General features: G+C 47.8%; 46 protein-coding genes and 1 rRNA gene (1 of these 47 running past the window's edge). 39 read left to right on the top strand and 8 right to left on the bottom strand.

From position 1 onward, the window contains the following. Positions 1-35 precede the first annotated feature (35 nt). The 3 genes from rrf (at position 36) to BN3279_RS10015 (ending at position 2185) form a co-directional block, all read left to right on the top strand. Positions 36-152: ribosomal RNA gene (gene rrf / locus BN3279_RS10005) — 5S ribosomal RNA — on the top strand. A gap of 136 nt (positions 153-288) precedes the next feature. Then, the gene (locus BN3279_RS10010; protein WP_059050521.1) at positions 289-708 is read left to right on the top strand and encodes a MarR family winged helix-turn-helix transcriptional regulator; all 420 of its coding nucleotides are present in this window, start codon (positions 289-291) and stop codon (positions 706-708) included. Positions 709-814: 106 nt separating this feature from the next. After that, entirely contained in the window at positions 815-2185 is a 1371-nt protein-coding gene (locus BN3279_RS10015) for an MATE family efflux transporter (RefSeq protein WP_059050522.1), read from the top strand. A gap of 104 nt (positions 2186-2289) precedes the next feature. Here BN3279_RS10015 and BN3279_RS10020 read toward each other — a convergent pair whose 3' ends face one another. Next, positions 2290-3690, bottom strand: a complete 1401-nt coding sequence (locus BN3279_RS10020) for a glycosyl hydrolase family 18 protein (RefSeq protein WP_059051776.1) — start codon at positions 3688-3690, stop codon at positions 2290-2292. Positions 3691-4037: 347 nt separating this feature from the next. On the opposite strand from BN3279_RS10020, the gene BN3279_RS10025 reads away from it, so the two are divergent. The 9 genes from BN3279_RS10025 to BN3279_RS10065 all read left to right on the top strand — a co-directional run bounded on the left by BN3279_RS10025 (position 4038) and on the right by BN3279_RS10065 (position 16261). After that, a complete protein-coding gene (locus tag BN3279_RS10025; protein WP_059050523.1) occupies positions 4038-5669 on the top strand; it encodes a formate--tetrahydrofolate ligase in 1632 nt (543 codons plus the stop codon). A gap of 76 nt (positions 5670-5745) precedes the next feature. Next, a complete protein-coding gene (locus tag BN3279_RS10030) occupies positions 5746-6948 on the top strand; it encodes a GNAT family N-acetyltransferase (RefSeq protein WP_059050524.1) in 1203 nt (400 codons plus the stop codon). A 209-nt stretch (positions 6949-7157) separates the two neighbouring features. Then, a complete protein-coding gene (locus BN3279_RS10035; RefSeq protein ID WP_059050525.1) occupies positions 7158-8507 on the top strand; it encodes an extracellular solute-binding protein in 1350 nt (449 codons plus the stop codon). 135 nt (positions 8508-8642) lie between these two features. Beyond that, positions 8643-9602 (top strand): carbohydrate ABC transporter permease, encoded by a 960-nt coding sequence (locus tag BN3279_RS10040; RefSeq protein ID WP_059050526.1) that lies wholly within the window; start codon positions 8643-8645, stop codon positions 9600-9602. After that, positions 9599-10462: a carbohydrate ABC transporter permease gene (locus BN3279_RS10045; protein ID WP_059050527.1), complete on the top strand. Its 864-nt coding sequence runs from the start codon at positions 9599-9601 to the stop codon at positions 10460-10462. The genes BN3279_RS10040 and BN3279_RS10045 overlap by 4 nt, the downstream gene beginning before the upstream one ends. Positions 10463-10534: 72 nt before the next feature. Next, complete coding sequence (locus BN3279_RS10050; protein ID WP_059050528.1) at positions 10535-12274, top strand: cache domain-containing sensor histidine kinase; 1740 nt, start codon at positions 10535-10537, stop codon at positions 12272-12274. 14 nt (positions 12275-12288) lie between these two features. Then, positions 12289-13638 carry an ABC transporter substrate-binding protein gene (locus tag BN3279_RS10055; protein ID WP_059050529.1) on the top strand — a complete coding sequence of 450 codons (1350 nt, stop codon included), beginning with the start codon at positions 12289-12291 and terminating at the stop codon, positions 13636-13638. A gap of 18 nt (positions 13639-13656) precedes the next feature. Continuing rightward, positions 13657-15252, top strand: a complete 1596-nt coding sequence (locus BN3279_RS10060; RefSeq protein ID WP_059050530.1) for a response regulator — start codon at positions 13657-13659, stop codon at positions 15250-15252. A gap of 82 nt (positions 15253-15334) precedes the next feature. Beyond that, positions 15335-16261, top strand: coding sequence for a serine/threonine-protein kinase (locus BN3279_RS10065; RefSeq protein ID WP_059050531.1), 927 nt, complete (start codon positions 15335-15337; stop codon positions 16259-16261). On the opposite strand, the gene BN3279_RS10070 is transcribed toward BN3279_RS10065, so the two are convergent. Then, complete coding sequence (locus BN3279_RS10070) at positions 16227-18320, bottom strand: vWA domain-containing protein (protein ID WP_316245753.1); 2094 nt, start codon at positions 18318-18320, stop codon at positions 16227-16229. The two genes, BN3279_RS10065 and BN3279_RS10070, sit on opposite strands and share 35 nt — an antisense overlap. 381 nt (positions 18321-18701) lie before the next feature. Here BN3279_RS10070 and BN3279_RS10075 point away from each other — a divergent pair, with 381 nt between their 5' ends. The 20 genes from BN3279_RS10075 to BN3279_RS10170 all read left to right on the top strand — a co-directional run bounded on the left by BN3279_RS10075 (position 18702) and on the right by BN3279_RS10170 (position 39959). Continuing rightward, positions 18702-20870, top strand: coding sequence for a hypothetical protein (locus BN3279_RS10075; RefSeq protein WP_059050532.1), 2169 nt, complete (start codon positions 18702-18704; stop codon positions 20868-20870). Between the two features lie 124 nt (positions 20871-20994). Continuing rightward, positions 20995-21429: a hypothetical protein gene (locus BN3279_RS10080; protein ID WP_059050533.1), complete on the top strand. Its 435-nt coding sequence runs from the start codon at positions 20995-20997 to the stop codon at positions 21427-21429. 110 nt (positions 21430-21539) lie between these two features. Next, positions 21540-21986 carry a J domain-containing protein gene (locus BN3279_RS10085; RefSeq protein WP_059050534.1) on the top strand — a complete coding sequence of 149 codons (447 nt, stop codon included), beginning with the start codon at positions 21540-21542 and terminating at the stop codon, positions 21984-21986. A gap of 31 nt (positions 21987-22017) precedes the next feature. After that, the gene (locus tag BN3279_RS10090; RefSeq protein ID WP_082673018.1) at positions 22018-22566 is read left to right on the top strand and encodes an FHA domain-containing protein; all 549 of its coding nucleotides are present in this window, start codon (positions 22018-22020) and stop codon (positions 22564-22566) included. A 46-nt stretch (positions 22567-22612) separates the two neighbouring features. Then, a complete protein-coding gene (locus BN3279_RS10095) occupies positions 22613-23137 on the top strand; it encodes an FHA domain-containing protein (protein ID WP_059050535.1) in 525 nt (174 codons plus the stop codon). A 9-nt stretch (positions 23138-23146) separates the two neighbouring features. Further along, complete coding sequence (locus BN3279_RS10100) at positions 23147-24049, top strand: PP2C family protein-serine/threonine phosphatase (protein ID WP_059050536.1); 903 nt, start codon at positions 23147-23149, stop codon at positions 24047-24049. 44 nt (positions 24050-24093) lie between these two features. Then, positions 24094-25785 (top strand): PP2C family protein-serine/threonine phosphatase, encoded by a 1692-nt coding sequence (locus BN3279_RS10105; protein ID WP_082673019.1) that lies wholly within the window; start codon positions 24094-24096, stop codon positions 25783-25785. 64 nt (positions 25786-25849) lie between these two features. Next, entirely contained in the window at positions 25850-27136 is a 1287-nt protein-coding gene (locus BN3279_RS10110) for a hypothetical protein (RefSeq protein ID WP_059050537.1), read from the top strand. Then, on the top strand, positions 27127-27828 hold the full coding sequence (locus BN3279_RS10115; protein WP_059050538.1) for a hypothetical protein: 702 nt from the start codon (positions 27127-27129) through the stop codon (positions 27826-27828). The genes BN3279_RS10110 and BN3279_RS10115 overlap by 10 nt, the downstream gene beginning before the upstream one ends. Positions 27829-27858: 30 nt before the next feature. After that, on the top strand, positions 27859-30543 hold the full coding sequence (locus BN3279_RS10120; protein WP_059050539.1) for an acetate and sugar kinases/Hsc70/actin family protein: 2685 nt from the start codon (positions 27859-27861) through the stop codon (positions 30541-30543). Between the two features lie 32 nt (positions 30544-30575). Further along, positions 30576-31346 (top strand): DNA and RNA helicase, encoded by a 771-nt coding sequence (locus BN3279_RS10125; protein WP_089153459.1) that lies wholly within the window; start codon positions 30576-30578, stop codon positions 31344-31346. A 48-nt stretch (positions 31347-31394) separates the two neighbouring features. Continuing rightward, positions 31395-32891: a phage baseplate assembly protein V gene (locus BN3279_RS10130; RefSeq protein ID WP_059050540.1), complete on the top strand. Its 1497-nt coding sequence runs from the start codon at positions 31395-31397 to the stop codon at positions 32889-32891. A gap of 22 nt (positions 32892-32913) precedes the next feature. Continuing rightward, positions 32914-34017, top strand: coding sequence for a pentapeptide repeat-containing protein (locus BN3279_RS10135; RefSeq protein WP_059050541.1), 1104 nt, complete (start codon positions 32914-32916; stop codon positions 34015-34017). 12 nt (positions 34018-34029) lie between these two features. Further along, complete coding sequence (locus BN3279_RS10140) at positions 34030-34542, top strand: hypothetical protein (protein WP_059050542.1); 513 nt, start codon at positions 34030-34032, stop codon at positions 34540-34542. A 12-nt stretch (positions 34543-34554) separates the two neighbouring features. After that, positions 34555-35175 carry a hypothetical protein gene (locus BN3279_RS10145; RefSeq protein WP_059050543.1) on the top strand — a complete coding sequence of 207 codons (621 nt, stop codon included), beginning with the start codon at positions 34555-34557 and terminating at the stop codon, positions 35173-35175. A 27-nt stretch (positions 35176-35202) separates the two neighbouring features. Next, positions 35203-35676, top strand: coding sequence for a DUF4280 domain-containing protein (locus BN3279_RS10150; protein WP_082673020.1), 474 nt, complete (start codon positions 35203-35205; stop codon positions 35674-35676). A 54-nt stretch (positions 35677-35730) separates the two neighbouring features. Next, a complete protein-coding gene (locus BN3279_RS10155; RefSeq protein WP_059050544.1) occupies positions 35731-38637 on the top strand; it encodes a contractile injection system protein, VgrG/Pvc8 family in 2907 nt (968 codons plus the stop codon). Between the two features lies 1 nt (position 38638). After that, entirely contained in the window at positions 38639-39160 is a 522-nt protein-coding gene (locus BN3279_RS10160; protein ID WP_187377772.1) for a hypothetical protein, read from the top strand. Between the two features lie 84 nt (positions 39161-39244). Next, positions 39245-39427, top strand: a complete 183-nt coding sequence (locus tag BN3279_RS10165) for a hypothetical protein (protein ID WP_148466827.1) — start codon at positions 39245-39247, stop codon at positions 39425-39427. A 94-nt stretch (positions 39428-39521) separates the two neighbouring features. Further along, complete coding sequence (locus BN3279_RS10170; RefSeq protein ID WP_059050547.1) at positions 39522-39959, top strand: immunity protein YezG family protein; 438 nt, start codon at positions 39522-39524, stop codon at positions 39957-39959. A 497-nt stretch (positions 39960-40456) separates the two neighbouring features. Here BN3279_RS10170 and BN3279_RS10175 read toward each other — a convergent pair whose 3' ends face one another. Then, entirely contained in the window at positions 40457-40675 is a 219-nt protein-coding gene (locus tag BN3279_RS10175; protein WP_059050548.1) for a helix-turn-helix domain-containing protein, read from the bottom strand. 177 nt (positions 40676-40852) lie between these two features. On the opposite strand from BN3279_RS10175, the gene BN3279_RS10180 reads away from it, so the two are divergent. From BN3279_RS10180 to BN3279_RS10215, 6 genes are all read left to right on the top strand, one after another. After that, positions 40853-41137, top strand: a complete 285-nt coding sequence (locus BN3279_RS10180; RefSeq protein ID WP_232436819.1) for a DUF6809 family protein — start codon at positions 40853-40855, stop codon at positions 41135-41137. 300 nt (positions 41138-41437) lie between these two features. Continuing rightward, a complete protein-coding gene (locus BN3279_RS10185) occupies positions 41438-44680 on the top strand; it encodes a contractile injection system protein, VgrG/Pvc8 family (RefSeq protein WP_059050549.1) in 3243 nt (1080 codons plus the stop codon). A 2-nt stretch (positions 44681-44682) separates the two neighbouring features. Further along, positions 44683-44934: a hypothetical protein gene (locus tag BN3279_RS10190; RefSeq protein WP_059050550.1), complete on the top strand. Its 252-nt coding sequence runs from the start codon at positions 44683-44685 to the stop codon at positions 44932-44934. 2486 nt (positions 44935-47420) lie between these two features. Continuing rightward, on the top strand, positions 47421-49079 hold the full coding sequence (locus BN3279_RS10205) for a hypothetical protein (protein ID WP_148466829.1): 1659 nt from the start codon (positions 47421-47423) through the stop codon (positions 49077-49079). Positions 49080-49095: 16 nt separating this feature from the next. Further along, positions 49096-49356, top strand: coding sequence for a hypothetical protein (locus tag BN3279_RS10210; protein WP_059050554.1), 261 nt, complete (start codon positions 49096-49098; stop codon positions 49354-49356). A 498-nt stretch (positions 49357-49854) separates the two neighbouring features. Continuing rightward, positions 49855-50565 carry a maleate cis-trans isomerase family protein gene (locus BN3279_RS10215; RefSeq protein ID WP_059050555.1) on the top strand — a complete coding sequence of 237 codons (711 nt, stop codon included), beginning with the start codon at positions 49855-49857 and terminating at the stop codon, positions 50563-50565. A gap of 58 nt (positions 50566-50623) precedes the next feature. Here the strand turns inward: BN3279_RS10215 and BN3279_RS23395 are convergent, their stop codons facing one another. The 5 genes from BN3279_RS23395 to BN3279_RS10240 all read right to left on the bottom strand — a co-directional run bounded on the left by BN3279_RS23395 (position 50624) and on the right by BN3279_RS10240 (position 56589). After that, a complete protein-coding gene (locus BN3279_RS23395; protein WP_082673021.1) occupies positions 50624-52591 on the bottom strand; it encodes a CotH kinase family protein in 1968 nt (655 codons plus the stop codon). Between the two features lie 21 nt (positions 52592-52612). After that, on the bottom strand, positions 52613-53317 hold the full coding sequence (locus BN3279_RS10225) for a DUF4956 domain-containing protein (RefSeq protein WP_059050556.1): 705 nt from the start codon (positions 53315-53317) through the stop codon (positions 52613-52615). Between the two features lie 4 nt (positions 53318-53321). Next, positions 53322-54035 (bottom strand): polyphosphate polymerase domain-containing protein, encoded by a 714-nt coding sequence (locus BN3279_RS10230; RefSeq protein WP_059050557.1) that lies wholly within the window; start codon positions 54033-54035, stop codon positions 53322-53324. A gap of 345 nt (positions 54036-54380) precedes the next feature. Beyond that, entirely contained in the window at positions 54381-56156 is a 1776-nt protein-coding gene (locus tag BN3279_RS10235) for a SulP family inorganic anion transporter (protein WP_059050558.1), read from the bottom strand. Between the two features lie 103 nt (positions 56157-56259). Next, positions 56260-56589 carry an ArsR/SmtB family transcription factor gene (locus BN3279_RS10240; RefSeq protein WP_018753832.1) on the bottom strand — a complete coding sequence of 110 codons (330 nt, stop codon included), beginning with the start codon at positions 56587-56589 and terminating at the stop codon, positions 56260-56262. Positions 56590-56835: 246 nt separating this feature from the next. Here BN3279_RS10240 and BN3279_RS10245 point away from each other — a divergent pair, with 246 nt between their 5' ends. After that, positions 56836-57671, top strand: the 5' portion of a protein-coding gene (locus tag BN3279_RS10245) for an ABC transporter ATP-binding protein (protein ID WP_059051782.1). The gene runs 229 nt beyond the window's last position; 836 of the gene's 1065 nt are visible here — the first part of the coding sequence; the start codon lies at positions 56836-56838; the stop codon falls past the right edge of the window.

The following is a 57671-nucleotide window of genomic DNA, read 5'->3' on the forward strand; positions in this document are numbered from 1 at the left end:
GTATCCAGTTTTCAAGCGATTAAACGCTTGAACCGTTTGGTGGCGATGGCGGAGGGGTTCCACACGTACCCATCCCGAACACGACCGTTAAGCCCTCCAGCGCCGATGGTACTTGGACCGAAGGGTCCTGGGAGAGTAGGACGCCGCCAAGCAACGATAAGAAGCACTACCGATTACAAGTCGGTGGTGCTTTTTTGTATCTATGAGCTTAACGTTGACACGGTACTTCAAACGATATATAGTTATTCTAACAGTTAGAAATCTAACTATAAGAGAGGGTGACTTCCTTTGATTGAGACACCAATCTCCAATCTAATCCGATCAATCACTCATAAAATGATGATGGATTCGGAGGAGCGAATGAAGAACCTGGAGGTTAATAACCAACAGGGTCGAATGATATGCTACATCCATGACCATCAGGATCAAGGCCTGATTCAGAAGGACCTCGCTGAGGCTTTTCGCAGGAGGGGAGCCAGCATCACCAGCATGCTGCAAGGACTCGAACGAAAAGGGTATATCGAGCGAAAAATCCCTGCTGATAACGAGCGCCAGAAGAATATTTATGTTCTTCCTAAGGGAGAGAGAATTGTGGCTGAGATTGGAGAGCATTTCCAGGCGACGGAAGCTAATTTGACTCAAGCTCTTACGGAGCAAGAGCGCAAGGAGTTCATGCGCTTATTAAGCAAGATTGATCAGACGATGTAAGTGGTTCGAATTCTCGATCCTAATACCTTCTACGACCTTAGGGTCGTACACTCATTTAGTTAGAAATCTAACTGTTAAAAAACTAACTAAGCAAGGTGGACTATCCATGGAAGAACTCGAAGTATCTGCGTCCAATGTTTATTATTTAAAGAAAGCCCCATTACTTAAGGCGATCGCCCATCTATCCATTCCGATGATGATTGGTATATCCGTCAGTTCAATTTACAATTTAATAAATGCCTTCTTCATCGGCTTAATTCATGATACCGCCATGCTGAGTGCGATTACCTTGGGGCTTCCTATTTTCACGGTACTGATGGCGGTAGGAAATGTACTTGGTGTAGGTGGGGGAACCTTCATTACCCGACTACTAGGGCAAAATGCGCCCGAGAAGGGTAAACAGGCGGCAGGTTATTCCTTTTATATGAGCATTGTAATTGGGATTGTTCTCGCAGGGTTGGTGTTGATGTTTATTGATCCGATCGTCAAGCTGTTGGGAGCAGATATGAATACCCTGGAGTATACCCGGCAATACACGCTAATGATGTTTGGGGGCGGATTTGCGGTCATTCTGAACTTTACCCTAGAGCAATTGGTTCGTTCAGAGGGAGCATCTAAAGAGTCGATGTATGGCATGTTTATTAGTGTAGTGTTCAGCATTTTATTTGATATTCTGTTTATCCTGGTCTTGAATTGGCATGTGGTTGGTGCGGGGTTGTCCATTATCCTGGCTAACGTTGCAGCGTGCGTCTATTACGTCTGGTACTTGGAGACCCGAAGTGAGTACCTGAGAGGATTTCTGAAGCATTGGCATTTAGAGCTGAAGGAGCAATGGGAGGTTTATAAAATAGGAATATCCGAATTGCTTAAAGCTTCCTTCCTGATCGTGACAACGTTGCTGTTGAACAATTACGCTATGGCTTATGGTGATCATGTGGTAGCCGGGTTTGGCATAGCCCTGCGGATTATCCAATTACCTGAATTTCTGACGATGGGATTATTTCTTGGCGTCATCCCCTTGATTGCTTACAACTATTCTGCAAGGAACAAAGAGCGGTTACTGGATACGATCAAGCATTTATGCCTTTGGATTGCTGTCATCGCTATAGTCTTTGCCTTGGTTGTATACCTGTTCAAAATTCCCGTACTCCAATTGTTCACCAATGATCCGTCCGTGCTGGCCAGTGGGTTACTGATTTTGACCGCTCAGCTCATTTCTTCCGTGTTCAATGGATTTACCGGCTTGTTCACCGGGATATTTCAGGCTTCCGGACAAGGATTACCCACGGCAATTATGTCGATTACGCAAGGATTGTTATTCATTCCGGTCGTGATTGCGCTGCACTATTTCTTTGGCCTGAATGGCCTCATATGGTCGATGACGATTACGGAGGTCATTACCTTTGTGATGGGGTTGGTGCTGTTATTCCCTTATTTGAAAAAAGTACGCCGTCTGACCGAAGCCTCTTTAGGATAGCTTATCTGGATCAGCATGCGAGTGAGAAAGCTACTATTATATACACAACTTGAACAGGTGGAGAGTGCACGCACTCTCCACCTGTTCAGAATACATAAGAAAGCTTAGTTACTGTGCGCTCGTACTTTATTACCGATCGCTTGCAGCAAGCTCTTGGATGAATCCGTCGTATCTTGCGTCAATTCCCAAATCATTACGCCACCCAAATTGTCGAGGGCGTATTGCGTTTTGCGCTCAATCGTCGGAATGCCGTTATAATGAGCTTCCATTCCGTTGATCATGGATATGTCGGTGTTGTAGGCATTAGGATTGGCTTGCAGGATATCTCGATAAGGCGCCCATGATGGTCGGCCGTAGAAAGGAACCCCCAAGACAACCTTCCCTGCAGGCATATTGCGAGTTTCCTTCCAGTATTTGGCCGACAACACAGCAAAGTCATAGCTGGAGTGGCGGTCACCATCTCCGCCGTCGTAGGCCATGACGTTGAACCAATCAACGGCATTGATGACTGCATTCGTATGAGCGGCTGCATCCCAATAGATGACGCCTTCCGGTGTTACACCGCTAAGTACAGCGGAGGTAAGCAGCATGTTGTCCTTCTTGAGCTCTTGACCCAGATATACCATCAGACCTTCATATTGTTGTTTGCTAGAGCCATCGCTTCTAGGGTGTTCCCAGTCCATATCAACTCCATCGAAGCCGTATTGCTTAGCCATGGCGATGATTGCATTACCGAACTGGACAATCTTTTGTTGCGAATTCGTTGCGGCCATAAATGTGTTCTCCAATGGAGTTCCATTATATGACCAGCCTCCGACGGCAAGTAGAACCTTCACGCCGTTCGAATGAGCGGTCTGAATAATTTGAGTTGCCGCAGAAGGATTCTCCAGCGGTAACAATGCTCCGTCACTGGTAGGAATAGCGAAGGCATAGTTGATATGTGTCAGATTTTGATATTGGATTGTATTTATTTTGTCCGGCTCCCAGCTTGGGTAGTAACCAACTACCTTGAAATCACCAGAAATTGGGGGATCGTCAGGTCCTCCCGGATTCGGATTGGGATTTGGGTTTGGATTTGGATTGCCGGCAATCAGTTCCCATACTGCAGCAATTCCCGGGATCTCTCCCAAGGTCCACCATTTCGCCTTGTAGAGCTGATCATTGTAAGACACAATATCGTTGCCGACATAGGCTTTGCCGCTGCTCCATACAGGGTATTCTCCGTTTGAAGGAGGAACTAGCTCCCACACATCTGACTCACCGGGTACATCCCCCTGTGTCCACCACTTAGCTCTGTAATCGTTTCCATTATAAGAAACAATATCATTTCCAACGTACACGGCATTGCTATCCCAAGCAGGATAAGCGGCTATAGTTACATTCTCACTGACGTCCAGAGTGGTTGCTGCCTGTGTTGCTTGTGCATCGAAGGGGAGCGGGGCAAACAGGGTAATTAATAGCGCCAAAATAGCCAAGATTGAAATTTTTCCTTTACGCTTCTGCATCATGATCCCATCCTCTCAAATTATAAATAGTAGATTTGTAGAAACCGCAGGCAAAAACAAAGAACGGCCTCTGATCGTCATGCCACCTCCCTGAGACAAAATGGTACAGGCGCCTGATGCGCTTATCTTTATTTCTCTTAATTGTTAAATATAGGCATCCTATACAATTTACACTTTGCTAGAGTTGTTAGATTTTGTCAATGACATTTTGTAAACCTGTCGATTTATCTCACAGGTTAGCAGAAAAGTGAAAAAATGCGCATATCTCCTGGCTATTTCATGTAAAATAAGAGTTGTGGAATTTTCATAATTTGCACGGAAAATGATGGTGGAGGTAGCTTGCTGGAATGAAGCCAATTTTGGAAGTAGCCGGATCTTTTGGGATCGGGGAACAATATGTGGAAATGTACGGACGTTACAAAGCCAAACTGGATTTAAGCATAGGACGTGATTTGCGAGATCGGCCAAACGGGAAATTAGTGCTGGTAACCGCCATGAATCCTACGCCTGCTGGGGAAGGGAAAACGTTGACAACTATCGGATTGGCGCAAGCGCTAAATGCCTCTGGTGTACCGACGATTGCTGCGCTACGGGAACCGTCCTTAGGTCCTTGCTTTGGCATGAAGGGAGGGGCCACGGGTAGCAATAAGGCACAAATCCTGCCTTCGGAAGATATTAACTTACACTTTACCGGCGATCTTCACGCCATTACTTCAGCCCATAATCTACTCGCGGCAATGATTGATAATCATATTTTCCAAGGTAACTCTCTGCAATTGGACACGAGTCGAATTATGTGGAAACGGGCCATGGATATGAATGATCGCAGTCTCCGCCAGATTGTGGTGGGTATTGGTGAAGGCAACGGAAGCGTACATGAATCCGGCTTCCTGATTACGACGGCGTCGGAAGTGATGGCAGTGCTTTGCCTTAGTGAGGATATCCACGATTTGAAGGAACGGCTCGGCCGTATGGTTGTGGCGTTTACGGTAGCCGGGGAGATGGTCACGGCAGCGCAGATCGGTGCGGTGGATGCCATGACGGTATTGCTCAAGGAGGCGTTGAAGCCTAATCTGGTCCAGACGGCTGAGGGGACTCCTGCCATCGTCCATGGGGGCCCGTTCGCTAATATTGCACATGGTTGCAGTAGCGTGATCGGGACAAAGACGGCCTTGAAGCTGGCTGATATGGTTGTAACCGAGGCCGGGTTTGGAGCGGATCTTGGAGCAGAGAAATTCTTTGATATCAAATGCCGTCAAGCCGGTCTGAAGCCGGATGCGGCTGTATTAGTCGTAACGGTGAAGGCGCTGAAATATAATGGAGGTGTCCCTAAGTCAGAGCTGGATAAGCCGGACACTGAAGCTGTACGGATTGGGCTCACGAACATGAGCCGGCATTTGGACAACATACGCAAGTTTGGCGTTCCCGTCATGGTAGCGCTGAATCATTTCAATGGAGATACTGAGGAAGAATTAGCGATTATAGCGGAGGCATGCGATCGTCTTCATGTTAGAATGGAGCTGTCCGACGTGTGGGCCGAGGGCAGCCAAGGTGGACTTCAACTGGCCAAAACGCTGTGCAGTTTAATAGAAGAGAATGCTTCGCAATATGCTCCTCTCTATCCATTGGAATTAGGGATTAAGGCCAAAGCTGAAACGATCGTGCAAGAGATTTATCGTGGGGCAGGTATTAAATGGACAGCTAAAATAGAAGCGAAAATCAGAGAACTGGAAGAACGTGGTTTTGGTCATTTGCCTGTATGTATGGCGAAGACGCCCTATTCCTTCTCGGATCAAGCTAGCCTCTTGGGAGCGCCTGAGGGCTTCACGGTTCAGGTACGCGATGTAACGTTGTCTGCGGGTGCCGGATTTATTGTGGTGCACACCGGTAATGTGGTTACAATGCCAGGCTTGCCCAAGGCCCCTGCCGCGGAGCGTATTTATCTGGATGAAAATGGCGAAGTAGCCGGCTTACTGTAAATAGAGGTACTTCGAAAAGTCATGCTTTAATCACGAAGTGGTATAGTTTCATATTATGGGGAGATGGGGTGCACGGATGGAGATCAGGACGTTAACGATGGATGAATTTGAGGCAGGCTTGGATTTATCTGAATATGCGTTTCAGTATAAGCTGAGTGAGGAACACCGTGAAGCACATCGCGGCCGGTTTGTTCCTGAGCGTAACTGGGGAGTGTTTGAGGAGAATGAGCTGCTTGCCAAGCTGACATTGCTTCCGCTTCAACTATATATGCAAGGACAACCCGTTCTTATGGGCGGCATTGCGGGTGTAGCGTCCTGGCCGGAGAAACGTCGCAGCGGGCTGGTCAGTCGCTTGTTATCCAATGTGCTTGCCCGGATGAATGAGCAAGGGTATAGCTTCTCCTGTCTGCATCCGTTCTCCATACCGTTCTATCGGAAGTTTGGCTGGGAGGTATATACGGACTATAAGAAGTATACGATTCCGGTGAATCAATTTCCGTCCAAGCGCTCGCTGTCGGGTTCTATTAAACGCGATGTTAAGGATATCGCTTTGTTAAACCGTCTATATGAAGCCTTTGCCAGTCGTTATAATGGCACACTGCTCAGAAATGAGAGATGGTGGACGTATAATGTCTTAACGCCGGAACGTCATACCGCTGTCTATTATTCCGAGACTGGGGAGCCGGAAGGCTACATACTCTATCGGATTGAGAATCGTGAATTAACGGTGCATGAGTTTGTCTTCCTGCATGAGACGGCAAGGCAAGGCTTGTGGACATACTTAAGCAATCATGATTCGATGGTGACACAGGCTGTAATTGACCGGGTTCCTTCTAATGATTTGCTACCGTTCCTGCTGAATGACCCCCGGTGCAAGCAGGAGGTTATGCCTTACTTTATGGCCCGCATTGTGAATGCTGCTACCTTGATTGAGCAATACAGATTTAATAGCCTGGGTATTTCTGAAGTGCCGATTCAAATGAAATTACGCTTGCGTGATGATTTTGCGGCTTGGAATGATGGGCTTTGGTTGCTTGAAATATCCCTGGAGGGACTAGGAAAGCTACAACGCGTAGCTGAGGAAAACAATATCACTAAAGGAGATCCGGCAGAGGATGTGCTTGACTGCGATATTCAGACTTTAACGGCACTGATGCTTGGATACAAGCGGCCGCTTGAGTTGTATGCCTGTGGTAAGCTGACCGGACCACTTTATGATGTGGAGCTGCTGGAACGGCTCCTTCCGATTCAGCAAACCGCGCTAATGGACTTTTTCTAACTATTATCTATAGAAATTCAAGTTGCTGTAAGGAACGTGACGGTTTTCGTCGCGTTCTTTTTTTATAGTATTATTCCCATAATTCTCTTTGTTGGTAAAATCAGAAAAATTCAAACCATAAATCGCAAGTTTACCTCCTCAAAAAATGATGGCGTTTTCGTTAGACTGAGAATGAAAATACGGATTAGAAGAAAGGGGTACATGTTGCAATGAAGATAAGAAAACCGTGGGCTCTCTTACTGGTAGCTGCCATGATGATTTCCTTGCTGGCGGCTTGCGGAGGGGGTAACAATGCGGCAAACGGCGGCGGCTCAGGCACTCCGGCTACGACAAACGAAGGTGAAGGTGGTTCCAATTCCGGAAGCGCTTCCGAAGAAAAGGTGGAACTCAGCTTCTGGTCACTCGGAACAACGAATTATGAAGAGCTCGCCAAAGAATACACAGCAGAGCACCCGAACATTACGTTCAAGTTTCAAAATACATCTGACCAAACGGCGCATCACAACAACCTGACAACTGCCTTATCTGCAAATTCGGGCGCGCCTGACATTTTCATGTTGGAAATTGCTTTTATGGAGCGTTATATCAATGCTCAGGATAAATTTTATAACCTGTATGATCTTGGTGCAAAGGATATCGAGGCCAACTATCTGGATTGGAAGTGGAAACAAGCAACTTCGGTTGATGGCTCCTTCCAATTGGGCTTGCCAACAGATATCGGTCCAACGGTTGTTTACTACCGTACAGACCTGGCTGAGCAAGCTGGCTTGCCAACGGATCCGGATGGCTTCAGTGGCGCTATCGATTCTTGGGATAAATTCGCTACGGTAGCTAAAGAATTCAAGGACAAAACAGGCAAACCATTTACAGATTTGACGGACTTGGTCTACAACGGCTTGCGTGACCAATCGCCAGATCAAATCTACTTCAACAAAGAGGATGGCTCCTTTATTGGTGATACCAATCCACAAGTGAAGAAAGCTTATGACTTTACGGTAAAAGGTATTCAAGAAGGCTGGATCGGCAACTGGACGATTTGGTCTCCTGAATGGCAAAATGCGATCAACCAAGGTGACTTTGGCGTAATGCTCGGCCCAGCATGGATTGCAGGTACGATTCGTAATGCCAAGGATACTTCCGGCAAATGGCAAATTGCTCAGCTTCCTGAAGGCGCTGGCAACTGGGGTGGATCGTTCCTGACGTTGCCTAAAGAAGGCAAGCACTCCAAGGAAGCCTACGAGTTCATCTCCTGGCTGGTAACCAAGGATAACCAATTGAAATCCTTCAAAGCCAGTGGTTTGTTCCCGTCGATTCCTGCAGTCTATGAAGAAGCGGCGTTCAAGGAAGACAAGGATGAATTCTTTGGCGGCCAAGTCATTGCCGAAGCCTATGCCAAGTCGGCAGAACGCGTAAAACCGGTATATTATGGACCGCTGCATGACCAAGTAGACACGATTATCAAAAACGCGCTGCAAAACGTGCTTGAGAAAAAATCCGACCCGCAAAAAGAGTGGGATGACGCTATCAAACAAGCGAAAACACTGATTGAGCGTAGTTAAGACGACTGTATGATCAACGGATGCGCTTTGCTAGAAGTAGCCTGAAGCGTATCCACACACCTTATCCGATTCGCAAGGGGGCTTGTGCCCTCTTGCGAATTTGGATTTACCCATTACAACTTCGGAGGTGCATCCATGGCTGATACAGCTACAGCCACTCCGGTTCAGCCCGTTCCGCAGAAGAAGCGGTACTGGAACGAGACCAGAAGGAGTCGGCTTACGGCCTATACATTTATTTCGCCATTCTTTGTTCTATTTTCTATTTTCGGGTTGTACCCGATCTTGTTTACTATCTATTTGTCTTTCTTCAAATGGGACGCGCTAGGTCCGATGAAATATGTCGGCTTCAAAAATTATCAACTGATTACGACGGACCCCACGTTCTGGATTTCGTTCAGCAATACGCTCATTATGGGACTGATGGGCACCGTGCCGCAGTTGATTGCCGCATTGTTCGTTGCCGTCATGCTGAATTCAGCATTGAACAAATTCAAGAATACATTCCGTATTTTGTACTTTATGCCTAATATCACCTCCATTGTTGCCGTAACACTGGTCTTCAGTACGATGTTTGGCAACAACGGGATGGTCAACTGGACACTTGGCATCTTTGGTCTGGAGAGTGTGCCGTTCAACTCCGGCTGGTGGGGTGTAAAGATTGCCATCTCCACCATGGTGATGTGGCGCTGGATGGGGTATAACGCGATTATCTTCCTGTCCGGTCTGCAAAGTATTCCAACGGATATTTATGAAGCGGCCAAAATCGATGGCGCAAGCCGTGGGCAACAATTACTGTACATTACCTTGCCAATGCTTCGTCCGTTTATCTTGTTCGTAACGCTTGTATCTACGATCGGTGCCCTGCAATTGTTCACAGAACCATACGTGTTCCTGGGTCAAGGCGGTACGGGTTCGACACGTCAGGAAGGCGTAACGATGGTGACTTATTTGTATAGCGAAGCCTTTAGAAACGGATTCTTCGGTACAGCCGCAGCTACGGCCGTATTGCTGTTCATCGCTACCATTATTTTTTCCGTCCTTAATATGCTGCTGTCAAGCCGAATGGGTGGAGATACAGGAGGGAAAAAGGCATGAGTTTAGCCGCAGTCAGAAAAAGAAAACCCGACGATCCGGGTCCAATTGCCAAAACGTTATTCTACACGGCCATGATTATCGGGGCGCTGCTGTCCGTGTTCCCGTTCTATTGGATGTTCGTGGTAGCAACCAACGAGAAGGATGCTGCCTTTCACATTCCTCCGCTGCTTACGCCGGGCGTGGAATTCTTCAATAACTTCCAGCGCGTGCTGGAGCGTACGGAATTCTTCCGGGCCATGTTCAACTCGGTTGTCGTATCGAGCGCAGTAACGGTATCGGTCGTGTTCCTGAGTACGCTGGCCGGTTATGCATTCGCGAAATATGAATTCCCATTGAAAAAGACGTTGTTCGTCTTTGTTATCGCGACTATGCTTGTTCCTGCTCAGCTCAGCGTATTGCCGCAATATGTCATTATGGCTAAGCTGCAATGGATCGACAGCTACAAGGCCCTAATTGTGCCAGCCATGGTTAATGCCTTCGGGATCTTCTGGATGCGCCAGTACATTAGCTCTGCCGTCCACTCCGAATTAATTGAGGCGGGGCGGATCGATGGCGGCGGTCACTTCCGCATTTTCTGGAGCATTGCCATTCCGGTCGTAACGCCTGCGATGGCTACTCTTGGTATTTTGAATTTCATGAACGTATGGAATGACTTCTTCTGGCCACTGGTGGTATTGAAGAACAAGGAGAACTATACGCTTCAACTGGCGTTGCAGCAGTTATTTACGAATAAGGATGGCCTCGATTTCGGGATGATTATGTCCGCCACCTTCACGGCTACCTTGCCGCTGCTTATCGTATTCCTGCTGTTCAGCCGCTGGGTGATTGCCGGTCTTACGTCCGGTGCAATCAAAAGTTAATCGCGATATCAAAGGAATAACTAATATCATGAAGAATAATAGAATGAGGAGATATTTAGGAGGAAGCCGATTATGAAGCTCCGTCGAAAAATCTTGCTGGCTATTATTCTTCTTGTGTTTATTCCTGTCATACTGATGGGTTCCATATCGTACTACAGCTTTTCAAATGCGATGGAGAATAAATCAAGCAATTTTTATTGGATCTCCTTGTTGGAGACCGACCGTAAATTAAATTTTGCACTGAACGAAGTTGCAACCGTATCCAATTCGGCGATTACGCAGCCGATTATTCAGAAGCTGCTGAAGCAGCCGAATTTTGTTGTGACGTATGAGCAAAGGCAAGACATCAATAACTTAATTAATCATCCGATGATTACGTCATTTGGTTTGTATTCCAAGGATAAGCTACAGTATCAATTCAATGAAATGTCCTTCGAGGACCTGACGAAGCAAAGCTGGTATGGAGCGATGAAAGCAGCCGAGGGACGCCCTGTTTGGGTAGGTCCCGGCGAGAACGGATCCGCATCCACGGGGAAGCCGGTTTTGATTCAGGCCCGTTTGATCAAGGATTATTATTCGTTAGAGGATATTGGCGCTTTGGTCATTGACGTCAAGCCGGATATTCTGGATCAAGTGTTTTGGGATGCGGCCACGTTGAAGCAGGGGGATATTCTGCTTGTGAACAAGCAAGGGAATATTGTCTTCGACAAGTCTGGCACGCATATTGGGGAACGTACGAACTTCCCCTTCCTGCAGGATGAAGGCTCCGGGGGGAAGGGGTACTATACGGACAAATATCAGGGCGAGAAGTCGCTGATTACTTATTTGCCTTCGCATAACAAGGATTGGTATCTGGTAGCCATCACGCCCAGCAAGCTAATCGCTTCGGAATCGCTTTCTATTCGCAATATTGCGATTGTACTGGTGCTGGTCTCGTTGATATCCGCTTTTCTGTTTGACCGGTTCTTCGTGCGACGGTTGGTGCGCAGTATTATCAGTGCCGTGAACGGGATGAAGCGGGTACAGCAGGGAATCTTCGTGCCTATTACGTCTGCGGTACGCAGTGAGGATGAGACGGACCTGTTGACCGATGGCTTCAATCGAATGAGCACGCAGATTACCGAGTTAATTCAGCAAGTACAGACGGAACAGGCGCGCAAGAAGGAAGTTGAGCTGCAAGCGCTGGTGGCTCAGATCAATCCACATTTTATCTATAACTCACTGGAGTCTATTAACTCTATGGCGGTGCTGCAAGGCAACCGGGATATCAGCAAAATGGTCATCTCTCTGGGTAAGCTGCTGCGCATCAGCATTAGCGAAAATCAGCAGTTAATTCCACTGTCTATGGAGATGGAGCATGTCCGTCATTATCTGGACATTCAGAAATTTCGCTTTGAGGACAAATTTTCTTATCACATCGAAGTCCCTGAATCGCTGAGGTATTATTTGACGCAGAAGCTGATCGTGCAACCGATTGTGGAGAATGCGCTCTATCATGCCATTGAGCAGATGGAAGCTAACGGGACCATCTCAATTATAGCTACCGAGGATGAGCGAGATATCCTCATTGATGTGAAGGATAGCGGCCCCGGCTTTGACCCGGATACGCTGTTACATTTATGGAGCAAAGACTGGGGAACGTTGAAGAAATACCGGGAGAATGGTGTAGGGCTCAAAAATGTGCATGAACGGCTACGTATCCGGTTTGGCGGTCATTACGGCATCATGATCTGCTCCTCCCCCGGGTTCGGATCGATTATTCGTATACGTATTCCGAAGATTTTGCAGGATACGTCCACGGCTAAACGATAGGGGGCATGAGAGAGATGAAGAAATGGTTTCTGAATTGGGGTTGGATCGCCGTTTACGCCGTGGTGCTGGCAATTTCGGTACTTGTGATTGCAGCGGACGGCCATGAGCCGATTGAAGAAAGTCAAACCGAGAAAATTACGCTCACCTTCCGCCACTTCTGGATCAAGGAGCATGACAGCCAGATGCTGGATATCGTCGAGGATGTCGTGGAGGAGTTTCAGAAGACGCATCCGAACGTGAAGGTTAATTTTGAAGGTATGGATCAGACCGTTCATCGGGAGCAGAAGCTGAAGAGTGAGATGGTTACGGGCACGCCGCCCGATATGTTCGTCTTGTTTGGGGGAGCGGAGATAGAGCCGTATGTTCGTTCCAATCGACTGATGGATTTGACAGAGTTTGCGGAAAAGAATGGCTTGAAGGAAGAGTTCCAGGACCTTCACCTATGGACTTTTGATGATCACATTTACGGCTTGCCGATTGAGGGCAATGCGGAGCCTCTCTATTACAACAAGGAGATGTTCCGGCAATTCGGACTTAAGCCGCCCAAGACGCTGGATGATTTGAATCGTGTTGTTCGCGTGCTTGGAGCCAGTCGCATCACTCCTTTTGCCTTAGGGAATGAGGAGCGCTGGCCTGCGGCTATCTTTGCCCACTACTTAATGGATCGTTACGCTGGGCCGGAACTGATTAATGAACTGGTACAGGGTGAAGGGAAGTATAGCTTTCATAACCCGGGTTATCTGCAAGCCTTTCAGCATTTGAATTCATGGATTAATGATAGCGCGTTTAGTGTACCGGCTAATGATCTGTCCACAGAAGAAGCGATTGAGTTGTTCACGAGCGGCAAGGCGGGCATGTATCTGAACGGGAACTGGGATATCAATCTATTCCATAGCGGTAAAGCGCCGGAGGGATTTCAGAATCAAGTTGGCGTCATTCCCTTCCCATCGCGTACGAAGGATGGCAGCAAGTCCATTGCCGGGGGTTATACGATAGGCATCGGCTTATCTTCTAATCTGGAAGAGGCTAAATGGGAGGCGGCGCAGGAACTGCTCAAGGCATTTTATACAGAGGATGTTCAGCGGCGTATCGTATATGAAGCGCTGCGGATTCCTTCCATGAAGATTACTTATGATTCCAATAAGACGGGGCCAGTATTTGCCCAGGTCATCGAGTTGATGGAGCAAAGCTCGCAAAGCTTTGTACCGTATGATAACGTGTTGTCGCCAGAGGTGAACAAGACCTTCTTGAAGGTCTTGGAGGAAATGCTGGGGAGCCGGATTTCCCCGGGAGGAGCACTGGATCAGATTCAGTTAACATCGGAGCAATATTGGCAACTGAGGAGAAGCTCTCTGCCTAATTAACCGTGAGGAGGTAACGACATGGTCGTTCAGGATAAGAAATACCGGGTTATTCTGGTAGATGACGAACCGGTCATTTTGCGTAGCCTGAAGGTAGCGGTTCCCTGGGAGCAGATGAATTTGGAGATTGTGGGCGAAGCGAGGAACGGGGAGAAGGCGCTACAGCTTGTTCGCGAGCTGTCGCCGCATATGATTATTAGCGATATCCGCATGCCGGGCATCGATGGCATAGCGTTGATGAAGGAAGTGCTGGCGGAGAACGCCAAGAGATTGTTCATCTTTATTAGCGGATACGGGGAATTTGAATATGCACGGGAGGCGCTGCGGGAAGGCGCCTTCGACTATTTGCTGAAGCCAATTGATCATGATGAGTTGATAGAGATGCTGGAGCGGGCCAAGAAGAACCTGGAGAAGCAGACGGAGAACGACCGGTTATTGCATTCGGTGCAAGCCTTGTCGGTGCTGGCGCGTGAGCGGATGTTTGCCGAGTTCATCGAAGGCAATCCCAGTCAAAGTCCCCTTGAGCATATGCGCTGGCTGGAGAACAGTGAGCTGTCGCAGGGGTATTTCATGGCCGTGATTCAACTGGATCATTATTTGAAGCTGACGGGGCAATGGACCTCTGACGAGCGGCGCTTATGGCTGTTTGCGATTCGCAATATTCTAGCGGAATGGTCGCTTGAGCAGGGTGGACTTACGGTCTTTCCTTTTCATGGGGGTGAATGGATTCTGCTGTTCCCCAGCTCGCTTAGCGATCAGAAGGAAGAATTGGGCACGGATGTCATCCGTCAAATCAAACAGAATACCAAGTTGTCTTGCTCTATTGGATTCAGTCAAACCACGTCAGGACTGGAGAGCTTGAGCGAGGCTTATCAGAGTGCGGCCAAAGCGTTGTATCGTCGATTCTACAGTGAGCATCCAGGGGTGTTCGTGGATGATGCTAAGCTTGCGGGGAGTGTTGTTTCGGAACCGAAATATCCTAAGCATTTGGAGGCTGTGTTACTGGATAGTATCCGAACGTTGCACCGGGAACGGCTACTTACGGCTTTTGATGAGACGAAGCAGTATATTGAGGAACAGGCGATTACTAAGGAAGTAGCTGAGCGAATCATTGTGGAAATGACCGTCGTACTGTACCGTCAATATGAGCACATGAATTTGTTGTTAGAGTGGTCGCTGGAAGGGCTGCTCCAGGAGTTGCATTCCTTGGGGACTCTGCCCGAAATGATAGGATTCTTGAAGGCCAGCTTCGGCAAATGGATTACAGAAAGCCGGGAAAACTCTACAAAGGAAGATATTCAGACGGTTATTGCCAAAACGCAGGAATATATTCTCGGCAATTATCACAAGGATCTTAGCATTGAGGAGGTATCCGAGCTGGCGGATCTCAGCATCAGTCACTTCTGTCTGCTGTTCAAGCAGGTGACGGGATATACCTTCCTGGAATACCTGACCCAGTGCCGGATTGAGAAGGCGAAGTATATCTTGAAGAACAGCCATGTGAAGGTCTATCAGGTGGCTCCGATGGTGGGCTATCAAGACCCACGTTATTTCACCCAGGTCTTTAAGAAGTTAACGGGGATGACGCCAACCGAATTCCGGGAGATAGGGGCTTAGATCAGATGTGTTAAAATGGAGCCAGAAGCTTAATCTCCATAAATGAGTTGGCTAATCAGCATAGAAGGGTGAATTGTATTCCATGTCAGGGTTAGAATTAAAGCGTAATGCGCGTCTTGGGGACCGCAGCCCTATTTCCGAATATTCATACCGTATCCGTAAAGTTCTATCCGCGAGTGAACTGGCTATCGTGTATGTTGCTCGCAATGAACAGGACGGTACAAAATGTGTCATCAAGGAGTTTTGTCCCAATGGGTTTGTTTACAGGGGCAAAGATGGAGTAACGTTGTACCCTAAGGCGGGTGGTTCGGCTGATAAGTATGCCTTGCTTCGGGAGGCCTTTCAGCAGGAGGGGGAAGTGCTCGCCGGACTTAATCATTCTGGAGTCGTCCGTTGTCTTGCTCGTTTCGAGCAGAATAAGACGGCTTATATTGTGATGGAGTATTGCGAAGGCGTTACGCTAGACAAATACATAGCTGCGAATAGAGCAGCAGTTACACCTCAATTCTTCTACTCAACTATGCGGTCATTAATTGATACTCTTATGGAGTTACATGACTCGGGTATCATTCATCGCGATCTCAAGCCAGGCAATGTCATGATCTCGAGCACCGGACAATGTAAATTGCTTGATTTTGGCTCAGCAGTAGTGGTAGAGAGCAATCCGATGAAACGGCCGATCCTAACAACAACGGGGTATTCCCCGCTTGAGTTTTACTCAGAGCAAGCTGTTTTAGGCCCGGAGAGTGATATATACAGTCTTGCAGCGGTGTTCTATTTCTGTTGTAACGGAGAGCCTCCAACTGATGTGCGCAAACGCCTGTTTGAACAGCGGCAGGAAGTGATGAGCAAAGACATAAAGCGTGCGTGGCCGTTCCTCTCCCGGGCAGTTAGTCAAGGGCTTGTTGTTCCGGCTGAGAAACGTCACGCCACACTTAGTCGCTTCAAAACGGCAATATGGCTGGAATATTGGCTTAAGCAGGTGTATCGGCGCGAGTATAAATATTAGTATTTGGCTTGATTGCTTTATATCTGAGCTCTAATTCGGTAATGCTGTCCTGGAAGGTAATATAGAGCTTATCATTGTATTCCAGTATCTCTTGTTTACCCGCTGGTATGGGCGTACGGTTACGGACAAGTGAGCAACGTGACTTGTTCTGAACAATCAGAGTGCCGTCCTTGCCAGCCGTGAAATAGATATTTACCGCTTCCGGAAGGGGTTCGTTGACGTCAAGACTTGAGAATAGTGTTCCAAGGTTAACAGTTCGTTCCGGGAAGGCCGTCAGAGGCCATGACTTAACAGGAATATCACTACCGCTCGCCGTACTTAGGAAGTAGCCTTCCAGCTTGCCGGCGAAGGTTGGTTTTGGTCGAAGCCACAAGAACAATACAATACCTATTACGACAAGTGCAAACCCTGAAGCAATTAACCACTTCATTAAGGTGTATTTGGACGTGACACTTAGCTCCAAATAAGCGGTAGCCTGCTCGCCTTCCGTATCGGTTGCAATGATGACCAGCCGGGAGTCTCCCGTTTGGTGCGGAAAGATTCTTAAGTGATTCCCCGTCAGTTCGCTTTGAATAGACTTTCCTGCCTGCTCCTGCATAGCAAAGGAGAGTGTATCTCCATTTCCATCATAAAACAGTTCGTATAAATCAAGCTCCTTCTGTCCATCCTCTTTCATGAAGTGAAGCTGCTCTGCACCTTGCACCGTGGGTGCCAAATTCGTAATTGTTTGCGTATGTATTTTCGTATTTCGAAAGAAAGCCTCCCCCTCTAGTTTGGCAAACCACTCGTATTCCCCTGTAGCTGTGAACGTATGCTGAGCACTCAAGCGTTGTCCATCATTGTCCATCGCCACAATTTCTTCCGCATTCGTTGCTTTATTTAGAATAACTAACTCTGCTTTTACCCCATCGTATAGTTCCTTCTCCTGCAGAATCTCATTTGAACCGGTGTCGACCAAATGCACCTCAATAGTTGCAGGTTGCCCCTTAATCGCTTCACCACTTGCTATCTGGGCCACCGCCTCCATACTATAGCTTCCCAGTAAGCTGATCTTAATAAGATCTCCTGGACTTCCCTTGAACTTTAGTGTTGCCTTTCCCTGCTTGGGGGCGGTAATTTTCAGCAACGTATAGCTGTTCGATTTGAACAAGCGCATGTTCTTTGAACTATAGAACAACTGTGCATCTTTTAGCGGCTTCGTGGACAACAGGATAAGGTTGGCCTCACTCATCGAGGAGTTGGGGATATCCACCTGAACCTCCTGTAACTGACCCGATGCTGTGACCCCAGCCAGGGGCATGAGCACAGAACGCATTTCTTGGGCAAATATCTGGTTGAAAATATCAGGCAAATCCTCGGCACTGCTTGTGGTATAGAAGGCCCCACCCGTGTTTTGGGCAATCCGTTTTAATTCATCTGGGTTCAATGTACCGTCATGATTCAAGCCAATGGTGTATATGGGGTAACTATGTTTCTGAGCCATCTCTATGGCGCTATCACTATCTTTAGACGAGTCGTCCTTGGTTCTTGATTGCTGGTAAGGTCCGAAGTCAGTCTCCCCATCAGACAGCAGAATGAGGAAGGGTTTGCGCTTCTCATTATCTCCTTCGCTGCCTGCAGGAGCAGTTAGCAACTTGCTCCCCGTGAGTAATCCCAGCCCAAGATCTGTATAGCCTGTTCGACGCAAGTCGCTGATTTTTTGCTTGATCTCATCTTTCTTAGAAGCGACGGAAATCGGTGTCAGCGGCATCGAGCTTACAATCTTGTGGTTGTAGGCAGCAAAGCCGATACGTGTTCGACTGGCATCGCTGATATCCATGAACATGCGGACGACCTCATTAGCCATTTTTTCGGGATCAGAATGATTCATTGAATAACTTGTGTCAAGTACAAATACGGCATCGAAGCCTTCTTGTGACTCAACCTGCCGATTGGCCGCCAGAGCAGTCAGGGAAAGGGAAGAGAGCGTTAAAGTGATGATAAGACACAAAATCAGGATTTTAGTCCTAGTAAGGTTGTGGGTTGTAAATATTTGTCTGTTTTTATTTTGCATAATCATCCAGTCTACACCTCAATTAAATAAAAATTGTAAAATAGATCTTTTAAGCTATTCAGCAATCATCCCCTCTATATCGGATGGTCCAATTTGAATTTGTATACAATTCCAAAAAATAGGTCTTTGATTGGATAAATATGACTCGTATTGAATTTTTAATAGGACTAAATCCCTTATTTCAGGATTGAATGCTATAGATTGACAATTTTAGCGGGTGCTGTTTATGATTACCCCTAAAGACCTGGCCGGTAGGTTTGTGTCCTGGGTATCTGAACATAGAGCACTAGATAGAGCGCTGTTTTTTTGCACTCAATATGCAGGAACTTGGGATTATGGGCATGGGTAATGCGTCTTTGAAGAAGCGGGAGGAGGACAAGAAGGGTTATGGATATTATTAGTCAAACCAATCGAACAATGTTGTTTGATGAAATTAATCCGGAGAAGCTGGATTTGCTGACTATTGTAGGCGATGTCAAAGGGATTGACAGTTTAAGCGACGATAAGGTCAAGGAAATCAATGAGCACTTGCTCGTACGTAGCTTCGATGAATTTTTGAGTAAATTTTCACCATGTGTCTATTCTTTCTTTAATGCAGCAAACCAGAAGGTTGTTTATACGCTCAAGAAGCCGGAAGGTATGGCGGAAGATGCGATTTCGGAAATCTGGATTAACCAGAATAACGATTTTCTGAAGATGCTATTCACGCTGATTGATGCTAAACGTAGTCAGGGTATGATGAACGTCGACTTCCGATTTGAGAATCTGCTGGATATGATCTCGCCTAAGAAGGTGATGGACGATATCAGGCAGGTGCGTAAAGAAATCCACTATCTGTACGGCCAATACGAGAAGCTGGATGAGGCAGATCCTAAGAAGTTGGACCTCGGCGACAAGCTAAATGCGATGTTTGAGGATGCTAGTGCAAATTACAACAATGTCATGGCTATGCTGCCACTCGCGATTGAGGACATCAAGACACGACTCCTGCTGGGGAATTCCAATGAGGAGAAGGATGCGGAAGCCGTGCAAATCGGGATGCTGACTATTGGAGACGGCGGGGAACTGAAAATTATTGAGGCGCCAAAGAGTGAAAGCACAGAGATGGTGTTGCTCGATGATAAGAGCTCTAACGGGTTAGCCTTGGTTTTTGAAGATGATTATAACTCCATTACGGAAACCCCTTCCGGCTACGTTCGCGACTTAGTAGTACGTACCTTCAGTCCTTTGCCAGCGGTGACTACGGAAGTCAACCTGGAGCAGGAAGTGTTGAACTATAATACTTACCTGGAATTTTACAAGACAGCCAAGGATGATTTCGTAAAAACGGTTAAACCACTGGTAGAGAAAATTTTAGGCGTCAAAATGTATTTCGACCAGTATGCCGTGAAGAACAAAGGGATGCAGCCATCGCTGCTCATTACAAATAGCCAACTGGATATGACGGTCAAGAGTGCCAATATTCCACGTTTGGAAACGTACTTGAACACCGTCAATGCCAAGAATGATTTTACGGATACGATTTGGTTCGGCATTGTACCTTCAGTGGAGCTGGAGAGCGCAGGCAAGGTCAAGGTCAGCCGCGAACGCTTCAAGGGAAATGAGAAGATCATTAAGCAGGATGGCAATAACATGGAGTCATTGGCTATGCTGATGCAGGTTGTGAGCCAGTTTAAGGTGCAAATCTTCTTTAGCTTTGAATCCGGGGAAGAGGCCACATTTAACAATATTGCGACCTCGGGTGTCGACAAGTATATCGACAAATGCGCTCCTCTGATTCGCAAGGAATATAGTGAATTTGCCATTCCTTGTTTGCCGAACTTCACGATTATCCCTAAGGAGAAGTCCGGGGTGATTATCGACAGCCGTATGGTCCAAACCGAAGGCGGTGCGAAGCTTTCCCGCGAGAAGGAAGACATCCTGAAATTGTGGATTGAGGGGGTTTATGTTGGAGCCTCCTACGTTGCTGCCGGACTTGCCGCAGCTTATCAATGTCCGGAATACCTCAAGGATTCGTTCAAGAGTACCAGCAAGGAATTCCCGGGCGTTCGCTTTGATATTGAGGCAGGCGACAACAGCTTGCGCGCAGTTACTACTATGGCGAAGGAAATTACCGGCTTTACGAACACCATTAAGGATGCTATTAACCGCAAAAATTTCGGCTTCGTCTTCTCCTCTGAGAATGCACAGCTTCAGGGGAAGGATATCCGCCGTATTACCGTGTACAAGGCAAGAAGCCTGGCCATCTCCGAAGACGGGTTCGACTCGATCTACAAGACGCTGGTCAGTACGTACATCGAGAGAATGCTGCGCTTCCAGACGGCCGACTTCAAGCATGAAAATATTATTAAATTCTTCAGCAATAACCCGACAAGTCAAAAGAGCCAATGGCTCGCCAAGCGGGGGTTCATCAACTCAATCATCTATGATGGTGACGATATGAATTACGTAATCGATGAGAAGAACAATCTCTGTCATATTGATTTAATCTACAACGGTAACGTGAAGAATCTTGAAGTAATGATCACCAAGGGAACCAGTCCCGTCAAAGCGTAAACATTGTGTATGTAGGAGGCGTGACCGCGTTATTGCGGTTAGCCTTGTTACATAAATTCCAGGCTGCTGTAGATAATCAGGCAGCATGCTGGAGCCATCATACTTTTACTTAAGGAGGATATTTATGGGATTCAGACTGAAGGTTGAGGGTGCAGAAACAATTGAACTAGGCTTGGATAACATCCAGAAGGTGGTTTATGACACGGACACGCCGGACGATTCTAATGCAAGATCTACGGACGTGGGCTCTACACTGAAAATTAGCGGCAAAATTATTACAGCGACCGATGGAGATAAAGCGGATGATACGCTGAAGTTAGCCTTGTGGTCCTTGGTACCTGCCGAGAAAGCTGATTGCTATCGCAAGCTCACTCTTGAAGTGATTGCAGCGAATCAGGTTGTACGGGAAATCGTATTTCCGAATGCATTTGTTGTGGATTATAAAGAATCGTTTGGCGATACCGAAGGTATCGGTCAATTCGATCTTTATGTGAAGCAGAAGAAAGACAAGACCGAACTCGCCAAGCTTAACGGCGGATACCCGGTCAATGATATCTAAATTGGCGTCATAAGTGGGTTGATGCTAAGCAACCTGTAAATCTCAAGAGGCCCTGAGCCTCTTGAGATTTACTCTACTATCATGAATTTTGAAGAAGGCAGGGGAGAGCTGTGACGGACTACTATGAGCGGCTTGGCGTTACTCGCCAGGCGTCGTTAACCGAGATTAAGGCGGCTTACCGTAAGCTGGCCAAACTTCATCATCCGGACGTAAATCCTGGTGATCAAGGGGCCGAGCAACGATTTAAGCAAATCGCCCAGGCCTATGACACCTTAAGCGATGAGGGGAAAAGGGACGTCTATGATGAGCAGCTTAAGCGAGGGAGTAAGGACCCATCGCGAGCTAGTCAGACGGCAAATCGGAGTCAGTCATCTGCTCGTGAAGAGGCAGGAGCCCCCTTCGACCCCATGCGGATGAAGGAGCAATTTGAACAATTTTTTGCCGCACCACGTAAAGCTTCGAAGGAACCGGAGCAGAGGAAGAGCAATCCCGCAGGGCAAAACCCCTTGGATACCTCTCATTTATTTGAGCAGTTCTTTGGCTCTCGGAAGAAATAAGCAGAATTCATTCACAAGGGCGGGGGTAGCGATGGTGAAATCGGAGAAATCCGTTCGGGTCGTATATGTTGAATTATTCATTTATATTTTGCTGGTCGGACTGGTGGTTTATGTATTGCTTCAACCTGTTTATTATGTGGCGCAAATGAGCACAGTTGCTGTAGCTGCTGCAATTATACTTGCCTTGATCTGGACAGGAGGAGAATCTGGACAGAGAAAGAGACCCTCGGCCAATGACAGGGCAATTAGCAAGATTGTATTGCTAGATGATGATGGAGAGAGAGTCAAGGAATGGCTGATTCAGGGAGAGACCTCTATTCTGATCGGAAGAACTTCAGAGCAAGGCGAAGTTGATATTGATCTAAGGGACTGTGAGTACGCGCTATTGGTCAGCCCGGAGCATGCCGTGCTTAATTATGCCGATGGACAGTGGTACATCGAAGATGCCGAATCCTACAGCGGTACGGGAATTCGCCAAGCGGGACGCAGCGACGCGAATCGGCTCATTGCTGAAGAGCCGGTACGGGTCGGTGCGGGTGACATGATCTTTATCGCGAATACCAGACTTTTAGTGAAATAGGGATACTCACCCACTTACATTGACAGACGGAGGACTGAATTCAAAAATGAGCCTGACGAGATGTATGAACGGGCATATGTTTAGTTCAAGAAAGCATGGCCATACATGCCCTTACTGCAACACTACCGTAGAGACACCAGCACGTGCATCCCAAAATTCACAGATGCCGGCTGCGGCTACGGACATGGATGATAAGACCATGCCCTATTTGGGAGAGACGACCGGAATTCAGCCGGTGACGGGCTGGCTAGTATGCGTTGAAGGTCCACAGATGGGACAAGATTACCGGATTATGGCCGAGAAGAACTTTATCGGGCGAGCCGAGGAGATGCATATTCGAATTATTGGGGACAACGCGGTATCCAGACGTAATCATGCCGTTATTGTTTATGATCCGAAGAAACGGAACTTTTACCTGCTCCCCGGAGACGCCTCGGGTTTGGCTTACCATAATAACGAGGCAGTATATTCGCCTGTGGAGTTAAATGCTTACGATCTGATTCAGCTTGGACGCAGCAAATTTGTATTCGTACCGCTCTGTGGTCCTCATTTCGAATGGGATAACGGTTAGAGGCTGATGATGGAGCATAAGTATGGTTTTACTACTGAGGTAATTACAGTCTACCTGGCGGTATTTGTGATCGTAGCTATATTGCTCATCATTCGTCAGAAATTACGGACCAAGGGGGTAGCATTACATTCGAATCACGGGAAGGCGTTAGGCATCACAGCTACAGGCAATGCGGAGGAGCAAGGATGGGGAATTGAGATTGGGAATGCCCAGACCATTGGACGGCGTACAGAACAGGATGATTATTTTGCCAGCACCGTTACCAAAGTGGGCACGTTAGCTGTGCTAGCGGATGGTATCAGTGGCGTAGCCCATGGGCGCATGGCCAGCACACTTTCGGTGACCATGTTCTCTAGAGAATTTCTCAAGCTGGATGATGCGGCGGATATCCGTGGATTTTTTCATAAGGCGGCCCTAATGAGTAATCGGTCTGTAATCGAGCAGTTAGGTGGTGCTATTGGGGGGACCACTCTAATCAGCGCGGTTGTCTCAAATGGCCAGCTTTATTGGGGAGCGGTCGGGGATAGCTTGATTTTGCTATTTCGGGATGGGGAGTTTCGGTATATCAATGCCAAGGATACCTTTGAAAGTGTGCTTGAATCCAGATATTTGGCTGGTGAGATCGGGCGGGAGGATGTTAGCAGCAATCCGATGAAGAATCAACTGACAAATTATTTGGGATATGCAGGTTTTAAGAGTATGGAAATGGGTGAACCGATCCCACTGGAGTCTGGGGACATTGTTGTTCTGTGCAGTGATGGGGTGTACGACGCGCTGACGGAAGTGGAGATGGAGCAGATCCTGATGAAGGGCATGCCGGCGCAGGATACGGCGGAGGAATTAATCGCTGGCGTAGAGCGGAAGAGCTATAAGCATCAGGATAATGCAACGGTCCTCATTCTTAAGTATTAATTCATTACCCTGACGCCTGAGGCGGTGGGGGAACGGGGGAACGCATGAGGAAGGAGAATAGCGACTTTAAGACAGCCTTTGTTTCCGAAGCGGGTTCGCATTTCGACAATCGGGATTTTTTTGCGTTCGTGGAACTTGAAGACATGGCTTGTTATGTAGTTGCCGATGGGCTTGACCAGGATAAGGAAGTGCGTAGTGCTGAAATGGTAGTTAAAGCGATTCTGGAAAGCTTTATGGAGAAGCCATCGATGTCTCGCCGAGCTTTGCGTCAGGTGCTGGAGGAAGCTCACGAATGGCTTAAGTTTGAGAGCCGCCGAGTCCGTCTGAAGGCAAGCGTGCTTGTCATCGTTACCGATTATACTCGGATGATATGGGCTACTTGCGGGAATGCGAGGCTGTACCACTTCCGTGGCGGGCGGGTCAATCTGCGTTCCAAGGATCAGAGCCTGACCCAATGGATGATGGATCAGGGAAGATTGTCTGAGAGCCGGAACCAGGATCATGAAGAACGAGGGAACTTATTCAATTATATGGGGCGACCCGATCATTTTGATCCTTATATCTCGGACAAGCTGCCCTTGTCTGACGGTGATGTGTTGCTGCTTGCTACGCGTGGAATTTGGGAACAAGTCGAGTTGCCGGAAATGCTGGATGCTCTGGCGGGAGCGAGTGACCCGACTGGTTTGACTGACATGCTGGAGGAAGTCGTGCTCAGCAAGCAGCAAAAGTCTGTTAGCAATTATACGGCCGCTGCAGTTTATATCAATAAGACATTTACGGAAAAGCCGAAAAACTATAAAAAGTGGATCTTGCGAGGAGCAATGCTCCTGCTGACCTTGGCGATTGCGGGAGGCGGCATTTGGTATGTCAAGGCGAAGCAGGCCGAGACGCTCGCTCGAACCATCGTGCAAATGACGGATCTTGAGCAGGAGGCTGATCGCTATGCATCCGCAGGCGATTATGCCAAGGCGCTTAAATCATATAGCGAGGCCAAAAATGCGGCCAGCAAGCTCAAAGATAAGCTGCACTTCCAGCTTCTACGGGGGAAGCAGCAGGTAGCCCAATTCGTAACAGATGGCGATGGCTATGTGCAGGATGGGAGCTATGATATGGCCATTGCGAGCTATGGGGATGCCTTACAAGAGGCAGACAAATATAAGCCGTTCAAAGCGGAAGATATTAAGGGCAAGATTACACGAGCGGAGGCCATTGCTGGCTTGTCCGAGGTGATCAAGGAGGGCGATAAGCTCTTTCAGGAGCAGGATTATAACGGAGCTATTGCGGTTTACGGGAAAGCGAAGAAGGCCGCCCTTGAGGCCGAATATGAAACGGGTCATAAGAAGGTTGAGGAGAAGATCGAGCAGACGCAGAGCAAAATCGACAGTATCCATAAGGAAACCAGAACCTTGCAGGCCGACAATTTGGAGAAGAAGGGTGACCGTAGCCTGGCTGCCACGGATTATGCCTCCGCTATTGAGTCATACAAGCTGGCTCAGGAAATCTATCAGGAGATCGATAAGCTGGAGCGGGTGCTGGCGATGGAGCGGAAGATTGGTCAGGCGGATGAGAAGCTGAATCCGGCTGTGCCGGCGGCAATGGCAAGTACTCCAGGACCGTTACTTGAACAGAAGGGCGGTAGTGAGGGAGCATCTACTGCTAGCCAGCAGAAGCCAACGTCCAACGAGGCAGCAAATGCTAATAACGGGGACGAGACCAGCGAAGATAGTGATGGATAGAATGTGAAGATGGTATTCATGGCGGTCAGGATGAGTTGCTATTGTCCAAAGGAGGGAACGCTTCATGAAGGATATGATTCTGGAACGCTTGAGCAAAATGGAGGATTTACAGCAGCGACGTATGCTGCGAGATTTGATGAGCGGCGTGTTTCTAAATCTGGTGGATTATCAAGAGGACTTGAACCGGAGGCTGGAGCAGCGGGTGTTCGAGGAGGTTGGCGAATACGAAGGCAAGTACGATGTCTTCGTATCTATGTGCCGACGAGATGAATGGGACCCACTACATGAATATTTGTTCCCGATGATTGTGGAGGATACAGAGCCGGGGAGAATTGATCTTAGTTCAATAGCTTCCGGTCTGCGAGGCGGAGAAGCGGTACGGCTATGCACGCTGTTTCTGGCGTGCAGTCACAAGGACATTCAGCATCTTGTGCAGAGCAATCGAAGCTTCAAGGGCAAGCTGACCACCTCTCGTGCCTCCTATGATATTGAGTTCAAGCTGGAACGGAATATGGTATACATTCAAGAGATTGAAAGGTTATATCATATTTTTCTGAGCAATGGGCTGCCCTGGAAAACGCTCAATCACCCATACGCCCATAAATTTGTAGATGCGGTGTTGACCCGGCTGGACGGTGAACTGGATGAGGCAGAAGAGGTGCTGGAACTGACGGTGCATCTGGAGGAATACGAGTCGTTCAAGCGAGTTGATATGATTCCTTTGTGGAATATTCAGCGTTTAGAGCTAAAGGCGGGAGGTTTTCCCGTTCCTGCACTCGACCGCATTAATTTTGAGCATGTACTGTCTTTAAGAAAAACGGGAGTTCAGCATGGTTATCTGGTGGATGTAGTAGATGATACGGTGCGATATGTTAAGCGAAGTGAAGAGGAACTGACGGTGGTCTCCTCGCTGGATCAAACTGTGGTGTGGCAGATGCTTATGCTGGTCGAACCGTTTGAATCCGTTATGAGCAAGCCGGGATATGGACTAATGTCCAACCGCCAGAAGCAGAATTTTATCGATAGCTATCACCGAAGACAGGGACAGGTTGTTCGTTCTCGCGGTGATATTTTGCGGTTAATGCATTCCTTTGTTGCAGCAGAGTCATTAGAACTTGCTGATGTGGAGATTTGTACTCCAGGAACTAGCTCTGCAATCACCTATGAGTTAAACCGCTTTATTACGGATGAGGTCCGAATTGACAACGGAAAATGGCGGATGTGCCTGAGATTTAAGAACCAGGGCTTCGCGGAGAGTCTGTCCTTCATGGCCGAGGATGTGCTGAGCTTCCTTGTCTCCGAGGTGCAGCTTATGTTCCCGGAATACCGCTGCGAAGGAGAATGGGCTTGAATTATATCTGGGATTTGCTGGTGCGTGCCGGTCAGGCCGGATTAGATAAGCGGCACATCAGATTTATACCAGCCAGAGTGTATTCGCCATATATGGAGCTTAGCTTGCAGGAGATAAATGCCGGAGCAGGCCAGCATGAGTTGGAGGTAGAGGTTAACCCCTACTACCGATTCTACAACATATTTGGCGAGATGCTGGATATTAATTTGTCCGAGGATTCGGAGTTCAGGCATGAATTATTTGATATATTAGTGCACTTTCTGGCGGAGCTCGATCTGATGCAAGGTATGAACAAGCGGGAATATTATATCCGTTTCGTATTGCGAGATCTGGAATCCGGGACGTTTGGCGAACGGGTCAAAGAACGAATGCGCCTCTTTACTCGCGAAGAGCAGGAATGGATTGCGGGGGCGATTCTGAGAATGTACGACACGGGAGAGCCACTACATTTGCTAAAGAGCATGGTGGGCCAGGTGTTTCGGCACTCCACAATTTATGTTAACAGCGAAGAGAAGGATGAAATGCTGTTCTATATTGGTCAGAAGTGTACGGAAACGGGGCGGATGAAGCTTGAGACACTGATGGAGCTGTTTCTTCCCGTACGTTATCGAACCGAGGTGTATTGGGACTGCCATATAGGCATTATTGATGCGGAGGAGACGATGATCGTAGACCGGATCGCACTGTATTAAGGTAGTAACGCAAGAGGGAGAGTGGGGCTCATGAGTGGATTCAAGCTATATACCGATCAGGCGGGGCGACAACGCGGCAACGGACCAACTCGTTATACGAGAGAGGAGTTGTCCGAGCTAACCACCTTTCAGCTTCGGAATATTTGTTACCGGGAGCGGCTGGTGGAAGGGATCAGTCAGGGGCTGAATCGGGACGATACGATACGCATTATCCTGAAATACCTAGGCGCGGAGGAACAGTTGTTAATCGGCTTTACCAGCGAAGGAGGGATGGAGCGTATACAGGCAGTGATGAGCCGATATATGCAGGCCCCGTTGCAACAAGCTGACCGTATCCGTGTACCCGCTCGAATGGTAGTATATCCAGGTCTTGAGATCGGCAGAACAGATGCTTATGAGGTTAAGGCATCCATGGAGTTGCCCGAGTCGAATGTGCTGCTGGTGAACGACCGGATGGAATTGTGTGGTATTTTTCATCTGCGGCAAAAGGAGACCCGAGGTGATTACTATCTGGCCGCACATCATGAGGGAGAGTGGCGGCATACGGCAAATCGGCAGTATAGCCTTATCTTCATGCGCAGAAGCGATTCAGATTACATCTATAACACCTATTATCAAGAGCGTGCCCTTCCACCTACCCATATTCATTATTACAAGGTGCCCATTGCTGAATTGGAATTTGGCGAACTTAAGGATACGGATGCGGTACTGGCGGTAGATTTTGGAACCTGTAACACAACGGCGGGAGCCTTGCTGGATTGGGGTGGTGTTACTTCGTCAGCAGCAGGCGAGATATCGTCAGGGCGCGAGATTCAATTCGTCAAGTTCCCTCATACCGAGGGTATGCCATGGACAGAGGCCTTGCCGACGGCAGTAGGTGTAGTGGATTGCTCCAATCCGGAGCAGGTCAGCTATGCCTTCGGACATGAAGCCTTGCAAAGAGGGAGACGAAGCAGCTTCGGCGATCGCACGTCCGTATTCCAGGGGATGAAGCGCTGGGTGAATGACTATCGCAAAACGGTGGAGCTTATGGACAGCGAAGGGAATACTGCACGAGCCAGTCGGAGCGACTTACTGCGTGCTTATCTTATGTATGTCATTCGGATGGCGGAGCATCAATTTAAATGTAAATTCAAGAACCTGCACTTCACCTCTCCGGTCAAAATGAAGACGCCCTATCTGGAGATGTTTGCTGAGCTACTGCCCGAATACCGGATTGAGCGGACCCATGCACTGGATGAAGGGATGGCCGTCCTTTATAACACGATTGCGGATGGAATTGAACGGAATAGCTTTGTGGAAGGTACGGAATATAAGGCACTTGTCATTGATTGTGGCGGGGGCACGACAGATTTGTCCTCCTGTATCTTCCGAATTGACGATGGTCACATGTCTTACCGGATCTCAATTGAATCCACTTACGAGAATGGAGATACGCATTTCGGTGGGAATAACCTGACGTATCGGATCATGCAGCTACTGAAGGTGACTTTCGCAGATTATTATAGCGGGCTGCGGGAAAGACAGGGCATTGATGCCTTAATCGCCTTTCCGGGCAATGACTTGTTCCGGGAAGTGGATGAGCAGGGGATCGATGTTATTTATGCGGAACTGGAACGACGTTATCAGGAAGCGGAGCGAGTCATTCCAACGGCATTTGTCCAATATGAGAACCGATCTCGTGAGGAATACATACGGGTGAGAGGCAACTTTCACTTTCTGTGGGATTTGGCGGAGGAAATGAAGGAGCAGTTCTACCGGAAGACGGGAGTGGTTATGAGCCGCTTCCAGGCCAAGCATGGTCAAGCTCCCCTTGCTGGCTCCGGTTCCGGGGGAGAAGACGGTAGCCAGCTTGGCTCTCAAGAGGATGGCTCTCTGGAGATGACTCGTGTGGAGCGCTGGTTCTTGTCGGTGGATGCCAATGCCAACGGAGAGCTGAAGGATGAATATGCGGTTCCTGAATTGGTGTTCAACATTCAGGAAATTACGCAATTGATCAAGGCGGATATCTATGAGGTGGTGCGGCGATTTCTGGACGAATTCTATCGAGCAGGGGCCTTGGCAGACTATTCCATTATCAAGCTGACCGGGCAATCCTGCCGGATTGATGTATTCCGTGAGGCGCTTAAGGAATTCGTGCCAGGACGTAGTATTGAATTTCGTCAGAAGCCTCTGGAGGGGCGGGTTCCCGAGCTTAAGCTCGCTTGCCTGCGGGGGGCGATCCGTTATTTGCACGCCCGTAAGACAGGAGAGATCGAGGCGAGTGTATTGACTCGATCTGCAGCCATCCCCTACACGGTAAGCGCCTTTACTCACCATCGCCGGGAAGTGCAGCTAATCAGCAGCTTACGCCGGAGTGACAGTATGCCTGGAACGATATCCCGTCCCTCCGGGGTCGTCCAACTGGACTTGTTCCTGCGAGGCAGCGATGATGCGTTGCGGCGGCAGTACAGTTATATAAATTCTGCTGAAGATTACAAGCCCGTGGTGTATGAGGATATCCGGGCGCACTATGGGGAACGCATTCCGCAGGATGATACGGATTCCATTGTGAACGGGGAGACCAAGTTCTTTGTATTTGCCGATGAGCATGAATGGGGGTTCCATGTACTGCCGATTGCCCGCCGGGATGAAGGCCTGTTCCTTGGGCGCAAGGAGTTGTTCCCCTTCGAGAGCGATAGCTCGGAGCTGGATTTTTTTGATGGGATGAAATAGAAGCTATCAGTTGCTGAAAGGAGGGGCTGTATTTGTTTGCGAACCTGACGCCCAAATTTGAAAAGGGACGAATTCTCAAGACAGCAATGCTGGAAAGCTTGCGGGACTATCCACGTGAATTGGCAGATATTTATTACCGCGAGTATGCGGACGGTATTATTACCGGGGCCCAGGTGGCGGTGGGAGTAGATACGCTGACGGTGCAGCCTGGCCTAATCAAGCACGGCGGGCAATTATATATGCTCAGTGAGCCTGCCATACTTACCTATCTGGCTACAGGGTGGGAGACCGTGGTCAAGGTTCGGTTCCTGGAAGGGACGGAGGATGGCGACTGGGTGGTAGGGCGCAGTGAAATTGTGCTCGATGAGCGGCTTGAGCTGGCGGCAGACGAGCTGGAGTTATGCCGCTTCAAGCTGAAGACGGGTGCTCGGCTCCGTCAGGACTATCAAAATTTCCGGGACCTTGCCACAGAGTACAACACGGTTAATCTGCTCTATGCCCCAGCAGCAGCTTATGGACAAAGCACCTTGCTCCCAGCGGTGATGCGCCTGTTCGGCGACGAGCTGCTGCGGCGAGGTAGCACAGATCCGCAGGACCTGGCATTTGCCATGATGTGCCTGAACGATGGGGTGCTTCATCGCAGTGTCATTCTCCATTACATCGCAGGCCGACTCGGCATGGCATACAGGGATTATAGGAATGCCGATATTCATAAGCACCTGTTACGCATTCTGGATAGCAACCGAGGGGGCGGGAGAAAGGGACTGAGCCCTGGGAGCGCAGGGCGGATGATTGTAGATTAGGGAAGAGAGAAGCTGAGTGTCTAAATCAATAATCAAGGAGGGATACACATGAGCTCTACCATAACTTATGGACAAATTGAAGTTATGCCGTTTACCTTTGTTCATTTACATGAGTTGAAGATTATTAAGACGGTAAATGAGCATGCCCGAATGATATGCAGCGGAATAATTTCCGAAGAGAACAAGGAGCGTTATATAAGGGCATCAGACGAAGAGACAGAGGTTAAGGCATTTGTGAAGGATGAGTCCGGGAACCGACAGGCTCTATTCCGTGGAGTAGTGCTAAATGTGGAAGAGAAGTTCATTCATGGAATCCACTATTTAACCTTTGAAGCGATCTCTCATACCTACCAATTGGACATTAAGCGCCACAGGCGCTCCTTCCAGAACCCGCAGATTACTTATGCCGGTCTGATTAAGCATATTATGTCCAGTTACCCCAAGGGGGAGGCAATGGATGTTGTCACTGAGCAAAAGAAAATTGGTACTTTTATTATGCAATATGATGAGACAGATTGGCAGTTTCTTAAGCGTCTTGCCTCTCATTTCTATTCTCCTTTAATCCCAGCCGTAGGCTATGGGGTGCCTAAATTTTACTTTGGTATGCCAATGGGACTTAGCAAGGGAGAACTCTTATCTCCTTACTATAAGGCCACCAAGCGTGTAGCTGCCCATCAGACGGCTGTAGATAATTCAATCCCGGGTGTGCGTGATAGTGATTTTATCCAATATGAAGTACAGAGTGATAAGACTTTAGAGCCTGGCTATGAAGTGATGTTTAAGGGACAATTGCTGCTTGTAGCCGAGGTGGTGACTGAAATATGTGAAGGGATACTGACGAATACTGTGAAGCTGTCACCACGTAGTGGACTGCGCCCGATCAAGGATTACAATCGCTCGATTATTGGCGCTTCTATACAGGGGAAGGTTCTCAGTGTTCGTAGAGACCAGATTCGTGCCAAACTGGACATGGATGATCAGCAAGACCCCAATACGGATTACTGGTTCCCATACTCTACGATTTATGCCTCTGCTGATAATACGGGCTGGTACTGTATGCCTGAGGAGGGAGATAGTGTCCGGATTTATTTTCCAAGCTATAAGGAAGAGGAGGGGTATGCTATCAGTTCGGTGAAAAGAGAGATACCTGCAGTTGCAAAAACTACTGTCCCCACAACTCCTGCTATTGTAGCTACTGTACCTGCCTCATCCGGAGCTGCTGAAACACCTTCAGCAGCATCTACTCCAGACCGTATGGACGATCCTGCCATCAAGACCCTTCGCACCAAGTACGGCAAAGAAATCATGCTTGCCCCCGATCAAATAGTCATCTCCGGTGATGGAATGTCTATTGTTATGAATGATAACACAGGCATTAGTATTGTCAGCGGTAAAGATGTGAGCATACGCGCAGCTTCGGATATTGTTATGAATTCTGGCCGTATTCAGTTGTCTGCGGAGACCATCGAGCTCTCAGGCAATGGAAATACATTAACACTTACGGATAATACCATGTTCTCTGGTACTGAAATCAAGATGAATTGAACAAAAGGGGGCTTCATACCTTATGGACAGGTCGACAGCGTTGCAGCATTTTAGAGAGCAGGAAGTGATACCGCTTCTGAACCACCAACTGGATCTATTGGAGACAACCTTTTATCACGAGCAGACCGAGTTGATAGAGGGGGTCCTGGCATCTTTTAGGCAATTATGTTCTCGAATTCGGCATTTACAGGACCGGAACGAACTGAGGGCTATTGGTTATATCCATTATTCCTTGCTACGAACGCAGATGCTTGAGCGATCATATCTGTATATGGTTGAAGCCTATACTGCAAAGTGGTATACCGACGACTCAGAGGTGCGCTGTACTTATGATGCATCATGGGCTTATGCACCACTAGGCGGGATGATGACCCTGCTGGAGCAAAAACGAAAACGATACATCGATTCCATTCATTCGGCAGATGTTGAACGAATGGTGCTGAAGCTTGTGCCTTTCTTCCATCAATATGTGAAGGCCTTATTGCGTCTAGCCTTGCCTGAGGCCACACAAATGTCTGAGTATCAGGGGATATTGAAGCATAGTCGGCTATTTATCAGAACGGGTGAATACAAGGATTTTAGTGAGAGCTTGTACATCGAGGGTCAGGAAGCACGAAAAGATGAAGAACTTGTTGATCAATTACTTCAAGAGGATGAGGACTCACCATTTGTGTATGAAAATTTAAGACAGTTTATACAGCCATACTTTGAAGTAGAGAAGCGAGATTTACGATATAACGACTTTAGCTATAGTGAACTGAGGAACAGTCGATTCTACGAATGCATTCTGATTGGATGTCGCTGGCAGCATGCCGTATTGAACGAAAGCAGCTTTGAGGACTGCTTACTAACGGATGCAGATTTTCGTTACAGTCAGCTTGCAGATGCCAGCTTTCGCGGAGCCAGTGGACAGGCCAAAAGAAAGGGGGAAGAGCGTTCCCCAGGCTTGTGCGGGTTGCATTTTGAGCATGCTTGTCTGAACGGAGCTGATTTTACAGATACGCAAAATTTTGAGCATGCCTATTTTGAGGGAGCCTCCCTGGAAGGGGCTCGTGTGCCACAAAAGTACAGCCAGAGCTGGAAACTTAGTCAAGCTCAATTTGATTCCATTGTCTGGACGGAGTAAGGAGAAGATACGATGCACCATTATTATGCACTTACAAATGATGACCGCACATCTTCACGTCTCAAATTGGCGCTTCCCGCTATGCTAAAAACTCCGTTCGCTAACATGCCTCCGGTGCAAGTGCTGCAGGCTGAAAATGCTTCGGGTGAGGGGTACCGGGATTGGCTTCCTTTCGTGGAGGCACAGCCACTTTTGTCGGATGAGATGAAACGTATTCTGGAGATGTATAACAAGCATATTCGTTGGAAGCAGGTCCATCTAATCCATCCGGAGCTGAACCATCAGGCGCTCTATTGGATACCCTGGATTCCCGAGGTGGAGGGAACATCTATTCATACAGAGTTTTATCCGCATGACCATACGTTGAAACGTCTCGTTTTGGATTTATCAAGGGTCAAAGGACATCATTTCTTCCGACTTGCCGATATAAGAGAACCTTACTTTATCGTGAGTCTTGAGGCGGCGGAAAGTTTGCTTCGGCGAAGTTTTACGGGCTTTAGGCTACACAAATTGGCACTTATGTGAGGAGGTGTGAGCTTGCAGGCACATTGGGACGAGATATTTCTGAAGCTGAAGCATCAGCAAGAGCTTCAGGAGCAGCTAGAGATGACAGAGAACGATGAGAGCTGGATGCTCATGACAGCCAAACAGGTGGTAGAGCAGATCCCAGGTGGCCTACTCACATTTCCAGATGGCGAGCAGATGCCATTTCGTAGTGTTCAACGACCGGAAGGTGATATCACCATGCATTTACCGGTGAACTGGCTCCCTCTGACACCTATGCAGCAAGCCAGAAGCAGAACGGGAAGCTGGAATTTTCAGGATCAGAAGGAAGGGGTCGTGTTTGGTGTCTACCAAAGTGAACAGGAATTACTTCCTGAGCAGGTAGAGATGTATCAGCAGGGATTTTTGAGCGAAATGAGCCGTACAAAGTCCTCTTTGATCCGGTTAGAAGAGACAGCAATGCCGCTTCAGGATACGTATGTCAACTGCTATACGAATGTCTTTCCGCTGATGCCTGATCCCTGTCTGCAAATTGGATTCATTCGATCGTGGCGAGGCAAGGCTCTAAGCGTGAGTGGTCAATTCAAACTCGAGCATGCACCCAGATGGACTTCTATTATGTATGCGATATTTCGTACAGCAACATGGCTATAACAAAACGGATGAAAGGGAGGAGAGCATATGTCTTTTTTACCCATGCTGATCAGGGCATTAAGTGAGGGCGCTTTTGGAGGGGAAGAGACTTATGTGGTGAGAGGAGCGACCTTGCAGTGTAGTCAGGGAACAGACCCTGGTGTACTCAATGCCACGTATAGTCACGGTGTCTATATTAAGGACAAGCCTGTTCTGACGGTAGAGGATGCTGTTTGTGGAGCAAATGCCAATATCAGCGAGAAGCATGCTTTTGGGCTGTGCAAATTGAAGCAAGGGCTCCCCTGTGAGCCGCAGATTGAACCTGGTGCCAAGTGGACGGGGGGAAAAGAGGATGTGTTGATTGAGGGAGCACCTGCGCTGTTGAGTAACTGTACGTTAACATGCAACTGCCAAGGTCTGCCTGGTGTACGGATGTCAGTCGTGCCTGGTTCGATTATCGTTGAGCTTCCTTCCGAGAGTGGTGGAGTCATCTCGATTATAGACGATGGACAGGATGCTTGAGCAGATCCTTGAATTCATAGATGAATCCGGAGAAGAATCAAAGGAGACAAAGGTATGAATGTAGCAAAAGACCGTCTGACCTATCACCAAATTCATGTGGTCTGGCCCTATGGTGAGATCCGTCTTCAGAAGCTAAGCCTGCTTCAGGAGTGGGGGGAGCATGCGAGAGTGAGCCTGCAGGGAAGCGTAGAGCCTTGGCTCGCGGATCAACTGCTGACACAAGCCAGTGAACAAGATGCCATCGAGCTATGGTATGACGATGAGAAGGGCGTAAGATGTCCCTTGTTCATGGGACAATTGTATGATATCCAAATGGAGCATGCCCCGCAGGAGGTCAAGGTTTTCCTTGGCCTCATCTCGCACAGCTTTAAGCTGGATACCGAATTGAAGAACCGGTCCTTCCAACGGGTAGATCAACAATATGCAGAGATTATCGATGCTGTACTTGCCGACTATCCCGGAGCAGACAAGATTGACGAAGCCTTTGGCAAGCAGGCTACAGGTCAGTTCATGCTGCAATATCAGGAGACGGACTGGACGTTTCTGAAGCGTCTAGCCTCGCATGCTGGAGTCTCCATCCTTCCCAATACGTTGTCTGCCCATCCCCAAATCTGGATCGGGATTCCGCAGACAGGAAAAGAGATTCAGTTGGAGGGAGTTCCATTTACACTCAAAAGGAATCTAGCGCCCTTTCTGGATCAGGCAGCAAATGCCGGGGCGCATGTTCGTGCTGAGGACTATACCCGCTATGCCTTTAAATGGGATCGTATTTTGCAGGTGGGGGATGAGGTGCATCGGAATCACGAGGTTTATGTGATTACGCGGTGCGAAGGGGGGCTAGATCAAGGGCTGATGACTTGGTCGTATGAGTGTGCCATTCAAGAAGGACTACGCATCTCCAAGAAGTACAATGAGACGATAATTGGCGCATCTATTGAAGGGAAGATCATTGAGGTTAGCCGCAATCAGGTGCGTCTGCATCTGGATCTGGATGAGCAACCTTCTCAAGCAGCCCAGTGGTTCCCCTACTCGGCAGAGGGCAATCAGGTGTGGTATCTAATGCCGGAGAAGGGCGCGCAGGTCAAGCTATACTTTCCGGGTCCGAATGAGGATGATGCCATGGTGATTCAATCGGTAAGAACTTCGCCCTCTTCCCGTGCCGTGTCTGCCAAGCCTTCCGCAAATGGTCAGATTGTCGAATCCCCGGCCGAACGGCATGAGCGAAAAACAGCAGACCCCGGGGTGAAATCCTTTGCCAACCCGGAGGGCAAGGAAATATCCCTTGGGAATCAGGAATTGAACATCCAGGCGCAGGAAGGTGCGCTATATATCTCCATGAATGCCCAGCATGGCGTGAATCTGACGAGTACGCAGCAGGTTCAGATTCAGGCGACAGGCGATCTGAGCTTGTCGGGTGGACGCATCCAACTGGTGGGGGGAAATGGCTTGCACCTGGGTACGCCGACAGAGAAGGTGGATCTGGAGCAGCAGGTAAATAGCCAAGGGACCGAGATCCAGATCGAAGCCAGTGTGCATCAATTCTATGCGGAACCGCTGCTATCTGAGTTTGAACAGCAGGTAGCCGATCAAGGCATTGCGATGGTGATGGCCTCCCGCGCCTGGACGAATGCCGTGGAAGAAGTGAAGGGTGGGGCGAATGGAATAATAGAGATTTTGCAGGGAGTAAGTGATTTTACAACTGATTTACTGGATATAGGTTATCAATATGTGAATATGGACGTAAATGGCCAACTGGGGCCAGGGCGCCTTGAGCATAACGCGACCCAGGAAGGTCTAGGCAAAGCGGTAGGTGCAGTGGTTGAATACAGTTCAGACCTCGTGCAACTGAAGAAGGGATTAAAAGAGATAGGGAATGATGTTGCAAGCGCTTGGAATTCCTTAACAGACCCAGTTGCGAAAATCATTAATGACAAAGGAAACCTATTGACCCACAGCAAAGAGGAAAGCTACAATGCGGGATATAACAAGATCAAGGCATTAGAACGCGTGTCGGATGTGGTCGCTATGCAGAAGGGCGCAGCCGGACTCGCCAAAAAAATGGATAAAGGGCCAGGATCGTTCATTGAGGGTAAGTCTACAGTAGTAGAAGGTGGAGAAACGTCAAAGCCAAGCCTGGTGCCCCCACGGTGGAATAATAAGCTGCAAGAAGCGGTTGAAGGCTTGGGAGGAGACCGAAAGCTACGGACAAACACGATGCATCTACCACTAGACCTGACCTCACTAGAGAGCATGCTGCAGAGTCTGGCGTCTCGAATGGATTCATTTTCGAAGAAAGCCATTCCTGTTGGGATGGGGGATTTCAAGCAAGGGAACAAGGTCTGGAAGTTTGAAGATTATTCACGGATAGACAGTAATAGACACGGCGGTTCTGGGGGAGTGGAGAAGCCTCCCAAGGATGGGAAGAAGAGTGAAGGGGTTGAGGGAGCGGATAAAGTTAGAACACCTAAACCAATAGACCCTCGTGGAGAACCTATTAAGTTTGTTCCTAATTTTAAACAGGAAGAGATAGCTTTTCAGACGTATGAAAAGTTAAGATCCACTGGTTTAGATGCCGGAGAGTTAGAGACCATTTCACGGAATACAGGACTTAGTTTTGAAGAGGCAAGTCAGTTGAAGACACATGTAATACTTACTGAACACATGAACTTAGTTGATACTGTTAACGGCAAGTACTATTATAAAGGCTATTTTGATCCCGATATTGATATAGCCTATGGATGGGAAAAAGCACTAAAAGGTGAATTATCAGCAGAGGAAAAAACATGGTTTAGACAATTAGCGGACCATGAATTGGCAGAAAGTAAAATGATGCAAGAAGGATTGCCTTATCGTGATATAAACTATTTCAAAGATGGTACAAGGAACGAAAGTACAAAAGGTGCTCATGAGATAGCACCACCACAACCCGGGGGATTTCCAGGGTTTAAACCAAAATTTTGAGGTGGGAAAATTGAATTCTAACTTTGAACAAGCGAATGAAAGAATAAAAAACATTAACTGGGAAAATAATGGAATGGATAAACCTTCATATGCATTCCTAGTTACAGAGTTTATTAGAAGAGGGAATATTTTTTTGGATTTTAACTCCAAGGATGATAATAGACGTGCTGTATTTAATGCAGCAGAAATAATTAGTTTTGATACACCTGGTCATATAAAGGAAGAATGTAATGGAGTGGTAAACACCAACGTTGATTGGGTTACAGAGTATCTTTGCGCTTTTTATCTTGAATGGGCATACGTGATAGACAAACAAATACCCATCGCTCTGAAGTTTCATGATCTATATGACCCTATTATTAAGTTGTTTGAGAGAGGTGGAAGGATCAGTTATCACCATAATGAGTTAGTATGTGGCAAATATGCATGGCCGCGTAATTCTGGAGCAATAACTAGGGAACTTCCCCCACAAGACATTAGTGATAAAGTTCTGGATGCACTCGATGATGAAAATATTGAGTGATAGAGTGAACATTTTTTATAAATTGCTTTACAATCGCAGCAAATGCTCAAGGAGCAGTACAACCTTCTCGTGGATTTCCAGAATATGATCATTCAGATGATTATATGGAACATTGGGAGAGGTGAGAAGGCAATTGAAAGAATAAATAATTTAGTAATATCTAATTTGCTGACAAGGTTATGGGATGCTGATTTTAAAGCAATAGCATCGTGTGATTTTGAAGACTTGCTACCAAGAAAAGGGGGCTATAATTTTGATCAGCGTTAAAGATTAAAACTTGGGGGTTTACAGCGTAACAACATACTTATCGTACAGATAGTCATGGACGTATTGCCGAATGTGAAGGAGATCTTGTAATGAAATGATTCCAGAAGAAAGGCATACATTTTATTTTTATGCCCAAATTTCTGAAACAGGAGGGGGAACTTACTTCTTCTATAATACACCTGAGAACGAGCAGAACTTTAAATATAGTTTAGAAATTCCCTTTAATTATTATGCTCTTGATAAAGAGCAGTATAAGTTGAAAGATAGAACGCTATTCAAACTTAGTGATAAACTAAGAAGGATTTTTATAAATTACGAACAAGAGCCTTGGTATTCGTTTACCATTTCTCTCGATAGAAAAGGTAAGTTTAAGATTCATTATGATTATACAAATTGGTTCGGTACCAAATATAGTTTTGATGATCAATTACTTATTTGGGAATATAAATATTTAGGAAATAATCCGAATAATGAAGAAGAAAAAGATGTAATTAATAGGTATCTAGAAGAGTACCCTAAAAATCCAATTTAATAACTTGCTGGAAGGCGGATTTGTAACAGAAGGCCAGAACGTGCGCCTCTTCTGTTGGAAAGTGTTTTCCGTTATGCCGGTAACGGTAACAGCTTGTTCGTTTATTCCATTTGTGCCGCTGTTCCACTGTTGGGTGTGGCCTATCCAAAGGGTGTAATCCAAGTCGGGGGAAGCCTTTGTCCTCGACTCTTTTCATATCGGTTGTACGCTTTAGTTTTTAAGCCTTATTAGCGCTATTCCGTTTTATTTAAGAGGGGAATAAAACTGTTAAGGTTGATCTCTATTCATGTAAATCAAACGAAAATTCAGGCGAAAACGATTACGATTTAGCCTATACTATGACTTGGATATTGTGGTTCGTATCTATGTGTCATCTGTAGGAATAACTTGACGGCATATATGTAAACTTACATTAAATCATACATATGGAATAAACAAATTGGGAAGAATGAGCTTTTTTATTGCAATCAAAGATATAAACTCAAAGAATAGATCGTTTAAGAATTATTGGAATGACCGACGAGGTAGTCTAGACTAACTTCAAGATAATCAGCTAAAGCACAGGCAATCTCTAAACTAGGAATCCGCGTTCCTCTCTCCCAGTGACTAACAATGGTTCTATCTACACCTAAAGAAGAGGCAATATCTTGTTGGGATACTGATTTTTCCAGACGCAGCTGTTTGAAGCGCTCAGCAAATAGTACACGATTAAACATTAAAATGACCCCTTGACAGTGACTTCGAGTCACTGTATGATTGAGATAGATGAAGTGACTTAAAGTCACGTTAAATAGGCAATACAACACGGTTCATGGAGATGACCGCACACTTAATCTATCATGTGCAGGTCTTTCTTTCAAGTCGATTTAGAAAGGGTGGGAAGAGTGAGAAGTATGATAGAAGCTCTCTACTATGGAGAAATTCATCCTGAGGCAAGTATAGTTCCAGTGAATCCAGACTACCGACGAACTAATGGTGAAGTCTCAGAAGCCATGGAATCATGGAAAGCACAGTTGACACTGGAAGACTTTTGTAGGCTTGAAGCTATGCTTGATTTGCGAGGCAAGTCAGAATCAATGCTTTCGACGGACTCGTTTATCCATGGATTTCAATTAGGTGCAATGATGATGATGGAGATTCATAAAGCTAGGGAAGCACTGCTGTTTTCCTCGACATAACAATGAATGAAATCAAATGAATCTTATTAAGACTTATCTCAACTGAATGGTTGGCGATGAGTCTTTTTTGGTGATAGCGAAACGCCGATCAAATTTAAGTGTTCATGAGTTTGAACCATCCGGGAGGGTGGAACTCAGTGGCAAGATGGTGCGAGCGAATGGAACCCCCGCACTAACAAACAAATCATGCTTGAATTGCATTTACGGAGGGAAGATAAAGCTTCCTGACCAATGGGATGGATATGGCTCCATATGAAATGATCGAGCACAATTTGAAGCAGGGATAAGGTGGTGGGATGGATGGAAGAACAAGAGGAATCCTGGTATCCGTGGGATGGGATTTTGTTGGACTGGCCCTATACGCATCAAGGCATACATAACGTATACATTATCCACCAGTTCAATGAACATACCCAGTGTCGGCTGACCGTCCGCATGACGGAGGAGCAGGCGATGAAGTGTCTGGCAGAAAGTCATGTGGGAGAAAGTCTACTGATTCGTCGGCAGGAAGGGGCGAGGCCGGAATATTGGTTCGCCGGAGGCGTGAGCCAGATGGAGATTCGGGTGGAGGATGGAATCCATTACGTGGAGATCGAAGCCAAGTCGCGATCCTATGAACTGGATCAACGCCCCGAGAGTCGCTCCTTCCAGAACAAGCAAGCGACTTATACTGAGATACTTAGAGAACTAGCGAAGGGCTACCCACAGGGCAGTGTGAAGAATGAAGCCACCGAGCCGGGAGCTATCCTGGGTGAGCTTGTAGTCCAGTACCGGGAAACGGACTGGCAATTTATGAAGCGCTTGGCTTCTCGCGTAGGCACGGTGATTCTGCCCGATGTGGTGATGGACGCGCCGAGGGTGTATTTTGGCGTGCCGGATTTCTCCTGGGGGAAGGACATGCAGGCACATAGCTATACGATGATCCAGGATCGGGAGCGGGTGTGGCAAGAGCAAGAGCAGTCAGGTGAAGATACAGCGTTATCTGCTGCGGAAAGCTTGCAGTACCGAGTGAAGTCCAAAACATACTATCAGGTCGGCGAAAATGTAGGGTTTAAGCGGGGCTTATGGGTGATTAGCGAGTCAAGAATGACCTATGCGCAAGGTCTGCTGGACTATGAGTATTTGCTCGTGCAGCGGTCAGCCCTTCGAAGGAAAGTAAGAGTCAATCGGGCGATCCAAGGGGTGGGCGTTACCGGAAGTGTGGTCGAGCGAGCGAATAACATGGTGAAGGTCCGCTTCGACATGGACGAAGGCACTAGCGCAGGAGGAAGCTGGTGGTTCCCCTATTCAGGAGAAGGCAATAATCTGTTCCATAGCTTGCCAGATGAGGGGGCGAAGGTGCAGGTCTATTTCCCGACAGGGGTCGAGAAGGAAGGGGTTGCGATCCAGGCGACCCGTGGACAGGGAGAAGAAATGGTGTCGCGGGTGGTATTTCAGCAGCCGAAGACCAAGGTATTGCATATTCCGGGGAATACGAAGATGGAGCTGGGCGAGGAAGGTGTGCTGTTTCAGAAGGATACGGTAGAGATTCATCTGGCGGGAGGGAACTTACGGGTATTGGCGCAGGAGGATTTACTGCTGAATGCGCCGAATGGAATTACGATCGGGAAACGGGAAGAACAAGCAAAAGGCCACGAGGAAAACAGGGATACACCTCCCTCTCCACCGAAGTCGATTCGGCTGCAGGCGAAGCAGAGTATTATTTTGCAGAAGGATATCGAGGAATTTGTACTGATCGGAGGCGGGACGGTAGCCATCTGCGGGAAGAAGATTGACTTTGAGAAGGTGGAGCTGCCGTTCGCAGAACTGGTGGATGAGGAGGAATTGAAGGACCTTTATGTGGAAGAGCTGATCGAGGAAGGCTCAGAGGAAGCCATGAAGGTACGTAATATATTATGGAGTGAGAAGCAGAAGGAGAATTACGAACAAGAAAGACCAACTCTGTATAGTGTTAACGTGACAGAAGATGAGGTACGAACGGCTTTACGGGCTAAAGTGGCATCCGATCCGCAAGCGGTGCAGAAGGCCAAAACCCTGCTGATCCAGAAGGATTCACGAGAGCTACAACAGAAATATCTATCGCTAGGGAAGCCGGAGACCCCGAAGAAGGCGAAGAAGAAGAGCGAAGGTGAGCTAGAGCAGCAACAATCCAGCTATGTGACGCAGTATGTGCAAACGAACCGTCTGATGACGTCGAAGCACCAATTGGCGAATGCCAAGACAGCGCGGGAATGGGAGGCTGCTGATGCGACCTATAGGGAAGCGCTGGCAGCGTTAAACCCTTCTGGGGAAGCAGGAACCTACGTGGAACCGGAGAAATATTATAGCAAGCAGGTCGGACAAGCCATGTACTACTCGCGGTTTAACTTTGAACGCATTGTGATTGCCAGTCAATATGGGGAAGCGTTTATGAATATCGCCTTCGGCGTGATGGGGCTAGTGGCGGTGGCGGCTTCAATCACTTCGGCAGGGACTTCGGTGCTGGTGTGGTCACTGTTGGTAGGGGATGCCATTGTATCTGGAGGGCAGACCTATCTGGGTGTGGTGAAGATGAATGACCTTGGTGAGGGCTACGCCTACACGGACCCTGAGATCGCGGGAGTAAGCATGTCCGATTTGGACAAAGTGGGTCTTCTGATCGCCGCAGTGAACCTGGGGATACTGGTCAAGCACGGGGCCAAGATGATAGACGCAGGCCTGAATGCTAAGCGTATGCAGAAGCTGGAGGAAGTGCTGGAGGCTCAAGGGGTTAGGAAGTGGCAGGCGGATATCGGAAAGAGTATACAAGGGGACATCGGAAAGAGTATGCAAGGGGGATTAGGTAAGGGGATTAGGGAGACACCAAAATCTGAATTAACTCGATTCAAAAGTAATGTTCCGAATCAAAATAAAGGATTAACGAATAAGTATAGAGATTTGGAAATTCACTCTGCTAAGGCCCCAGAAAAACCTGCGAGTTCAACAATAAGGATAGAGGCAAGCACAAGCAATAGAACTCTGCAGGATCAGATCCGAGAAAATGTGTTGAAGAATATAGAGAAGAGCAGGGCTGCCCGAGAAGCTTCACGGTTTGGGGAGTATTTGAAGAAAGAGAAAGAACTGCTTGAAGAGATACATAGAGGGATTCCTGAGGGGATGGGAAATGTTCAAACTGGAGGACGGGAACTTTCGGTTGATGAATATTTAAAGCGGCTTAATACAGCTGATGCAATGTATGAATCCTTTAGAAAATCGATTGTAGATGTTCAGAGTATTGCTAAAAATACTGGTATGTCTGAGAATAGGGTTCAAAGAATAAAAGACCATTTGTTTTTTAAAGAGCATATTAAAGAACACGGCGTGGGGCGTTTTGAAGCAGATTATGAAATTGCACAAGCATGGGATAGACTTCAAAAAGGGACATTTAAACAACAAGATATTGACTTATTAAACCATGAAATTTTTGAATCAAAATTTGAAGGTATTTTTAAAACAGATTATAGGACTGCACACGATAGAACAGTTGATTCTGGTCGTCCGTGGTACCCACCTGAGGAGGAGTAAATTTGGCTTCGTATGTACTACTACTAAAAGAACACGAAGATGACAACACAGTTGTTTACAGATTCGGTCCAAATGAAGATATCATGGGTAAAATTGAATTAAATAAGACAACTAAGAAGTTTTCTGAGTTAGAGTCGTTACCTGATCCTACCATCCCAAACAAATTTTATTTTGATAGAGCGGCTCAAAGACTCGTAGTTTGCTTGGTTAGAGAGGGGGGCATATTCCCAGAGAGAACTGCATTTGAATCATGATTTTAAAGCGAGGGGCTACCCCGTGCGGAATGAATTCATCATTAAAATAGTAACACTTCAAACCCATGTAATACCCGTATAAATATTTCTCAATTTTGATTGTACACACAATAATGCTTGAATTTTATAACCTAAATAACGCTAATCCGTTACATCGAACGGGTTGATTATGGTCAACTACCACCATGATTGACCTGTTTTTTGTTATGTTCGCTTTCTCATCGATTTTTCATAATTCTTCGCAACTCTAGTATACTTCGCCCCGGTAGGGAGGATGAGAAGACAAAGCATCTTTTGGGGTAGTTAGCCCAACCATTAATATTGTCAGGACTTATCTGCAAGTTGTCCGCAACGAATGGACCGCTTGCCGCGATGGTTATCGTGAACGAACAATCTGGTGAAGACCAGTTGACATAGAACAGCCAGGGTAACGTTTAAAGGCTAGCCACCTGCCCTCTAATTAAGCCTGAAATTCATGAAAAAAACGGGAGGGGCGGCATATGGAAGGGGTCACTGTATCTATTGACCGTATTGTAATTGACTTTTCAGACGTGTATTGGGAATTTTTCAACGAGTTATATAAACGTATCTGTCACTATTACGGGGCGGGATGACGGTGTTACGTCGAACAAGAAGACAGCTATTATAAGAAACTCGAAACGTTGGAACAATGCCAACATGCGCTATTTGACCATATCTACCAATATAATCGGCGGATGACAGAAGAAGTACTGCTAACCATCCACCAGTTGGAAGACAAGGTATGTTTGGAACTTCTACATTTGAAATTGGAAAAAGTATTTTTGGTTTTTGAAATGAAACAACTTGTGACTTTCAAGGCAAGGAATAGAGAGACTTGCGTCCCATTGCGAACCGAACGGTTAACGCTTGAACTGAGGCTGCCCCTATTCTTTACCCATGTCACAACAGAATCGGTAACCAGAGGTGAAGCCTTTTGACACATTACAAACAACAACATATCTATGTCGGAATGGATTTACATAAGGCTCAACATACCGCCGTTATTATTAACTGTTGGAACGGCTAGACGAAATATAAATCGAGAATAAACCGTCTGCCTTTAATGAGCTGATGAAGTATGTCAAGAAGCATACAGCAAATGGCTTCTCCCCTGTTTATGGGTTGGAAGATACAGGGGGTAATGACAGAACGTTAGCCGTCCACCTTGTCTTACAGCGAACGAATGAGCCATACGACTACACAAAAGAGCGACAGTTGGAATGCTTTCTGTATCGCCAAGTTACTCCTTGCAAGGCTCGATGAACTGCAGAATGCTAATCCGCAAGACTTGTACTGGACATTAGGTCTATTGGTAGCAAGACGGAACGCTATCGTCAAATATGCCAGTGGCTTGAAGAATCAAATGCACCAACAACTAAGTTATCACTATCCGTCCTACAAGAAGTTCTTCTGTGATATCGACGGGAAAGCCACTCTTGCCTTTTTTGGCGTGCCTGACTTCTCCTGGGGAAAAGACATGCAGGCACATAGCTATACGATGATTCAGGATCGGGAGCGGGTGTGGCAGGAGCAAGGGCAGTCCGGTGAAGGCCCCGTACTGTCTGCTGCGGAAAGCTTGCAATACCGAGTGAAGTCGAGCTTGTATTACCAAGTCGGCGAAAATGTGGGGTTCAAGCGAGAGCAGTGGGTGATTAGCGAGTCAAGAGTAACCTATGAACAAGGTCTGCTGGACTATGAGTATTTGCTTGTGCAGAGGTCGGCGCTTCGCCGAAAAGCAAGAGTAAATCGGGCGATCCAAGGGATGGGAATTGCCGGAAGTGTGGTCGGTCGAGCGAATAACATGGTAAGGGTTCACTTCGACATGGATGGAGAGGCTGGAGAGGGAGGAAGCTGGTGGTTTCCCTATTCAGGAGAAGGCAATAATCTGTTCCATAGCTTGCCAGATGAGGGGGCGAAGGTGCAGGTCTATTTCCCGACAGGGGTCGAGAAGGAAGGGGTTGCGGTTCAGGCGACCCGAGGCCAGGGAGAAGAGATGGTGTCGCGGGTGGTGTTTCAGCAGCCGAAGACCAAGGTGTTACATATTCCGGGGAACACGAAGATGGAGTTGGGCGAGGAAGGTGTGTTGTTTCAGAAGGATACGGTAGAGATTCATCTGGCGGGAGGGAACTTACGGGTATTGGCGCAGGAGGATTTACTGCTGAATGCGCCGAATGGAATTACGATCGGGAAGCGGGAGGAACAAGCAAAAGGCCACGAGGAAAACAGGGATACACCTCCCTCTCCACCGAAGTCGATTCGGCTGCAGGCGAAGCAGAGTATTATTTTGCAGAAGGATATCGAGGAATTTGTACTGATCGGAGGCGGGACGGTAGCCATCTGCGGGAAGAAGATTGACTTTGAGAAGGTGGAGCTGCCGTTCGCAGAACTGGTGGATGAGGAGGAATTGAAGGNTGTTTCAGAAGGATACGGTAGAGATTCATCTGGCGGGAGGGAACTTACGGGTATTGGCGCAGGAGGATTTACTGCTGAATGCGCCGAATGGAATTACGATCGGGAAACGGGAAGAACAAGCAAAAGGCCACGAGGAAAACAGGGATACACCTCCCCCTCCGCCGAAGTCGATTCGGCTGCAGGCGAAGCAGCATATCATCTTGCAGAAGCATATTGAGGAATTTGTGCTGATCGGAGGCGAAAGGGTAGCCATCCGCGGGAAGAAGATTGACTTTGAGAAGGTGGAGCTGCCGTTCGCAGAACTGGTGGATGAGGAGGAATTGAAGGACCTTTATGTGGAAGAGCTGATCGAGGAAGGCTCAGAGGAAGCCATGAAGGTACGTAATATATTATGGAGTGAGAAGCAGAAGGAGAATTACGAACAAGAAAGACCAACTCTGTATAGTGTTAACGTGACAGAAGATGAGGTACGAACGGCTTTACGGGCTAAAGTGGCATCCGATCCGCAAGCGGTGCAGAAGGCCAAAACCCTGCTGGTCCAGAAGGATTCACGAGAGCTACAACAGAAATATCTATCGCTAGGGAAGCCGGAGACCCCGAAGAAGGCGAAGAAGAAGAGCGAAGGTGAGCTAGAGCAGCAACGATCCAGTTATGTGACGCAGTATGTGCAAACGAACCGTCTGATGACGTCTAAGCAACAATTGGCGAATGCCAAGACAGCGCGGGAATGGCAGGCTGCTGATGCGACCTATAGGGAAGCATTGGAAGCGCTAAATCCCTCGGGGGAAGCAGGGAAATACGTCGAGCCAGAGAAATACTATAGCAAGCAGGTCTCGGAAATGATGTATTACTCGCGGTTTAACTTTGAACGCATTGTGATTGCGAGTCAATATGGGGAAGCGTTTATGAATATCGCCTTCGGGGTGATGGGTCTGGTCGCAGTAGCGGCTTCGGTCACTTCGGCAGGGACTTCGGTGCTGGTGTGGTCACTGTTGGTAGGGGATGCCATTGTATCTGGAGGGCAGACCTATCTGGGTGTGGTGAAGATGAATGACCTTGGTGAGGGCTACGCCTACACGGACCCTGAGATCGCGGGAGTTAGCATGTCCGATTTGGACAAAGTGGGTCTTCTGATCGCCGCAGTGAACCTGGGGATACTGGTCAAGCACGGGGCCAAGATGATAGACGCAGGCCTGAATGCCAAGCGCATGCAGCAGTTGGAGGAAGCGCTGGAGGCGCAGGGGATTAGGGAGTGGGAGGTTTACGTTGGAAGGAAGATGCCAGAGAAGGCTGGCTCGGGGATTGAGGGAACGGGTAATACTCTAAATCGAATTGATAGTGGTTCAGGGCATATCCCAATGAACGCAGAAAAGTTCGATAAGATGAAAAATGCTTTTGAAAAGCATGGCGGCCTCATAGTAAAGGAAGAAGAAGCGCTTCCGCTATTGAACTATCATGGTGTTGAAGCATCAACTTTAGATGCAACTACAATAGCATTTAGGCCAAATCCTTCAACTTCTGCGGTATTTGAAGAATTTATCCATGCAACTCAGTATAGAACGGGGAGGGCAAACGGTACTAATATTATCGAAATGGAGATCGAGGCTAAGGAGAAGTTGATAAAATTCAGAAATGCATATGGTATCCCGAATTCTGAGACTAGAGATACAATTCAGCAACTTAGAGAGTACAGACAAATGTTGGAGAAATAGAAGGTGGTGAAAAAAAATGTTTTCTGTAGATGTTGAATTTTCAATGTATGTAGAGAGCGCCAATGTTGTTGTGATTACAGGTAAATATTCAGGCGTACTTAATGGGAATATACTGGTAGATTCAAATGATAATTCAAGAGAATATGTGATTAATAATGTAGTGCATATGAGTTATAAAAATCCACAAACAAATAAAGATACTATTTCCTTAAATCTTAAACCAAACGGGTATGAGGCAGCAGAATTAGTAGGTAAATGCTTAAAAAGTCCCGATTGACTTTCCAAGAACCTTGATTGGCTTCATGCCTTTCAAGGCTTCCTTTATGGGTGGGGGCCACCCAGTGCTGAATGAACCCATCATTCAACCAATAACACATTTAACCTAAGTAATACCCGTATAATGATTTCTTGAAATTGTTGTACGTACTTAGAATGCATTGATGTATAACCTGAATAACGCTGTACCGATACATTAAATAGGGCGATTATGGTTAGATACCACCATTAAAAGATATAAACTCAAGTATTAAATCATTGAAGAATTATTAGAACGCCCGACGAGATGGTTCAGACTAACTTCAAAGTAATCCGCTAAAGCACAGGCAAGCCCTAAACTAGGAATACGCGTTCCTCTCTTCTAATGACTACCGACGCCTCTATCTACGCCTAAAAGCGGTTCTATCTCTTACTCCCTTAAAAACATGATTTACTTCACCCCCTTGTATATATACAATAGAATAGACAATGCCTATAAAACACAGGGGAGTAATGCGCTATGTACGGATATAGGGAACGCATTGGTTTGATTTTGCCTTCGACCAATACGGTGATGGAGTCTGAGCTATCGAGAATGGTGCCAGAGGGGATTTCTGTGCATACCACGAGGGTGAAGCTGACGGCTACCAATCCTGAAGGGTTGAAGGCCATGTCGGTGAACGCTGAGCGAGCGGTGGATGAGTTGGAAAGTTGTTTGAGTGATGTGATGATCTATGGTTGTACTTCCGGCAGCTTTCTGCAAGGGATGGAATGGGATGACCAGTTTCGGGCCAGACTTCAGTCATTGGCTAGTGCGAAAATACTGACAACCAGCTATGCCTGTCGCTTGGCGCTTGAGGCTATGGGGCGACGGAAGATCGCCATTGCGACCCCTTATATTGACTCTTTAAATGAAGCGGCCAAAGGGTATTTTACGGCGGCGGGGTACGAGATTGTTAATTTGAAGGGGCTAGGCATTGAAGTGGCTTCAAATATAGGCAAAAATCCACCTCATATCAGTTATCGTCTTGGCAAGGAAGTGGTTACGCCGGAAACGGAGTTGTTGTTCCTGAGTTGTACGGGCTTTCGCACCATGGAAATTGTAGAGCGACTGGAGCAGGACTTGGGCATTCCGGTAATCACCAGCAATGGAGCAAGCCTGTGGGCGGCTATGCGTGCCCATGGCATTAAAGAGAAGCTCCCCGGATACGGTAGCTTGTTTCAATTATAAAATCCTCTATAAATGAGAAGAAGGTGATGCTGATTAATCCAGCATCACCTCTTATTCATTAGAGCCGCTTCCTACGGAAGAAGGCAACAAATCCGGTAGTCACCAGAAGTACAAGCAAGGCGCTTCCGGCAACGGCAGCTTCACGCTGGCCTTCGGCTGAACTCGTGGTTCCGCCCGGCCCAAAGCCGTCGGGACCGCCTCCCATACCGCCTCCGTCTCCTCCAGGGAAACCGCCGCCTTGTCCACGGCCGCGGCCATCTTCGGGAATGGTACCTTGTTGCCCAGCGTTGTTTTCGGCAGCAGGCAGGTCACCTTGCACCTGTTCGTCGCTAACATCGCTGGTGGACCCATCTGTAGGCGGCTGCCCATCTTCTCCCGGTGCGGTGGGCACTTCGCCCTGCGTCGTATTTGCTACACCGTTCTGTGCTGGGGTGTCGCTGGGGGGAGCACCAAACGTGGGCATCTCTTCGCCACCGATATTATCTCCCATATCACCAGGCATCATGCCGCCCATGCCACCCATACCGCCGCTTCCCGATCCGTCACCGGAAGAAGCAATAGTGCCGTCAAGCTGCTGGCTAATGCTGTCCACTTGATTGGCATTGGTGGTAATCAGTTGGGGAATCGCTTCCTGATATTCCTCATAGGTGTAGAAGGATGTAGGATCAGCTTTAACATAAGCGGAGATCATGTCCGACAGCTCTGCTACACGGGCAGAGAAATTCTCATCGGCCAAATATCCGTCGATGACCTGCTGCAACAGATTGTGATACTCGTCCTTGTATGTCTCGACTGCAAGGAGCTTGGCTACTAATGGACGCTCTGCTACTGCACCTTGGGTTGGCTCATCGATCAGCAGCTCCGTACGGCCACCGCCCCTCATGCCTGCGGAGTTCTCATCCCTCTCGGCACTTGGTAATTCAGAATTAGCCTCATCACCAGTTCCGTTGTCTTCATCACTTGGGGCTGCGGCTTCGTTGCCACTGGTGGCACGATCAGGACCTTGCTGGTTGTTCTGTCCTTCCCCCCGGCTCATACCCATACCGCCCATGCCTCCGCCGCCCATACCGCCAAAGGCCATGTTGTAGTCCCAGGGCAGAATAGAGAAGACACCTTCGTCTTCATATAAATAATAATTTTGCTTGTTGCCGCCGATGTAGCTGTCCGTATTATTTGTAAGTACATTCAGCGCAATGTAGCCAAGAGCATGCGATACATTGATGTATTTTTCATAATCGGTACCGTTGTTAAGCTCATCCAGCATGTCAATCAAGATATCATCATTGGTAGTTTTGGACTTGAGCGCCAGCCCTGTATAGGAATCAGGATCGTCGCCCAGCCAGGTCAACTCACTCCCGGTGCCGGTCATTTCACCCTTGTAGAGCGCACCATAAGCATTGCCGAAGTGCCGTTCCAGATAGGCGTCGCCAATCTGCTCCACCGCCAGGTAGAAGCCCCATAACTCGTCATTAATGTATACATTCACATAGGAAAATTTCGGTGTAGGCAAGCCCATTTGCTTGGCCAACTCATACGCCAAGTATTCCCGCATATAAGAGGCATCGCTGTAATTGTTGTTGAGATTGATTTTCTCGATACCGTTCAAGGTCTGGTTAACATACTCGTCGAAAGACAGCTTGAAGCTGTATCGATCGGAATCCTCCATTTGCACCACGCTGCGCAGGCTTAAATTACCCTTGGTACGAATGCCTACATTGTCGAAATGCTGACCGTTGTAATCAACGGAAGCTGTTTTGAACTCTTCCGCGCTGGCGTTATCGAGCATATCTTGAAAATCATCGGAATCTAACGTAATTTTCACATCAATTACCTGGTCTTTGGGAAAAACTGTTTCATCCAGCAACTGCTCTTCCGCAGATACCGTCGTGCTACTGCCAGCCGTACCCCCTGACTTCAGGGGAGTTTCACTATTTTGATTCTGATACAAAGCTTCGCAGGCGATCAGGCCGAAGAAAAGAAGCCCGGTGCATAGCCATAACAGAAGCTTGGTTCCTTGGCGTTTCATCGTGGGTCACCTCCGTATCGCTTAAGCCACATAATCGCCGTTATAGCTAATCAACACCGCATTTTTAACACCGCCAAGCTCAGAAATACGGTTGACAAAATGTCCTTCCTGCTCCCGCAGGCGCACCTCCAGCGTCATTTCGATATTGCCGGGGGTCACTGTTTTTTGCTTCACATTATAGCGTTTGACCAAGTTGCCGATTTGAGCATGGATAAGCTGTTCGCTCTCATCGCTCTCGCAATTGACGACAAGCAGATAGGGCGATTCTAGGGAACTGCTCTTGATGAACAGGAAGAGGATCAAGCCAATGATTGCCGACCCGATCGCAGCCAGCGTGTAGAAGCCAGCTCCGGCAACGATGCCTGCGGCCGCAGCCCAGAACAGGAAGATCAGGTCAGTCGGGTCCTTGATGGGTGTCCGAAAACGAACAATCGACAGGGCGCCGACCATCCCGAGGGACAGCACCAGATTGGAATTGATCGCGATAATGACCATGGCGGTGACCATCGTCATTCCGATAAGCGAAACGTTAAAACCCTTGGAATACAGCACCCCACTGAATACCCGTTTGTACAAGGTGTAAATGAATAATCCAATGAGAAACGAAACGCCCAGGGAAATAATAATTTGCGAGATGCTGATGCTCGAACTGAAATTGTCCAGGACCGAGCTTTTAATAATATCGCTGAAGGTAGTTGCTGTATCGTTGGTTCCGGTGGTATTCATAAGTTTAATAATCCTCCCATGAGTTGGTTTTTAGATACTTGCGGCAAATGACATACTTGGATGCCGATTGCTGGCGCAGCCCCTCAAGCTGAAGGGCAGCCCGAAGGTATTCCGGGATATACTCGTCGTATTTCACTTCCAGAATGACCGATTGGTCATCCAGCGCCGGAATGGGTCGTAAATTCTCGTCAAAAATATCGACGGCATGCAGGCCGGTGCGCAGCTCCTTGTCGAACGTGATCCGAACGTTGCCGTTCTCGCAGACGAAGGGCTCGCGGACGTAGTCGACAATCACACGAGGAGCCAACAGACGATGCTTCATCTCGTGATACAACTCCATCAGCAGCGGCTTGTCCGGCACATGTAGCACCTCGATATTGCCGCTCAGAATGGAATCATACATTTCCCGAGTTAGCGGCTCCTTGAGCTTGGCGATAAAATCGCCGTTTTTGATTTTCTTCTCAAAATGAATCAAGGTATCCCGATTATCGTAAATGCGAATCCGGTATTTGCGCCGGTCGCGCAGGCCGCCCAATTTATCATGCAGCGCCGAGTCGTCGATGTCGTCAAAATACAAGCTGCGAATATGGTATTCTCCGTTGTGCCCGGCATGTTCATCGTGGCGGATCAAGCCCGTCAAACGCTGGCGAATAATGAAATATTGCTGCCGGTTAATCGTGAATTTCAACTCGTGGCGAAATCTCAACTTAGCGTTCAATGTGGTAGCACCTCTTTTCTCGCGTTGATTAATTACAGACCTTATCCTAACAGCGCTTGCTGATTGTTCACTTAACGGGAACTGAAAATGAACTGAAAGTTTTAACATTGCGATAACAAATGGAAGAATGAGGATTAAAAGGGAAGTACGTACATTCGGATTGACGCTCTACGATAATGCGTACCTAAGCGTGTATCAATATATCCTCAGCGGAGTGCATCCTACAGAGTGAAAAATGAAGTGGATTCCCCAGCTATCATGCGTGAGTTATTCCAGAAATAAATAAAATGCAGCTCTCTTGACAGAGGGCTGCATTTTTGATGTTCTTATTAAATTAGGGCGTTATCACACAGTAACCTTATCCTCGCGGACAAGGGCTCCCTTGCGATCGGACAGCTTGTGGCGCTCCGGCTCTGCTCCGCAGAGGGCGGGACATTCCCGGAAGGCAAAGTGCCTGCATCCGCGGCATTTGTCTTGGTGAATCTCATCAAGTGCTATGCTCAGGGCTTCGCCGGTGTGCTCGAAGAAATGAGCTTCTCCAATCAATTCGTAGCAGCCCGTCTTCATCATCAGTTTGCGTGGCTGGATACGCAAGCCTGAAACAAGAACGGTAATGCCAGCTTGCTGGAGCTGCTTGACCAGCGAAGTAAAGTTGGCTTCCCCGGTAGTATCCATGAACGGTACCTTACCCATGCGAATCAGTACCACGCGCAGCAAATTGCTGTCGATTTGAGCGACGAACCGGTCAAAGGCCTGGGAGGCTCCGAAGAAGAGCGGACCATCTACGGTGAAGATCGAAATTTGCGGGCAATCATGTTCCTTGGTGACCATATGTGCCATGACTTTCTCCCCGGCACAGGAGCGGTCAGGCAACACCTTGTCGACCGTTAACAGGTCGCCCATTCTCTTCACGAAGAGAATGACGGCCAGAATGAGTCCTACCTCCACGGCCACGGTCAGCGTAGCGAACACCGTCAGGAGGAAGGTCACCAGCAGGACCAGCGTATCGCTCGTACGTGTTCTTAGCATGTGCGCAAAGGCTTTGCGTTCGCTCATATTCCAGGCGACGACCATTAAGATCGGGGCCATACTGGCAAGCGGGATGTTCGAAGCGTATGGCGCAAACAGGGCCACGACCAGCAGGACCACAATCCCGTGGATAATGCCGGACAGAGGCGATACCGCACCGTTCTTGATGTTGGTCGCCGTCCGGGCGATGGCTCCGGTGGCTGGAATACCGCCGAATAGCGGCGCGGCTATATTAGCAATCCCTTGACCGATCAACTCGCGGTTACTGTTGTGACGGGTGCCTGTCATGCCATCGGCAACCACGGCGGAGAGCAAGGATTCAATGCTGCCAAGCAAAGCAATAATCAGGGCCGGCTGTAGCATCGGTACGATGTTGTCCCAGGTTAGCGAGATCGGATGGAAGCTGGGCAAGCCACCGGGAATCACACCGTAGGCGGAGCCGATCGTCGTTACCTTGCCAGGGAACAACCAGATGGCGGCAAAGGTAGAGACAAGAATACCCACCAGCGAAGCGGGCACCTTCGGCAACCATTTAGGAGTAAGTAGCAGAGCAGCTAGGCATATCCCTGCCGTTAAGATGCTGTATATATTCAAGGTAGGCAGACGCAGTACAATTTCCTTCATGTTATCAAAGAAATACTCATGTCGCTGCATGCCGGTCAGGCCGAGGAAGTTCCCGATTTGTCCACTGAAAATCGTTACGGCAATCCCGGCGGTGAACCCGATCGTCACCGGACGGGGGATGAACTTAATCAGAGTTCCTAATCGGAGTACCCCCATCAAGATGAGGAAAATCCCGGCCAGAAATCCGGCAATTAATAAATTTTCATATCCATATTGCAGCACGATGGCAAGCAGAATCGGAATAAATGCACCGGTTGGCCCACCGATCTGGAACTTGGAGCCCCCGCAGAGCGAGATTAGAATACCGGCAATAATCGTCGTGTACAAGCCGTATTCCGGCTTAACTCCTGAAGCGATGGCGAAGGCCATTCCGAGGGGAATGGCGACGATGCCGACAATGCACCCCGAGATCAGATCCTTGCGAAATTTTGCAGCGTCATAATGAGTGAGCCTTTCTTTCCACTTCATCTGTTAAACCCTTCTTTTCTGAGAAATCTGCATGTTATGAAGCCAACCGTTCCTGAAAAACAAAAAAGACCCCCGCAGCCCGGCGGGGAAAAAATGGGGTATCCTATGTTTGGTTGCGAATCCCTTGCAGTAGGGAAATCGATTCGACTAAATGGTTATCAAATATTTGCCGGGCGACCGCAAGTAAATCCTTAAGCAACGGATCTCGCAGCGAGTAAACGACCGTCGTTCCTTCCTTAACGGTATTGACCAGATTCTTGGCGCGAAGAACGGCTAACTGCTGGGATACGGCGGACCCTTCCGAGCCCAATATCGTTTGCAGTTCATTGACATTTCGCTCGCCTTCGCTCAGCACCTCCAAAATACGAATTCGCATCGGATGGGCGAGAGCTTTGAAAAATTCTGCTTTAAACTGCTGCAAGTTCGCATCCATCGTCTAAACTCCTTAAAATCTGAAATTTTATATCTCTGAATCTTTGCATATTTAGTATATTAGCATAGGATGCTGGAACTGCATAGGGGGAAAATGATGTATTTTCTTTTCTGGCAGATGATTCCCGATTGAGTATCGGAAGCTGCTCATGCTATACTCAATAATGATAATCATTATCACTGTAAAGTCGCAGCTATTATTAGTGATTTATAGATGGATTCAAAGGAAAGCGAGGAATAGATGAAGATGGAGCATTTATTGGAAGTTAAAGATTTGGCAATTTCATTTAAAACGCGGGAGGGCGAGGTTCAGGCCATTCGGGGCGTCAGCTTCCACGTGAACAAAGGAGAAACCTTGGCCATAGTCGGCGAATCCGGCTCGGGCAAAAGTGTCACCTCGCAAGCGGTCATGCAGCTTGTTCCCCGTCCGCAGGGCGTATATAAACGTGGGGAAATTTGGTTCGATGGTCAGGAACTGATCCGCAAGACGGAGAAGCAGATGCAGAAAATTCGCGGCAAGGAGATCGGCATGATCTTTCAGGACCCGATGACTTCGCTCAACCCGACGATCAAGATCGGCAAGCAGATCACCGAGGTGCTGCATTTACATGAAGGGATGAATAAGCAGCAGGCTTATAACCGGGCGATTGAGCTGCTGGACCTGGTTGGCATTCCAAATCCGGAACGTCGGTTCCAGCAATATCCGCATGAATTTAGCGGCGGGATGCGGCAGCGGGTTGTCATTGCTATCGCCTTGGCGGCCAATCCGAAGCTCTTGATTGCTGACGAGCCAACCACAGCGCTGGATGTAACCATACAGGCACAAATTCTTGATCTGATGAAGGAACTGCAACGAAAGATTGGTACAGCCATTATTTTCATTACGCATGATTTGGGTGTCGTCGCGAAGATGGCAGATCGGGTTGCGGTCATGTACGCGGGCCAGATTGTAGAGATGGGGACAGCGGAGGAGATTTTCTATGATCCACGCCATCCATACACCTGGGGTCTGTTGGCCTCAATGCCGAGCCTGGATCAGCAGGGCGGGGCGAAGCTGGCAGCCATTCCGGGCACTCCACCTGA

Origin of the sequence: Paenibacillus senegalimassiliensis, assembly GCF_001486585.1 — a bacterium.
Lineage (GTDB): Bacteria > Bacillota > Bacilli > Paenibacillales > Paenibacillaceae > Fontibacillus > Fontibacillus senegalimassiliensis.

What these genes read in the sequence shown, in the direction of transcription:
- BN3279_RS10180 (WP_232436819.1), top strand. Translation starts at nt 40,853, where the DNA reads ATGATAGAAGCTCTCTACTATGGAGAAATTCATCCTGAGGCAAGTATA.
- BN3279_RS10015 (WP_059050522.1), top strand. Translation starts at nt 815, where the DNA reads ATGGAAGAACTCGAAGTATCTGCGTCCAATGTTTATTATTTAAAGAAA.
- BN3279_RS10175 (WP_059050548.1), bottom strand. Translation starts at nt 40,675, where the DNA reads ATGTTTAATCGTGTACTATTTGCTGAGCGCTTCAAACAGCTGCGTCTG.
- BN3279_RS10050 (WP_059050528.1), top strand. Translation starts at nt 10,535, where the DNA reads ATGAAGCTCCGTCGAAAAATCTTGCTGGCTATTATTCTTCTTGTGTTT.
- BN3279_RS10025 (WP_059050523.1), top strand. Translation starts at nt 4,038, where the DNA reads ATGAAGCCAATTTTGGAAGTAGCCGGATCTTTTGGGATCGGGGAACAA.
- BN3279_RS10120 (WP_059050539.1), top strand. Translation starts at nt 27,859, where the DNA reads ATGAGTGGATTCAAGCTATATACCGATCAGGCGGGGCGACAACGCGGC.
- BN3279_RS10060 (WP_059050530.1), top strand. Translation starts at nt 13,657, where the DNA reads ATGGTCGTTCAGGATAAGAAATACCGGGTTATTCTGGTAGATGACGAA.
- BN3279_RS10020 (WP_059051776.1), bottom strand. Translation starts at nt 3,690, where the DNA reads ATGCAGAAGCGTAAAGGAAAAATTTCAATCTTGGCTATTTTGGCGCTA.
- BN3279_RS10070 (WP_316245753.1), bottom strand. Translation starts at nt 18,320, where the DNA reads ATGATTATGCAAAATAAAAACAGACAAATATTTACAACCCACAACCTT.
- BN3279_RS10090 (WP_082673018.1), top strand. Translation starts at nt 22,018, where the DNA reads ATGGTGAAATCGGAGAAATCCGTTCGGGTCGTATATGTTGAATTATTC.
- BN3279_RS10095 (WP_059050535.1), top strand. Translation starts at nt 22,613, where the DNA reads ATGAGCCTGACGAGATGTATGAACGGGCATATGTTTAGTTCAAGAAAG.
- BN3279_RS10035 (WP_059050525.1), top strand. Translation starts at nt 7,158, where the DNA reads ATGAAGATAAGAAAACCGTGGGCTCTCTTACTGGTAGCTGCCATGATG.
- BN3279_RS10150 (WP_082673020.1), top strand. Translation starts at nt 35,203, where the DNA reads ATGTCTTTTTTACCCATGCTGATCAGGGCATTAAGTGAGGGCGCTTTT.
- BN3279_RS10210 (WP_059050554.1), top strand. Translation starts at nt 49,096, where the DNA reads ATGTTTTCTGTAGATGTTGAATTTTCAATGTATGTAGAGAGCGCCAAT.
- BN3279_RS10080 (WP_059050533.1), top strand. Translation starts at nt 20,995, where the DNA reads ATGGGATTCAGACTGAAGGTTGAGGGTGCAGAAACAATTGAACTAGGC.
- BN3279_RS10240 (WP_018753832.1), bottom strand. Translation starts at nt 56,589, where the DNA reads ATGGATGCGAACTTGCAGCAGTTTAAAGCAGAATTTTTCAAAGCTCTC.
- BN3279_RS10170 (WP_059050547.1), top strand. Translation starts at nt 39,522, where the DNA reads ATGATTCCAGAAGAAAGGCATACATTTTATTTTTATGCCCAAATTTCT.
- BN3279_RS10055 (WP_059050529.1), top strand. Translation starts at nt 12,289, where the DNA reads ATGAAGAAATGGTTTCTGAATTGGGGTTGGATCGCCGTTTACGCCGTG.
- BN3279_RS23395 (WP_082673021.1), bottom strand. Translation starts at nt 52,591, where the DNA reads ATGAAACGCCAAGGAACCAAGCTTCTGTTATGGCTATGCACCGGGCTT.
- BN3279_RS10185 (WP_059050549.1), top strand. Translation starts at nt 41,438, where the DNA reads ATGGAAGAACAAGAGGAATCCTGGTATCCGTGGGATGGGATTTTGTTG.
- BN3279_RS10225 (WP_059050556.1), bottom strand. Translation starts at nt 53,317, where the DNA reads ATGAATACCACCGGAACCAACGATACAGCAACTACCTTCAGCGATATT.
- BN3279_RS10100 (WP_059050536.1), top strand. Translation starts at nt 23,147, where the DNA reads ATGGAGCATAAGTATGGTTTTACTACTGAGGTAATTACAGTCTACCTG.
- BN3279_RS10115 (WP_059050538.1), top strand. Translation starts at nt 27,127, where the DNA reads ATGGGCTTGAATTATATCTGGGATTTGCTGGTGCGTGCCGGTCAGGCC.
- BN3279_RS10130 (WP_059050540.1), top strand. Translation starts at nt 31,395, where the DNA reads ATGAGCTCTACCATAACTTATGGACAAATTGAAGTTATGCCGTTTACC.
- BN3279_RS10105 (WP_082673019.1), top strand. Translation starts at nt 24,094, where the DNA reads ATGAGGAAGGAGAATAGCGACTTTAAGACAGCCTTTGTTTCCGAAGCG.
- BN3279_RS10140 (WP_059050542.1), top strand. Translation starts at nt 34,030, where the DNA reads ATGCACCATTATTATGCACTTACAAATGATGACCGCACATCTTCACGT.
- BN3279_RS10155 (WP_059050544.1), top strand. Translation starts at nt 35,731, where the DNA reads ATGAATGTAGCAAAAGACCGTCTGACCTATCACCAAATTCATGTGGTC.
- BN3279_RS10065 (WP_059050531.1), top strand. Translation starts at nt 15,335, where the DNA reads ATGTCAGGGTTAGAATTAAAGCGTAATGCGCGTCTTGGGGACCGCAGC.
- BN3279_RS10075 (WP_059050532.1), top strand. Translation starts at nt 18,702, where the DNA reads ATGGATATTATTAGTCAAACCAATCGAACAATGTTGTTTGATGAAATT.
- BN3279_RS10135 (WP_059050541.1), top strand. Translation starts at nt 32,914, where the DNA reads ATGGACAGGTCGACAGCGTTGCAGCATTTTAGAGAGCAGGAAGTGATA.
- BN3279_RS10165 (WP_148466827.1), top strand. Translation starts at nt 39,245, where the DNA reads ATGATCATTCAGATGATTATATGGAACATTGGGAGAGGTGAGAAGGCA.
- BN3279_RS10215 (WP_059050555.1), top strand. Translation starts at nt 49,855, where the DNA reads ATGTACGGATATAGGGAACGCATTGGTTTGATTTTGCCTTCGACCAAT.
- BN3279_RS10235 (WP_059050558.1), bottom strand. Translation starts at nt 56,156, where the DNA reads ATGAAGTGGAAAGAAAGGCTCACTCATTATGACGCTGCAAAATTTCGC.
- BN3279_RS10110 (WP_059050537.1), top strand. Translation starts at nt 25,850, where the DNA reads ATGAAGGATATGATTCTGGAACGCTTGAGCAAAATGGAGGATTTACAG.
- BN3279_RS10030 (WP_059050524.1), top strand. Translation starts at nt 5,746, where the DNA reads ATGGAGATCAGGACGTTAACGATGGATGAATTTGAGGCAGGCTTGGAT.
- BN3279_RS10045 (WP_059050527.1), top strand. Translation starts at nt 9,599, where the DNA reads ATGAGTTTAGCCGCAGTCAGAAAAAGAAAACCCGACGATCCGGGTCCA.
- BN3279_RS10040 (WP_059050526.1), top strand. Translation starts at nt 8,643, where the DNA reads ATGGCTGATACAGCTACAGCCACTCCGGTTCAGCCCGTTCCGCAGAAG.